This is a genomic window from Lysinibacillus sp. GJ-1 (assembly GCF_021166035.1).
Lineage (GTDB): Bacteria > Bacillota > Bacilli > Bacillales_A > Planococcaceae > Lysinibacillus > Lysinibacillus sphaericus.
The window spans coordinates 115,343-173,013 of record NZ_CP088912.1 but is presented as its reverse complement, the minus strand read 5'-3'; the positions used below and the strand labels follow the sequence as shown (position 1 = coordinate 173,013).

Below are 57,671 nucleotides of genomic sequence, written 5' to 3'. Positions count from 1 at the left end.
TGTAGACGTTGTAACAGTAGGTGTTGGGTGGACAGGTGGCATTGTCGCTGCTGAGTGCTCGAAAGCTGGATTAAAGGTCGTTGGTTTAGAACGTGGTCAGAAGCGTGGCACCGAGGATTTTTTAAGTATTCATGATGAATACCGCTACGCAATTCGCTATGATTTAATGCAAAATCTTTCAAAGGAAACAGTTACTTTTCGTAATAATCGAAAGATGCAAGCTTTACCGATGCGTCAACTCGGTTCCTTTTTATTAGGTGAGGGGCTTGGAGGGGCTGGGACGCACTGGAATGGTATGACATTCCGCTTTTTACCGTATGACTTTCAGATTAAAACAATGACAGACGAGCGTTATGGGGCAAATAAATTAGGGCCTAACTATCTATTGCAGGATTGGGCACTAAACTACGATCAATTAGAACCCTATTTTGATAAATTTGAAAAAACACTCGGCATTTCAGGGGATGATAAAAATCCGTTTGCAGGTAAACGCTCAAGTGCCTATCCAACACCTCCTATGAAAATGACGCCTATGCTACAACAATTTGAGAAAGCAACGAAAAATCTAAAATTATCACCTTATATGGTTCCTTCTGCTAACATCTCAGAAGTCTATAAAAATCCTGATGGTGAAACAATTAATGCTTGTCAATATTGTGGCTTCTGTGAACGTTTCGGTTGTGAATATGGGGCAAAATCTTCCGCGGAAATTACCGTAGTACCTACTGCTTTAAAAACAGGAAATTTCGATTTGCGCTTTAACTCTAACGTTGTAGAAATTTTAAAACAGGGTAACAAGGCAACCGGCGTAAGATATATCGACACGGTATCTGGTGAGGAGTTTATACAGCCTGCGAATATTGTCGTATTAACAAGCTATGTCTTCAACAACGCTAAGCTGTTAATGGTTTCTAATATTGGTCAACCATATGATCCAACAACAGGGAAAGGAACATTAGGCCGAAACTATTGTTATCAAATATTACCTGGTGCTAGCGGATTCTTTGATGAACAATACAATACATTCATGGGTGCAGGGTCTCTTGGGATGAGTATAGATGATTACAATGGGGATAACTTTGACCATAGTGAATTAGATTTTATCCACGGTGGCAATATAGCGCTTACTCAAACAGGTACACGTCCTATTAGCTCTAACCCAACCCCTCCTGATACGCCAACATGGGGACCCGAATTTAAAAAGCAGTCTATTCATTACTATACACGTTCGTTTGGTATTGGTGCTCAAGGGGCTTCTATGCCACATAAAGAAAATTATCTGTCTCTTGATTCCAATTACAAAGATGCGTATGGGTTACCGCTCGTACAATTAACCTACAACTTTACTGATCAAGATCGTGCACTGCATAAATTTATTTCAGCTCGCGCTGCGGACATTATGAAAGAAATGGGTGCCAAAACGATTGTACCTAATGCAGAAATTACAGATTATAACATCGTCCCTTATCAAACGACACACAATACAGGCGGGACAGTTATGAGCTCAACACCAGATAAGGGCGTTGTGAACAACTATTTACAACATTGGGATGTAGAAAATCTTTTTGCTATAAGTGCTGGAAGCTTTGCTCATAATAGTGGCTATAATCCAACTGGTACCCTCGGCGCACTAGCTTATCGTTGTGCAGAAGGTGTTGTGAAATATAGCAAATCAGGTGGTTCTTTAGTGTAGGGCAGCTATCTTTACTATGAAAATTGGAGAGGAGGATGAAGCGATGGGAGGTCTTGGTGCAATCGGCATTCCTGGGTTAATTATCATTTTGGTCATTGTACTTATCGTTTTCGGTCCAAAAAAATTACCGGAAATCGGTGGTGCAGTCGGTAAAACATTTGCAGAGTTCAAAAAGTCAACAAAAGGATTAATGGATGACGACGATGAGCCTGCGAAAAAAGTAGAAAAAAAATCTGATGTTTCGTAGGAGGTTTCCTATGGATCCTTATGAAGAAAAAAATTATTTAAGTCCGCTCGATAAAAAGCAAACAGAGCCTCCATCCTTACAGGAGGCTTTTGTTGAAATAGCCAGTATTGACGATGAGCAGACAATTGTCGAAGATAAACCACTTTTCCCTGTAGACTCTCTACTGGAGCATATTACAGAACTGCGAAAACAAATCATTAAAGGGCTTGTCGTCTTTCTATTATTTTTTATTGTCGCATTTTCAACCATTAATATTTGGTTTCCTTATGTAACCCGTGGCCATTCACTTATTATATTAGGGCCTATAGAAGTCGTTAAGTTTTATATGACCATTTCAACTACTCTAGCCTTTGGTCTATCGATGCCCTTTCTCGTTCACTTTCTTTGGAGCTTTGTAAAACCCGGCTTAAAGGAAGAGGAAAGCCGTTTTCTCGGGCTCTATGCACCTGTAATGTTTGTGCTCTTTTTATTAGGTATCGCATTTGGCTATTTTGTTGTAAACCCACTTAGCTATTCATTTTTAGTAAGCTTAGGTGCTGCTAATTTTGATGTAATGGTATCTGCTAGTGAATACATGCATTTTTTAATTATGACGACTGTACCACTCGGCTTATTATTTGAGTTACCCATCGTTGCACTCTTTTTATCGTCCATTGGTTTACTAACTGCGGAATCCATGAAAAAAATACGAGGCTGGTCCTATATCGCTATGGGTGTTGGCTCTGCAGTTATTACACCACCTGATTTCATTAGTCAATTACTTGTATTAATACCGATGATTATTTTATACGAAATTAGTATTCATCTTGTTAAACGTATAGAACGTAAACAACTAGAAAGCACTGCGTAACTATAACGCAGTGCTTTCTAGTTATTTATTTCTGTTGCGGGCTTGAGTGCCTGGCAACCAGTGCTTATTTTTTCTTTAAATCCATGACAATAATTTCTGGTAGATTAAAAATTCGATATGGTACACTACTATTTCCTAGACCTCGGCTAACGACCATTTTGGTGCGTTCTTCCTCGTATAAACCAGCAGTGAACTTAGGAAACAGTCCCTGTCCTGGCGCCACAAGTCCTCCCATGCCAGGAATCCGTACTTGCCCACCATGTGCATGCCCCGAGAATACCAAATCTATTCCTTGATTTACATACGTACTAAACACTTCTGGTCGATGCGCCAGCAATAACTTTAGCATTTCTTCTGGAACATACGCTGTCGCCAACTCTAGCATTTCTTCTGTCGATCTACCCATTAACGGATCTTCAATACCAAGAATCGCCAAGCGCTCCCCGTCGCGCTCTAGCACGGTCGATTCATTAGCCATCACATGTACACCTAACGATGAAAGCGCCTCATAAATTTCATTAACCTTATTCGACGCCACTTCATGGTTTCCTAGTACATAATATACATCCGCTAATTCAACTAGTCCTTTAACTGCCTGTAGACTTTGTTTTAAATCGTAACGATTGCTATCAATCACATCACCCGTGATAAAAATATAGTCAGGATTCGTATCCTTAACCTTAGCAATCAGTTTTTGCTGATTGTTACCAAAGCGGGCATCATGTAAATCCGATACTTGTACAATGCGTAGCCCATCAAAGTTGGCAGGCACCTTTTCTGATTCGAATACATGTTTACTAACGACTAGCCAGTGATTGTTTACGTACAAAAAAATGACTATAAAAAGAATAAAAAAGATACCATATAATAATTTTTTCAATCGCAATCGCTCACTTTGCGGCTACTTTTTTTCAGAATAAAACTCTGACTACTCTATTATAAGCAAAAACCAAAGTGATTGTAAGTATATGCACTTTAATAATATAAAATGCATACAAGTACTATCTTCATATTCCTTCATTCTTTAGCATATGGCATCCAAAATCCACACTACTTGTTAGATTGAGATTCTCGTTGCGCCATCATTATTACTAGAATACAATTTCAAAAAAAACGCATTTAGTTCTCTTCTTTAAAGGAGCTAAATGCGCTTCACTATTTATAACACTTTTTCTAAGAAGTCTTTTGCACGTTGTGTAGAAGGAGATGTGAAAAATTCTTCTGGAGGTGCATCCTCTATTAGCTTTCCACCATCAAGGAATAAAATACGATCCGCTACCTCTCGAGCAAAGCCCATTTCATGGGTAACAATTAACATCGTCATCCCTGAATCTGCTAAATTTTTCATAACTGCCAATACTTCTTTAACCATCTCCGGGTCCAGTGCTGAAGTCGGCTCATCAAATAGTATCACTTTTGGGTCCATTGCTAGTGCTCTGGCAATTGCCACGCGTTGTTTTTGACCACCTGAAAGGCGACTTGGATACTCATTGCGTTTTTCAAAAAGCCCTACTTTTGTTAGTAAATCTTCAGCTACTTTGATCGCTGCGGTCTTATCCATTCCCTTTACATTGATAGGTGCATACGTTAAGTTTTCTAATACGGTTTTATGTGGGAAAAGGTGAAAATGTTGAAATACCATACCTACTTCTTCACGTATTTTCATAATATTTGTCCCTTTGTCTGTCAGGACATCGCCAGCAATTGTTACCTTCCCACTCGTCGGTTCTTCTAATAAATTTAAGCAGCGTAGGAATGTAGATTTACCAGAACCGGAAGGCCCTATAATGGCAATTACTTCTTTTTCTTTTATTTCAGTTGAAATACCTTTCAACACTTCGTTTTGCCCATATGATTTGTGTAAATCTTCAATTTTAATCACTTTTTCTCATTCCTTTCTCGATTCGTTTACCAAGGAACGTTAAGACAAGCGTCATAATATAGTAGATTATCCCTGCAAATAATAATGGTTCAAGATATCGATAGGTTGAACCCCCTACAATATAGGCACGGCGCATAATATCAAGGGCACTAATGACTGTTACAACTGCTGTTTCTTTGTTTAATGTAATAAATTCATTTACTAAAGAAGGTAAAATATTTTTCACTGCTTGTGGAATAATAATATCCTTCATCATTTTTGAATACGGAATACCTAGTGCTTGAGCTGCTTCCATTTGACCTTTATCAACGGCATTAATACCCGCACGAATAATTTCTGAAATATAAGCTCCAGAGTTTAAGCCAAACGCAATAATTGCAGTTGGAATTGGCTGAATTTGAATGTCTAGTAGCTGTGGAACAGCGTAGTAAATAATTAATAATTGTAATACAAGTGGCGTCCCTCGGAAAATTGACGTGTAAAAGTCCGCTAACCAGCGTAGCATTTTTACTTTCCCAATTTTACATAATGCTAGTAATATACCAACGATAAACCCAATGAGAGAAGCACCGATTGCTATTTGAAGTGTAACACCTATTCCTTTTAAAATATAAGGAATAGAGGGAATGATTGCTGAGAAATCTAAATTCACAGCGTACCCTCCTTTCTCGTTTCCTTTTAGTGAAATGGACAAGCGATAGCCCTAAATAGGGCTATCGCATATCGATACTATTATTCAGCTTTTTCTAACCATTTTTCTTCAAGCTGTTGAATTTTGCCTTCATCTGCTAATTCTTTTAATGCTTTGTTAATTTTATCTTTTAAATCGCTACCTTTTTGAACAGCGATTGCTTTATAGTCTTCTGGCTGTTCTTCTACTGGGAATGCGGCTAATTTATCGTTTGTTTTCAGATAACCTTTCGCTACGCCACCTTCTAGAATTGCTGCGTCTAAGCGTTTAGACATCATATCTTGGATGATTTCAGGAATACGTGTGCGTCCTTCAACTGATACATCTACTTTTTTAGCAATGGCATTACCTAAATTTTCTTGAATAGAAGCTGTTTGTACGCCGACTTTTTTACCAGCTAAGTCCGCTTCTTTTTTAATGCCACTATCTTTTTTAACGATGATAACTTGTTCTGTTTGATTGTATTTATCTGAGAAATCTACTACTTTTTCTCGCTCTTCATTTGGTGTCATACCAGAAATAACAACATCTACTTTACCTGCTTGTAAAGCTGGCACAAGGCTGTTAAAGTCCATATCTTGAACTTGCATTTCTACACCTAATTTTTCACCAACTAATTTAATTAAATCAATATCGAAACCAATGATTTCTTCACCTTTAGCAGCGTCTACATATTCAAATGGTGCATAGTCTGCTGATGTACCTACTTTTAATACTTGTTTGTTTTCTGTATCTGAGCTTGAATTTGTTGCTTTATCTTCTTTAGCGCCACATGCTGCAAGTAAACCAATTACTAAGACAAGCATAAGCATGAAAAATTTGTTCTTCATCTTTTATATCTCCTTTTGATGTTTTTTATTGTCTATGAGATAGGAATGTCTCGAAAATAGTCGATTGGATATTTATTCATATAGCAGAATAAAAAATCTATCTGCTAATTAAGATATACTCTTTCAAAATATTTTTCAAGCTATACATGAAATTTTTTAGCAAAATATTTTACACAGAATTTTCTAATAAATCAATGTTTTTTATTTTTCGGTCCATATATTTTTAAATTGCTCCTTTATAGGCGCTACTATATATTTTCCTTCTTCTAATTTTTTATTCCTATCGTTAAGTAAATACCCTATATTTCCTTTAATATAAACATCTAATGTAGCAGGCCTAATAAAAAAGCAAGGTATGGACGTTTTAAACGCCTTATACCTCGCCTTGCAAACGATAGCAAATTTTTGCTTTCGCTATTCTTTTTCTGGAAATAGCTTCGATTTTAATTCATCTTCACCAGAACCTTCCGCTAATGGTACACGAGATCGATAGGCGGCACGGCATATTAAATGCCCTGCTACTGGTGCTGTGACAAATACAAAGAGAATACCTAATATTAGTCGAACACTTACATATCCGTCATGTATCCAGAAATAAATAAAAGCTCCTAACAAACAGGTTAGTACTGACAACGTCGAGCTTTTTGTAGCAGCATGTGAACGCGTATAGACATCTGGCAAACGAATCATCCCAAACGCACTAATAACACTAACAATAGAACCGACAAGTATAAGGATGACTGCCGTCCACTCAATCATTTGATTTACGCTCAACAATCACACCTCTTTCAATATATTTTGTAAAAGCAATTGTACCGATAAACGCCAATATACCTAAAATTAAAATCGCCTCTAAATACGCTTTGGTTTTTAAAACAATCGAAACAATGGCAATCGCCGAAAGTAGATTAATACCAATTGTATCAAGGGCTATTGCTCGATCCGGCATGGATGGACCTTTAATGACACGATATAGAGACAATGCAATTGACACACTAAATAACGCTAGTGCTAAAAGTAAAATTTTTTCAACCATTAGCGTGTCACCTCCATAATTGCTTCTTCAAATTTTCCAATGGAGCGAATAACGGCATCTTTAGATTGTTCTATATCCATAGCATGGATATAAAACATATCTCCCTCCTCCGAGACCTCCATCACTACTGAACCAGGTGTGAGCGTTAGCAAGAGTGCAAGAGCTGTAATTTCCCAATCTCCGTTCAGCTTTGTTTTATACGTAAAAATGCCAGGAGTAATATTTAACTTTGGTGTTGTGATTTGTTTTAGGACATTATAGCTTGAAAGTAATAGCTCCCAATTAAATAGCCATAGTAGTTTAATAATAGAGAAAACACGGCGCAAATAAAATTGCGTTCCATAAAACCGATGCATCGCATACAGAATCCCAATACCGACGACAAACCCCATTAAAAAGGTGGAAAACTGTGGCGTGATTTCGTCCTTTAGCAATAACCACAAGGTAGCGATAAATAAATTTAAAATAAACTGCATAGCCATTACTTATTCACCTCACCTTGCCATTTTTCGCCATTTAACACTGCGTCAATATAAATAGAAGGTGTATGAAGCGTTTCTGCTGCATCCTTCACATAAGGCGCCATCGACTCGGCTCCAATCCCTAAAGCAATTGTGCAAACAGAAAGTAATGTTAAAGGCAACACCATTCGCTTTGGCAGTGGTGTTTCATCTTCAATACTGAGGATCGTTTCGCCAAAAAAGGACGATAGAAAAATGCGCAGTAATGAATAGAGGACAATTAAGCTAGAGAAAAATCCTAGCCCTAGCAGGACAAAATTCCCTCCCTCAATCGCGCCTTGTCCTATTAAAACCTTGCCTAAAAATCCACTTAAAGGTGGAATTCCTGCGATTGAACACATCATAATAAAGAACAGCCAACCAAAAAAGGGATAATTTCGAATAAGTCCACTCATATTATCGATAAGTGTTTCACCGGTTACATAAATCATCATCCCTACCGCCAGAAACAACATGGCCTTTACTACCATATCATGCATTAAATAATACGTTACACCTTGCAGTGCTGACTCTGTTCCTATAGCTAGTCCAGCAACAATAAAACCAACACCAATTAGGACATTATATGAAGCAATTGTCCTCACATCTCTTCCAGCAAGGGCACCCATGCAACCAGCAAGTATTGTTAGTCCAGCCATAATACCGAGAGTTGTATGGGTTACCCCCGGATTCGTAGTAAATAATAATGTAAATGTACGAACAAGGGCATAAATACCAACCTTAGTTAAAAGTGCGGCGAAGAGTGCAGCTATAGCGGTTGGAGGTACACTATAAGAACCTGGCAACCAAAAGAATAGAAGTAATCCCGCTTTAAGGCTAAAAACAATTAGAAACACCAGTCCAACTGTAGTAATAAGTGGGTCAGCTCCAGCTTCCATAACCCGCAATGAAATATGAGCCATATTTAATGTGCCGATCGTTCCATATAAAAATGCTAACGCTACTAAAAAAATCCATGAAGCAACAATATTAATAAGTACATATTTTAACGCCTCGCGTAGTTGGACTTTCCCTCCACCTAAGCTAATAAGGGCATAAGAAGCAAGCAACATCACTTCGAAGCACACAAACAAATTAAAAATATCTCCCGTTAAAAATGAACCATTTACACCTGCTACCATTAAAAGAACAAAAGGATAGAAATACATTTTTTCATAGTGTTCTCCAATTGTAAAAAAGGCGTAAACTACACAAATTGCTGCGACAATATTCGCTACGAAAACAAGTAATACTGCAAAAGAGTCTGCAACAAATAGAATGCCGAATGGCGGTATCCAACCACTAAAATCAATTCGCATTACACCTTGCTGCTGAACTTCTAACAAAAGGACAACGCTAATGAATATAACAAAGCCCAAAGTACACAAGCTCAAAATGCGTTGAATCATTATATTTTGTCTTAAAAACACAAGTAAAATAGCCGTTATTACCGGCACGATTAATGGTAAAACGATTATATTACTCATCAGACGTACCTCTCAATTCATCAAATTCCCCAGTGCCATTTGTTTTATAAGCACGATAGCCGAGAACGAGCACAAATGCTGTCACTGCGAAGCTAATGACGATAGCTGTTAAAATCAATGCTTGTGGAAGTGCATCTGTATAAGGACCTGCTGATTCCCCAATAAGTGGCACATCCCCTTTTTTAAGGCCACCCATCGTTAAAATCAGTAAATGTGCAGCATGTGAAAGGACTGCTGTCCCTAAAATGACACGCAATAATTGTTTAGAGAGGATAAGGTACGTCGCGACAGCAACTAATACACCAACTAATAATAGTATTAAAGACTCCATTGGCTATTCATCCTCACTTATACTTAAAATTATGGTTACAACAACGCCAACGACAGTTAGCGCCACGCCAGCCTCAAAAATAGTGACGGTCGAGAAGCCCATTTTCCCGAAAACCGGTACATTGACATATTCATACGTCTGCGTTAAAAATGGCACATCAAAGAAAAGCGAACCGATGGCTGTCCCCGTCGCAAGTAATACGCCCAGTGCAGCAACCTTTTTGAAATCAAACGGCATTCCTTTATGAACTGTTTCAATGTCATAAGCTAAATACAGTAGTACTATTGCAGAAGCAAGCACAAGACCGCCGATAAAGCCCCCACCAGGAGCGTGGTGGCCTGCAAAGAATAAATACACACCAAGCGTTAAAATTATAAATACGATAGCCTTAGTAATCGTTCGTAAAATAACATCATTAATTTTCATGGTCTGCCTCCTCTTTTCGTGGCTTTAGCTTAGTTAATGTGTATACGCCTAAGCCAGCTATTAAAAGAACGACAACCTCTAACATCGTATCAAATGCACGAAAATCTCCTAAAATTGTGTTAACGATGTTTGACCCACCTGCTAAATCATAAGCATCATTAAAATACAGTGCTACCGTTTCAAAACGGTCATAATGTACAACAGCCAAGCCGACTAATGTCACTGTAGCCCCTGCAAAAATAGCAATAACAGCATTTGCCCACTTCACTCTCATGCGTGAGTTTTCAGGCAATAAATCCGGTAAATATTTAAAACATAGCAGGAACAATGCTGTAGTTACGGACTCAACAACTAGTTGTGTCAGCGCTAAATCAGGTGCGCGAAATATAACGAAAAAGAAGGCAATCGAATAACCGAGAACTCCATTTAAAAGCATCGCTGTAATTCGTCCTTTGGCAAAAATCATCCAGATTGCAGCAAACATCATGACAAACACTAGAACTAACTCATAGGATTCAACAGGTGAATCCTTTGCAAATTCAAATACTATGGCATCAGACCAAATAAAGTACCCTGCAATCAGCGCAACAAAAAATACATAGATATAGACAAAGTAATGAGTTAAATTGCCAGACATATAGCGGTTCGTAAGCTTCATTGAACCTTTTTCACTAAAATTAATAAGGTGATTATAATAGCTATTGAATGTAAAATTTTGCGAAAAAACTCGGTATAGTGGCTTCCAGCTTTTTAATGTTTTAAATAATACAAAGCCAATAATGATTACACCAAGGGTCATTAATAATTCTATATTCACACCATGCCATGCAGAAATATGAGGTGTTAACTCGCTAACCGTTGGAAAAGTTGGATATATACTAGCCATCGCAGGCTGTAAGATATAATGTCCTAGAACATTTGGAAAGAAGAAAATAGTCACTACTAATAAACAAAGTACTATTGGCGAAATTAGCATCCCAATTGGTGCCTCGTGTGGTTTTTTGTCCAACTTGTACGGCTGTAGCTTTCCAAAAAAAGTATGTCCAATTAAAATCATGCTGTATACAAACGTAAAAATACTGGCAACCCATGCTACAACGGGGAACAATATGCCCCAAGTATCGATGGAAAAGACCTCAACCTCACGAATAGCCAAAACAGCGGCAAAGAACATCTCCTTACTTAAGAAGCCATTAAACGGTGGTAATCCTGCCATCGAAAAACCACCTATTACTGCAATCGTAAATGTCACAGGCATCAATGCCATTAAACCACCAAGGCGTCGAATATCGCGCGTACCTACTTCATGATCGACAATACCGACCATCATAAATAACGCCCCTTTAAACGTGGAGTGATTAATAAGATGGAACAATGCCGCAAAGCTTGCCTGTGTGTATATAATGGAACTTTCTGCATAGCCAAAATAATGACCCACAGAGCCCAAGCCAAATAAACTCATAATCAACCCAAGCTGGCTAACTGTTGAAAAGGCAAGTAACGCCTTTAAGTCTGTTTGACGAACAGCATTGAACGAGCCCCAAAATAATGTTACAAGGCCAATTCCACTTACTAACCAAAACCAAACTGGCTCACCGCCAAATACTGGGGAGAAACGCGCAACTATATAAATTCCAGCCTTCACCATCGTAGCTGAGTGGAGGTAAGCACTAACTGGAGTTGGTGCCTCCATCGCATCAGGCAACCAAATATGAAATGGAAATTGAGCTGATTTAGTAAAAGCACCTACTAAAATTAACAATAAGGCAGGAACAAACAATGTGTGCTCGCGTGTCATCTCAACGTTCGATACAATGTCACGAATACTAAATGTGCCAGATGCTACATATAGCATTAGAAAACCTGCGAGCATGGAAAGACCACCGAAGACTGTGATCGTCATGGCTTTTCGTGCACCAGCACGTGAAGCTTTACGATGATGCCAGAAGGCGATTAACAAAAATGATGAGACGCTTGTTAATTCCCAAAACGTATATAGCACCATTAAATTATCTGAAAAGACGACGCCGAGCATAGCGCCCATGAATAGTAATAAGTAGCAGTAAAAATGATGAAGAGATTCTTTCGTTGATAAATAAAAAATTGAATATAAAATAACTAAACTACCTACACCTGTAATCAGCAAGCCAAAAATGATACTGAGTCCATCGAGGTATGTCGTGAAGTTTATATTAAAAGAGGGAATCCACTCATATGTATCAATAAATGTTTTACCCTCGGCAATTTGAGGAATGTACCGTGCGAGTAAAATAAACAATATGATTGGAACGGATAAAACAAACCAGCCTAAATGTGCCATTCGCCTTAGTCGCCTATAAAGCAAGGGAATTAGCGCAGCACAAACAAATGGTAAAAGTATCGCAAAGAGAACTGTGACCAAATGAAAACCTCCTACAATCAAATTCGTCCAGCGAATTAGCATCTTCAATTTTGTATGTTTCTTAAGCATTGCATAATACAAGTCCGTTAGAGCATGAATAATGTATTAGCATAACTTTCTCATTACAAAAATTTGTGATATTCGCCGGTGTGCTTTTATTTACACAGCAAGCATTGAACAACCTGCCCATAAAGCAAAAGCGTGCTATATCTACCATTCTTTGAAGGAAGGTAGATATTATACGAAAAAAGATGAACGAATATATCAGAATTCTTGTACATTTAGGTATTTTCTATACGCATGGCTGAGCGTACGAGACATTTATCATGCCTAAAGTAACCGAAAAGTGTTTCAATGCATCAATACTTGACTATCCATTTAACTCACTGCATAATAATGTGGCATATGGAAGCTATTTATTTAAATGCATATCATGCATAAACAAAGTAGCCTTAGAACATGGACATTAGCCAAATCCCTTAAGGGTTTTCCGTATATCGTCATTAACTTTTATTCATTTTTAAGTATACAATATAAATAAGCATAATGCACTGTAACAGCATTGATTTTAGCTGTTTTAGGATAATTTTTTCATAATACGCAGTACAAATAACAAAATAACAATAGGATAAAGAGGTGTATTTTTTTAATGAAGCATGTAAAAGGGAGATTGGACGAAAGTATTTTAGTATGTGTCTATTATGGGCTTAACGGGGAACGCTTAATTCGTCGCGGTCATAAAATGGCCACGATGCTCGATTGCCCACTTTATATTCTTTCAGTCGATTCACAACCTCTTGATGCATTTGATGCAGAGAAATCTGGTTATATTGAACAGTGGAAAAACCTATCTGAAGAACTTGATGTTGAAAAATTTATTTTAGTAGATAATGAAAAACGCCCGATTCAAAAGGTTATTGCTGAAGTGGCTAAAAATTACGGTATTTCACAAATTATCGTAGGTCAAAGTGCACAAAGTCGTTGGGAAGAAATAACAAAGGGGTCATTCCTGAACGTTCTGTTAAAAGAAGTACCTTTTGTAGATTTTCACATTGTAGCAGTCCAACGTCCTACTGAAGATGACGCGTATGATACATACGAAAAAGGTGTACGTGCCTATTTGATTAAAGAACAGGACCATTTCAAAGTAGCCTTTACTTGTCCAAAATATGTTTCAATTGAAGGTATTTTCTTTAAAGAAATTGGCACTGATTTTGACAATGGCATTTTTAAATTCACGTACAATGATAAAATGCATGAAATCCATATTTCTGAAGGTCTAGTAATGGATAAAGAAAAATTGCCACAAGAGTTTACATCTCCGTTACGTCAATAGTAGCCTGTTACTTAAAAATTGCAGGGACAAAGATATTAATTTGGACAAACTAAAAAATTTTAACTGCTGTAGGGAACCACAACGGCATAGCAAAAAGTGTTAAATTGACCTCAATCAATCTAACACTTTTTCTCTTTTGCCTAGTCTTGTATTTATAAAGCTGAAGCTGGAGTATCTTTAGGCAAGAAAAATGCCACTAGTAATAACAACGGAAGTAAGGAAACGACTACCATTGTAAAATCAATACCTTTATGATCCATTAAAACACCAATAACCATGGCACCAATTGCTCCCATACCAAATGCAAAGCCAGTTGTTAGCCCTGCCATTGTACCAATCTTAGTTGGTACGAGCTCTTGCGCATAGACAACCGTTACAGAGAAGCTAATCATAATTAATGTTCCGATAATGACTAAAAATATTGTTGCAGTCCATAGCGGTACATAAGGCAAAGCTAAACAGAATGGCATCGGCACGACAACTGAAAGTAAAATCACATTTTTTCGTCCAATACGATCTGATAATGAACCCCCAAAAAAAGTACCAACAACGCCAAAAGCCATAAAAGTAAATATTAATATTTGTCCAAGACGCAGACTTACATCATAATGATCCATTAAATAAAAAACATAAAAACTTGTTATATTCGTTGTATAAAATGATCGTGCAAAAATAATAGTAAATAATAATGTTAAAGCAATTCCTACCTGTTTCTTTGTTAATGGTGGCAAAGATGATACCAATGTACGTTTTTTCTTTGCTAACCGTTCTTGCTCCAATTGCTTCTTATACCATTTAGCAATTTTACTCAATAAAAGAATCCCAAAAGTTGTCGCGATTAAGACAAATGCCGCTCCGCGTTGTCCAAAAATATCTAAAATATATGCACTGATTAATGGTGCTAGCGCTTGTCCAGAATTTCCCCCGACTTGATAAATCGATTGTGCAAGGCTTCGTTTAGAGCCTGCTGCCATAAAAGATACGCGCGAACCTTCTGGATGAAATATAGCTGAGCCAAAACCTAAAAATAATACAGCTACAAGTATTACCCAATATTGCGCTGTGAAGGCTAAAATCGCGATACCTATAAACGAGCTAATCATCCCTATTGGTAAAGCATAGGGCATCGGTTTTTTATCACTGACATAGCCAACAACTGGTTGTAAGGCAGAAGCAAACATGTTTAATACGAATGAAATAAGCCCGATTTGTGTAAAGGTCAAACCGAGCTCACTCTTCAATATTGGAAACATCGCAGGGATGACAGCCTGCATTGTATCATTGATTAGATGGGCAATAGCAATAGCAATCATAATCGGAAATACTGGATTGTTGTTAGAATGCACCATTTGTTTGTTCATGCTATCACCACACTTCCTTATCTATTTGATTCTTTAATTTAAACAGATTGTCGCATACAATTCCTCTTTTTGCACAAGCTATTCTTCGACGATAGCAGTTTAAGGAGTTGATTTTTGTATGACTGTAGATGAATTTTTTCACGCCAATGTTTTTGAAATGATACTTAGAGCATCTCTATCCTTTTTTGCACTACTCATTGTTACACGAATACTTGGCAAAAAGCAGCTAGGACAGCTTACATTTTTCCACTATACAACAGGTATTACGTTCGGATCCATTGCTTCTGAAATTGCAGCACAGTCTGAAACACCTTTTTTAGAAGGACTTATTGCATTAATTTGGTGGAGCGTTTTAACGTATCTTATGACCATTATTACGATAAAATCTAAAAAAGCACGTGTGCTGATTGACGATAAGCCCACTATTGTTATTCAAAATGGGCTTATTTTAGAATCTGCGCTCAAGAAAAATCGTTTACACATGGATGAGTTAACGATGATGTTACGTGAACAAGCTGTATTTTCCGTGCAAGACGTGCAATATGCCATACTGGAGACTACGGGTAATTTAAGTGTATTAGCTAAGCCTACGGAGCAACCCGCTACAAAACAAGATGTAAAGGCAGATGTTACCCCACCTACCTACTTACCAACAGAAGTCATTTCCGATGGACAACTGATTAAAGAAAATATCGTCGAACTTGAATTAACCGAAGATTGGGTCATGAAAAAATTAAAAAAACAAAATGTCCAAACTTACGAAGATGTCTTTTTTGCACAAGTTCAAGCGAATGGCTCTTTATATGTCAGTCTAAAAGATAAAGCGAGACGGTCAAGCCCCTAAGCTTGTTTCGTCTTGCCTATTCTACTTGCATTATATCCAATGGAGTAATAATACCAATCAGTTTTTGGTGTGTTTTGCCGTGCTCGGTAATCAACAACGCTTCAAAACGTCTTCCTCTCTCCACACCTTGCTTAAATATTTCCTCAGCCTCATAAATCGTTATGTATCTACTCACAAATTTGTAATTCACTCTATTTTTTTCGTGTAATAATATATCATGCAATGTAGGAACGTGCCTCGGTACATGATTGCCTCCCATGACAGATGCAAGCCAGTTAGTAATACCAACAGTCGTCACAAGACCTTTAAATTGCGTTTTATTGTAAACCGGAAATTGAGTGAATTTCCGACTGCGAATCACTTTTAATACATGCTTTAAAGAATCATTTTCTTGAAAGACCAGCACCTTTTTTCGGAACATTTGTCCTACAAGTGTTGGTTTTGCCAGCGTAGCGTCCATATATTCAATGCGCTCTACGACATCTACATGCGGTTCTGCAATTACATATTCCATAGATGTACGATGGTGAACAATCGCATTGCGTAAATCTGCATAGGACCGTAAATCATCCTCATATTTACGTACCAATACATCCTTTTTCTTTGCCTGATCCACTAAACGGTAAAATGGCATAAAATCTTTTGCACCAATAATATCTCTTAGTCTATGGTCAATTCGATTAAATGCCGTTAGAAAGCGATCAGAATTTTGAGTAGTAACCAATCTTATCACCTACCATAGCAATATTTTATATTTTTCGAGTTATTTGACAAATATTGAGTTATAGCTACATTATATTCCTAAGTTATGGATATTCCAAGAAAAGTTCGTGCAATAAGTTTGGGTGCCTGGCACTCACACAAATGTGAAAAATCTGAATTGCTCAGGTGCCTGGCACGTAAAAATCCACTTCGCTTTCCGCAGGCTCAAGGTAAGCCGCGAGAATCAAAGTGGATTGGGGTGACAGGCACCTAAACAAATTTAAATATTCCGAATTATTTGGGTGCCTGGCACTATATTTTACAAGAAAGCAAGTTAGATTTTAGTAGATGATGCATTTTTCTTCATTGAAAAAACGCCGATACTCATACACATACATATAAGAACAACTGTCAAAACTAGGCTCCACCAATAATCAGACATCTCCATCGTGCCACGAATAAGCTGAACACCGTATAGTGGTAATTTCCAAGGTGATATAGTCCAAAACGTACCTACAAGTCCATCAATAATTTGACCAATAAAAATAATAATAAATGCAGCTGTTGCCGCAACAGTTGTTTTAAATGTAGCACTCATCATTAGCGTTAACGCTAAGACAAATAAAACCCATATAAAATACGTACCAATACTTGCTAAAAGGGTCGCAACTTCAAATGTTCCATACAGCACAACCGTATAGTACACACTTGCTGCAAATCCCGCTATTATACTGACAAAGCCAACTGCACTGATCACAATAAACTTACTTATAAAAAAAGAAGCAAATGAAATAGGTCGTACATACAATAAGGTTGCTGTTCCATTTGAACGTTCCTTACTAATAGCTCCTACAAAAGAAGCCATTAGCACTAGTAATCCAATTAATTGAAACTGGCTAATTGTAGCAAGTAACAAATCGGCTGGTACTAATTCTGGCATCAACATTTCAAAGCCTTCAGGCATATTGCCAACCGCCTCTAGTATATCCATCATATAATAGTTCGTTAGTGGTTCGCTCATACCTAAAAGTGCAAAAACAAGTGGAATCCATAAAAATTTTCTACTTCGCCACGCTTCTCGGAATTCCTTCTGAAGAAGTACGTTCATGCCACTCATACTCGTTTCGCCACCTTCATAAAAATTTCTTCGAGCGATGCTGTTTGACGTGCAACATTTCTCACTAAATACGGATAAGCAGTAAGGCTTTCAAGCAATTGCTGCATGCTTGGTTTATCTTCTTGAATGGCTACAGACACATAGCAACCATTGACTGTACATTTAAATGTAGATTGACTGACAAAATACTGCGCCTCTTCCACTGTGCTAAACTCTACTACATAATTTGGCTCGTCATAACGTTGGCGTACCTCACGTAATGTCCCTTGTTCGACAAGTTTGCCATCACGCAAAAATAATAACTGGTCCGTCATCTCTTCCGCATCATTTAAAATATGTGTGGAATATAAAATCGTCGTCTGTTGCTGTAAGCCTTTTAATAAATCAAGTACTTCCCTACGTCCAACAGGATCTAAAGCAGATACTGGTTCATCTAACAACAGTAGTTTAGGCTTATGGACAATTGCCTGGGAAATACCTAGCCGTTGTTTCATCCCACCGGAAAACGTTGCAATTTTTTTATGAAGATCATTTCCTAAGCCGACAAATTCTAATGTTTTTTGAGCTTCCTGCTTTGCCTTTTTAGCAGATACACCGCTTAACTTTGCAGCCATCTCCGTAAACTCTAATGCACTTAACCACGGCTGAAATTGTGGATATTGCGGTAAAAACCCAATATTTGCTCGTAAATCTCCCCCCACCATGTTTACACTACCGAAAGAGGGTCTTAATAAACCTGTTAACATGGATAAAGTTGTTGTCTTTCCTGCTCCATTTGGTCCGATTAACGCTGTAGAGGTATGCTCTTCTAAAACAAAATCAATGGCATCCACTACAGTTTTTTCGGCAAAACGCTTCGTCAACCCTGTTACCTGTAGTAATGTAGTCATGATTGTTTTCTCCCAACGATAAAATATGCTATTGGTCCAAGTAAATTAATAAATAATATTATCAATACCCATAAAATTTTCGGTCCATTCGTTGCATGAATTTTACTAAGATCAATTAATGCAACAATGACTAAAATAATTTGTACGCCGATTAGTGGCGCTATAATCGCCCAAGGGATATTTGCTAACTCCTCCATCATCCAAACCACCTCGCCTTTTGTTCTAATATCACTATAACAACTTTGTTATAATATGTATAGAACAATTTTTATCTTGCTTATAAATTTTGCACTAGGCGTTAAATCAAGAAAGACAGCTCTGGCAGAACTGTAACTTGTATATCTGACTTACCTACAAATTAGTCATACCGCAGTTACTTAAATTTATTAAAAATTATAAAAAGCCCACCATTTGAACATGGCAGGCCGCGTTTACATATAGATTTGTTTCGTAAGACGATAACATGTAGATGCTAAGGTTGATAGCACTACTTTTCATACAATTTCTTTAAAGCAGTAGCCATATTTGGGCGTATCTTTACTTGGGAACGAGCCTGTTTAACAGCTAACTCCGCTTCCTCCAAAGAATCGGCTAAGCCAAGTTCCATTAACACAGCCGTCGCAGCTACACCTGCTCGTCCACCTCCACTTCCACAATGGAAGTAAACCTTCTGTCCAGATACATAGGCAGCGACTATTTTTTTCGCTACTGTGTCAATAGACTGAGCTACTTGTGCTTCTTCATCAGCGATAGGCAGATGGTTGTAGTTATAGTGTGCTGCATGCTGTTCTAGTTCAGTTAATCCATTTACTCGAACATCAATGACAACGTCTACCTGCTCATTTGAAAAAGCAGCTTCAGCATCCTGTGCACCACCAAAAAATAATCGATCTTTCACTAACACATCATAGTTTTTTTCCATCCGATTCACGCTCCAAGCTGTTATTTCTCTAATAAATGTCCGATCTTATGAAGATAATTAGGTTGAACAGGTTCCGCCTTAATCGCTCGTTGTCTAAATACTTCTAGGAAAAACCAAGCTTTTTCATTACCTCCATTACTCGTTGTTTCAATGCTTCTAGGGAAAACCAATCTTCTTCGGTTTCATCAATTTCAACAACGCTAGATTGTACCCTCTCAATTGCTCGTTGTCTAAATACTTCTGGGGATACCCAATCTTCTTCTTCAAATTCATCAATTTGAGAAACTTCAATGCCTTCTAGGCCGTCTCCCCATGTAACTGTAGCTTTTACTTCCTCTAAAATTTCTATATATTGTTGATGTAATTCTTCTTTTTCTTGTTGACTTAACTCAGTTACAGGTGCTGTATCAATTTTTGTAATAAAGAATATAAAGGGGATACAAGCCAAGGCAAAAAGGATTGTGAACAATTTGTACGTTTTTAATCGACGTTTTTTTTCCATTCTATCCTACTCCTTATGATGTTCAGATGTCTCATAAAGAAATATTTTTTGATTTATGTTATGAAACTACACCAGTTGGACTGCAATAGAATTTTGTATTTAATGTATGATAAGTTGTTAAACCAACATACTTTAAACTTCCACCAATCGTAAATGCGTAAGTTGTGCCTCTATTAGTAATACGAGCATCTACTCCTGTACGGGTAAAAAAACCTCTTGAAGGAATAGTGCGTAAATTAGAATAGCCAGTTAATACTTGGCGACCATCAGAAAGCTGTGTTGTAAAAGTCGCAAATATTGTTATATCAATAGGAGTTGATTCATGTAACACTCTAACCTTACGTGATGCAGAAGTAGTAGACAATAGCGTTATGTTATTTGCAAGAGCCGCAACAGGGTTAGCTTGTGTCGCCCCAATTGCTCGCCGTTCGAATATTTTTTCTGAAAACCTATCTTCTTCGAATTCATAAAAAGGAATTTCAGGAATTTCAATTTCAACAACGCTAGATTGTACCCTCTCAATTGCTCGTTGTCTAAATACTTCTGGGGAAACCCAATCTTCTTCTTCAAATTCATCAATTGGAGAAACTTCAATGCCTTCTAGGCCTTCTCCCCATGTAACTGTAGCTTTTACTTCCTCTAAAATTTCTATATATTGTTGATATAATTCTTCTTTTTCTTGTTCCTGTTGACTTAACTCAGCTGCCGATGCGGTACTATTATTTGTAATAAAGAGAATACAGGCGAAAATAAAAAGAACTGTGAACAATTTGTACGATTTAATCAATGACTTTTTTTCCATTTTATCCTTCTCCTTATCTTTCGGAATAATTAAATAATACATCATTAGCAAAAGGCAAGAGCAAAAGAGAAAATTTATTTATACATTTTAATCGACTATTTTCTGCTACTCTATCCCCCTTCGCAGTTTTTTGAATAATTAAATAATATATTATTTATTTAGGGGCAGTCTAGTAAAAATGACAGAAAATATAGTATTTTTAAGCTATAATGTCAAAAAAGCTAAGTAAAAAACTACTTCATGGTCATGAACTTGAATAATATTTTGTATCTTGGAAGTTAGTATGCGGAAAGGAAATACACAGCTTTAGCTGCTACACTATTGTGTAAAAAAACTATCCGTTACATAAAAATAAAAGTACTTACGTTCTCATCCTGTTAGCTACTTGGACAATAGCATGTTCCTAAATAAACTACAAAAATAGTTTTGGCATATGTTAACTTAATAACTTTGTAAAAAAGAAAAAGATGTACCATAATCAGCACATCTTTTAATTAATATTTATTTATATAGACCTACACCCACTGTAACTCTTATTTCTCTAATAAATGTTTGATATCTTCATAATACGGTAATGCAGTTAACGCCCCTGGCTTTGTTGCTGCCATAGCACCTAAGCGATTACCAAAGCTCACACAACGAACTAGTTCTTCCTCAGTTGTTGGTAAACCGTTGTAATGGACATCGCGCAGAACGCCTGCCATAAATGCATCTCCCGCACCCGTAGTGTCCACTGGCACAACCTTCTCGGTCGGTACATGTATAACCTCACCGTTTAATACTGCATACGTGCCCTCTTCCCCTACTGTTACTAAAATAATCGGCACTAAATAACTGTTTAATTGTTCGATGCCTTCTTCTAAAGTAGTGGTCTCTGTTAAGAAAAATAACTCATCATCCGTGACTTTTAAAATATCTACATTTTCAAAGAAAGAAGTAATGGTCTCACGACAAATTTCTTCACTGCTCCAACGTAAAGGTCGAATGTTGGCATCCATTGCGATAATAGCACCTTTTTCCTTTGCCATATCAACAGCAGCACTAGTCGTTGCAAGTGCAGTTGGATGGAACATTGTGCCTGAGCACACAATGAGAGCAGAAGCATGTTTAAAGGCCGCCTCATTTAATTGTGTTGCTTCCACCTGTAAATCGGGTGTCTCATCGACATAATCTTTGAAAATTCGCTCACATGCTTCTGTTAAATGTACGTATACACCACTTACACGTTTTGCAGGGTTAAATACCGCAAAATCGAGGTTCACGCCTTCTTGTGCAAGACCATCTCGGACAAATTGTGAGCCTTCGTCATCTCCTGTAATCGTAATCAGCGCAGATGGAGCCCCGATACGGCTAATGCCTGCAGCCACATTTACCGTTGCGCCACCCATATATTTAGTAAAAGATGTATTCGTTACATCATCAGCAATATAGTCAATAAAAGCATCTCCATAGACTAAAATATAATCCTTATCTTCCTTTGTCATTGTAGTCCCCCCGAAAGTCTATTCATTCTAGATTAACATGAAAGTTGAATTCCAATAAAGTTTTAAACTTTCGGAAAAATAATGAAAGACATACATCATTTACGCCAGCACAACTTCTTTAGCTTACTTTGGCCATCCAAAGGAGGAAAACCCGCCCGTAAAGGCAACCAACAGCAGTGTTTTGTATATTTAATTTGAAACATTTTTCTGTTTTATTCTTCTAACGATTATATTTTTTTCCTTTCAGCAATGGCGACATCTACTGATAGTTCGTAAGACGAGGAATCACAGCGCCTGCAAGGGTTGTGCTAAGCGGAAAGCACCGACGGCAACGTCTATCCATAGCCATACTATTTGCTAAATATAAAGTAGCGAATATTTCAAAAGCTTGAGACATCATCTATCTTTGTTATACTTGCCTATAGAAAGGTAGGGATTTTAACAATGAGTATTACGATTCGACAAGCACAACCACAGGATGCCCGTGCCGTTGTGCCACTAATTATTGATGCGATTGGTGAGATTGCCAACCGTTTAACAGGTGAACAGACAGCTTCAATGGTTGAACAAGAACTAACAGTCCTCTTCAAACGTGAAGACAACAGACACTCTTATTTAAATACTTTTGTTGCTGTGGAAGGTGAACAAGTTTTAGGCATCCTTGTTTACTATAATGGTGAACAAGCCATTCAAATGGATGCCAATCTCGTAAAATGGCTTGAAGAGAAAAATGCTCCTTCAATCGCTATCGATCAAGAGGCGCATCAAGATGAATATTATATTGATACAGTTTGTGTAGCACCAGAGGCTCGTGGTAAAGGAATAGGTACACTATTAATCCAATTCGCCATTGAGCAAACAAAACAACGAGGTTTTACAAAATTATCACTGAATGTTGAAACGCAAAAAGAAGATGCTCGTCGCTTATATGAACGTATGGGCTTTGTGATTACTGAACCATGGTCCATCATAGACGAACCTTTCCATCATATGGTGAAACAGATTTAGGATGTGGATTAATTAAGCATGAAAACAAATGTATTATATCCTCTGTTGATAGTAATCGCTTCTAGTAGTTATGGCATTTTATCGACCATCGTGAAAGTAGCTATGTTGCATGGCTTTACATCATCAGAGGCGGTATCGAGTCAATACATCATTGGCTTTATACTTGTTTTAACAATTTTTATCTTCACCCAAAGAAAACTACCGAAACTTTCAAAACACGGACTATTTATATTAGTCAGCGCAGGGATTTTTACAGGTATTACAGGCATCGTTTACGGCGAGTCATTAAAATATTTACCTGCATCTCTAGCCGTCGTTATGCTTTTCCAATTTACTTGGATTGGTTTGCTGTTAGATTGCGTTATCCATAAGCGTCTGCCAAGTAGACCTGAAGTTATTTCGATACTGATTCTATTTGCGGGGACTATTTTGGCTGCCGGTGTATTGAATGTCGATTTAAGCGGTATTGCGATTCAAGGCTGGTTATTTGGGTTAGCTGCTGCATTTACCTTTGCCTGCTTTATCCAATTTAACTCTCGTCCCGTTGAAGGTGTTACAACGACATCAAGAGTTTTAATTGTTTCTTTTGTAGCACTAATTATAGTTAGTATTTTCCTCAGTCCTGAAATTGCATGGAATGGCAAATTATTTGCTGAAGGCTTATGGAAATATGGATTAGCACTTGGACTATTCGGTATAATCTTACCCATTTATTTATTTTCAATTGCAGTACCCAAAGTGGGTGGCGCACTGGCCTCTATTTTAAGTGCGATTGAACTACCTGTAGCTGTGACTGTTTCTGTTATCGTATTGCATGAATCACTCACTGTTTTACAAGTAATTGGCATTGCTTTAGTGATTATCGGCATGATGTTACCTAGTATGCTTGCCAATCGAAAATCACCCGTAAAAACTCCTTAAAAATGGATAAAACCATTTTTAAGGAGTTTTTAATTTTTACAATATACCGTTGAAAACAGTCAATTTTTTAAATTATGATAGTAGTAACGTTAGAATTTTTTAATTATTCTAACATTAATGTTTTATTTTAGTATTATACTGCACTATGTAAGCAACTCACTAAAGGAAGGGGAAGATGATTATGAAAAAAACACGTATTTTTGGATTTTTGCTTGTGTTGATGCTAATCGTTGTAGCTGCTTGTAGTAGCACTAACGATCAGGGTTCGACAAAAGATGCTGAAAAAGCAGATGGAAACACATCTCCGTCAGGTAAGCTGGTCATTTACACAGGGCGTGATGAAGAAATGGTGCAAGGCGTAATCGATCAGTTTAATGAGAAGTACCCGGACATTCAAGTGGAGTTTTTAACAATGGGGGCTCAACAAATATTAGAGCGTCTACGCGGTGAAAAAGCAAATCCTCAAGCAGATTTTTGGTGGGGTGGTACTCAATCCGCCTTAATGGTTGGAGCAAACGAGGATTTACTCCATGCATGGCAACCGAGCTTTATCGACACAATCGATGCAAACTATAAAGATACAGAAGGTCGCTGGTTCGGTGAAATGCTATTACCTGAAGTCATTATGATTAATAGTGACTTACTAACAAAAGAAACCGGTCCACAAGATTGGGATGATTTATTAGATCCGAAATGGCAGGACCAAATTTTAATTCGTGGGGTATTAGCGTCAGGAACTATGCGCACGATTTATTCATCCATGATTGTTCGTCAAGGTGCCGACACACCTGACAAAGGTTATGAATGGCTATTAAAATTAGATGCCAACACAAAAGAATATACGCAAGATCCTAATGCACTTTATTTAAAGCTTACACGTCAAGAAGGTAGTGTTTCATTATGGAATCTACAAGATATCCTATTGAAAAAGTATACAACAGATTATCCGTTTGATTACATCTATCCAAAGAGTGGTGCACCAATTTTAGTAGATGGTGTTGCGGTTGTTAACAAGGCAAAAAATTTAGAGAACGCAAAATTATTCGTTGAATTTTTATTTGAAAAAGAGATGGTTACCAAATTAGCGAACGACTATTACCAAATTCCAACACGCTCCGACATTGATCAAGCGACAATGCCAGAATGGTATCAGGAATTAGATTTAAAAACATTTGATATTGATTGGCAGTTAATGTCGGAAAAAGAGGCTGCATGGATGGAACACTGGGATACTAATATAAAAGGTAGAGGAAAGAAATAGAGCAACTCAGAAAACCCGTGCTGACTAAAGGTATCAAGAAGCCCCTCTTGATGCCTTTTATTAAAATTTAAGTACCTCATAAAATAATCTGTAATGAAACATAAAGTTATAATACTAGCATGGTCTAATTTTAGACTAATTTGTTTTTTCAGATTATTCAATTTATAATTATTATACTTAAAATCGAGGGAGGATTACCTATGATACTATTAAAAGTATTTTTAGAGGAATCGCTTTTCTGTCATTCGGATTTTAATTTCTATCCTTAAAATTGGCGATTTTATCAGTTAATTAAACAATTCCGCGTGACAGGCTAACGCAAATTGTATTTGGAATATAAATACAATATATATTGTATAATTAGGTGAAGAATCATGAATACATTTTACTCTTATTTGAAACTTCTTGTAAAAACTCTGCCTCTTTTTTGGGGTGCTTCGAAGTTTTATTCTATTATTTTGTTTGTTATTATTCCTTTTCAAGCTATATTACCATCTCTAACTCTATGGTTTTCGAAAGGATTAATCGATGCTATTTCTACTACCGATACCATCGTTTATTCTATCATTATTTTCTTTGTACTATCTTGGATAATCGTGTCATTTATTAATGCCATTTTAGGTCCTGTTGAAATGACCTTTCAAGGTTTAATAACGGATAGATTAATTGCCCAATTAAATAAAAGCTTGATGGATAAATCCTCAGAAATAAAGGGATTATACTACTTCGAAAATCCAGAATTTTATGATGATATACAAATACTTGAGCAAGAGGCTGCGTGGCGACCAGTAAATCTTATTGTTTTTACTTCGGGCATGATTAGTAGTGTACTAACAGGCATTTCAATGTTGGTGTTATTAACAAACTTTAATATTTTGATAGCAATCATTGTGTTTGTTGCGATTATTCCTCAGGCTATCGTTACCTATAAATTACAAAAAGAGGCATTTGAAACACTTGTCATAAATAGTCCTGAAGCTAGAAAGATGCAATATTACAGCTCAGTCATGCTATCAAAAGAACATATGAAAGAAGTGAAAATATATAATACTGCTGACTTCTTCATTAATAAATACATGTTAACGTTCGATAAAATCCATGCAGATATTAAAAAAATTAGATATAAGCAAACTTTCTTCTCAATAATATTTGTCGGAATTGGCATGATTGGGATTGGGTTGAGTTTTTGGTGGGTAGTCACTGGTGTACTAAATAATACATTTACCGCAGGAGATATAGTAATTTTCGCTTCATCAGTTTTACTCGCACGTCAAAGTTTGGCAAGTTTCATAGAAAATTCAAGCTTACTATATGACACGCTACTTTATATGGAAAAATACTTTAAATTTATCTCTTTAAGATCAGATATTTCATCAGGTGAAAAGCTACTATGTCTAGAACAAAATGAATTTACTATTCGGTTTAAAAATGTATCTTTTCATTACCCTAATTCCTCCAAGCCTATACTCCAGAATGTAAGTTTTACAATCAGCATGGGACAAAAGGTTGCATTAGTCGGCGAAAATGGTGCTGGGAAATCGACTATCGTTAAGCTGATTACAAGATTATACGAGCCAACCGAAGGAATCATTGAATTAAACGGCATTGATATTACCGAATATGAAATCGACGCATACCGCAAAATTATCGGTATAGTGTTCCAAGACTTTTCACGTTACCAGTTAACTTATAAAGAAAATATTTTAATTAGTGACACAGGGAATACTAATGATGATGGAATGTTAGCAATTGTTACCGAAAAAAGCGATCTTGTGGATTTGGTTGCAAGTTTTGATTATGGCTACGAGCAAGTTTTAAGTAAAAACTTTGATAATGGAACCGAACTTTCAGGTGGTGAATGGCAAAAGGTAGCAATTGCTAGAGCTTACTTCCGCAATGCAGCATTTCTTATTTTAGATGAACCTTCAGCGTCTCTTGACGCGAGAAGTGAGCATCAAATGATTGAATCATTAGCAGATCTCTCATCAACGAAAACATTACTATTAATAACGCATAAATTATCTGCTTTAAATATGGTGGATCGTATCATTGTATTGCAAGACGGACATATAGCAGAGGAAGGTTCGATGCAAGAACTGTTGACCAGCAAAGGCTATTTTGCGGAATTGTATCAACTACAGGCTAATAAGTATGTCAATTGGTGAAATCAATGCATAACTGTCTTTTCAAAATAGAAAGGAGCATTGCGTTTGAAAAATGTCAAAATCGAAAATGTCTCTAAGCAATTTGGGAAAGTGCAAGGTGTAAAAGATTTAAATCTCGAAATCAAAACGGGCGAATTCTTTACCTTCCTTGGGCCAAGTGGCTGTGGGAAAACGACGACATTGCGAATGATTGCAGGGTTTTATTATCCTACTGAAGGAAAAATTTTTTTCGATGATCGCGATGTGACATTACTTCAGCCAAATAAACGCAATATTGGTATGGTGTTTCAAAATTATGCGCTGTTTCCACACATGACAGTAGACGAAAATATTGCTTTTGGCTTACAAGTACGAAAGCTCTCTAAACAGGAAATAACACAAAAAGTTGACCGCATTCGAGGACTTGTACATTTAGGGCAATATGGCAGCAGGAAAATTAATGAATTATCTGGTGGTCAGCAGCAACGCGTTGCCCTAGCAAGAGCACTTGTGATTGAGCCTGATATTTTATTACTCGATGAACCGTTGTCGAATTTAGATGCAAAGTTACGTGAGGAAACGCGAATTGAAATTAAAAGAATTCAATCCGAGTTAGGTGTTACAACCATTTATGTAACACACGACCAAATGGAAGCGATGTCCATGTCGGACCGCATTATGGTGATGGACAATGGTTATGTAAAACAAATCGGCACACCTCAAGAAATTTATAATCGACCAGTAAACCGCTTCGTTGCCGATTTCATCGGGGAAACCAATTTAATCGAAGCGACAATCTTTGCGATTAACGCAGATGAAGTGCAAGTAAAAACAAAGCATGGACTTGTTCTAACTGGGCGAAAGCAACACAGCTCCCCTACTTTAACGCATATGATTGGAGACAACGTGTTTATTTCGATTCGTCCAGAGTCTGTCAATCTGGGCTCTGGAGAAAATACATTAACTGGAACAATCACATTTGTTGAATTTACAGGAATAAGTGTAAATTACATTGTCGATTTTATTGAATTCTCATTGAAAGTTATGATAATCAATAAAAATGTACAGCTAAAAAACATTGGCGAAAGCATTACTTTAAATATAGCGCATGAATCACTATATTTTTTAGGAGAATAGGAGGCAGACCACATGGAAAAACCACCTGTACATTCTTATCAAAGTAATGTTTGGACACGGCTAACGCAATCTAAATGGTTTGTCTATATTTTAATTTCACCTTTGTTTTTAGTATTGTTTGCTTATGTCATTTATCCTTTCTATCAAACTTTTCTTCAAAGTTTTTCAGGAGAGCACGCACTTAGTCATTATCAAAAGTTTTTTAGCCTTGCTAGCCCTGCTAATCTTGAGGCGCTATGGACTAGTTTATATATATCCATTATTAGCGTGATTTGCTGTGCACTTGTTGGTGTAACAATGGCATTTTTATTGGAACGCTATGAGTTTCCAGGAAGACGCATATTATCTATTTTAGTATTAGTGCCAATGGCTCTTCCACCGCTTGTTGGCGTACTCTCTTTTACATTCCTATACGGGGAGAGTGGCATTTTTCCACGCGCAATTCAGCATTTATTCGGCTTAAAGCAAGTACCCTTTTCTTTAAAAGGTATATGGGGTGTCATCGTTGTCCATACATTTACCATGTACACCTACTTCTATTTAACCGCTTCGGCTGCTATTAAAGGACTCGATCCATCATTAGAGGAAGCAGCAACTAGTTTAGGTGCAGGGCGTATTCGTGTATGGACAAAGGTTATTTTACCGATGTTGACACCTTCTATTATTGCATCTGCCTTGCTCGTCTTTATGGTATCAATGGCATCTTATACGGCACCATTAATGTTTGGTGTCGAACGAACGATGACCATGCAAATTTACTTATCACGGACAAATGGTAATTTAGAAATGGCCGCTACACAGTCAATGATTTTATCGTTTGTATCCATTTCATTTTTAATTGTTATGCGCTGGTACCAAAACCGTAGAAATTACCAAAATTTGAGTAAAGGCATTAGTGTTCATCGCTCAGAAGTATCTTCAAAATTCATGAAAATAATTGCTACAATAGCTTCTTTTGGCGGAACACTGATTTTAATTTTACCCATTTTAGTGCTGATTTTAATTTCCTTTTCAGTCGATGGTGCATGGAAAACCCAAATACTGCCCACCGACTACACCGTCGATCATTATGTGGCACTCTTTACTGATGAGCGAACGTGGAGACCTATTTGGAACTCCATCCAAATGGGTATTGTCGCAACGTTTGGTAATGTACTTTTTGGTGTCGCTGCAGCCTACGCGATGGTGCGTCTCAACTTTAAAGGGAAAACATTGCTCGATATTTTAATTATGGTTCCTTGGGCACTGCCTGGAACTGTTGTTGCTGTCAATTTAATTGCTGCCTTTAGCACTGAAAATATATTTGCCTTTAACCAGGTGCTGATTGGTACGTTTTGGATTTTACCGCTTGCTTATTTTATTAGACATTTACCACTTGTTTTCCGTTCAACATCAGCCTCTCTTGTGCAATTAGATCAGTCGATTGAGGAGGCGTCACGAAGCTTAGGTGCAAATTGGTGGTATACGTTTCGACGTATCGTCCTGCCGCTAACTTTTTCGGGCATATTAGCAGGAACATTACTAGCGCTTGTCCAAAGTTTAGGTGAATTCGTAGCTTCTATTCTTATTTATAGCACTTCTACGATTCCGCTATCTGTGGCTATATTTCAAAAATTATATGCCTTTAAATTTGGAACTGCTTGTGCCTATGGTGTTTTACAAATTTGCTTAATTTTAATAGTACTTATTATTTCGGAAAAGCTATCAAAGGGCAGTGCTGGCTCAGCCATATAACTGTTATTCTATTAGGAGGCCATTAATTATGTTTGAAGATTTCCGTAACAAAATTCAGCAAGAGGATGGAATAATTTTTCCTTCGAATATTTACCGGAAAATTGTATTGCAACCGGCTTATGATGAAGCAAAGAAAAATTTTTTAACGATTATGCTTCAAATTAATATTGCCCATTTAAAAATGCTAGAAGAACAAGGACTTGTAAAAAAAGAAGAAGCGAAGCAAATTGCTTTGGCACTGAAAAAACTAGATTTGAACTATTATCGAATAGAAGATTACAGCCCGCAATACGAAGATTTATTTTTCCGCATTGAAAATAAATTAATTGAACTTGCTGGTGATGTTGCCGGAAATCTTCATATCGGTAGAAGTCGGAATGATATGGGGATTGCCATTTATCGAATGACATTGCGCAAAAAATTATTAATGCTTATGGGAGAATTGCTTAAATTACGCGGTGATTTAATTGCAGCTGCCGAGGAGCATATTGATACGATAATGATTGGCTATACACATACGCAACAAGCTCAACCGACCACTTTTGCCCATTATTTAAAAGCTGTTATTGATCAGCTAGATCGTGATTTTGAGCGCATGCAGCATTGCTATAAAACGATAAATCGGAGCAGTATGGGGGCAGCCGCCTTAACGACAACAGGCTTTAACATTAGTCGTGAGCGTATGCGAGACTTATTAGCTTTTGACGATATTATTGAAAATGCATGGGATGCGGTTGCTGGAGCTGATTATATTGCTGAAACAGCAAGTATTGTGCAACTTGCGGCACTGAATCTTGGCCGTACATCACAAGACTTTTTACTATGGGCTACGCAGGAATTCAACGCCTTTACACTTGCAAGTCCATACGTTCAAATAAGCTCTATTATGCCTCAAAAGCGAAACCCTGTGTCCATTGAGCATACGCGCTCATTACTATCTGCGGTTGTTGGAGATGCAAGTACAGTGCTACAAATGGTACATAATACACCGTTTGGTGATATTGTTGATACAGAGGACGATATGCAACCGTATTTATGGCGAGCGATGGATCGATTAATAGGTATATATAAATTATTTGGCTCGCTTGTTGTCACAATGGATGTCAACAAGAAAAAGCTTCGAAACCGTGCAGAAAATAGCTTTGCCAATGTAACAGAACTTGCTGATACGTTAGTGCGTTCGGAAGGTATTTCATTTCGCCAAGCCCATAGTATCGTAAGTAAATGTATTAAAGTATTGCTTGCTCACGGTGAAGAATCATTGGCAAGTCTTACGTGGGGATTAGCCAATACACAAGCCAAATTGGTTACTGGCAAACCGTTAGTTATTTCTGAAGAAGATTTCTATCATACTTTAAAACCCGAGTTCTTCGTAAATGTCCGAACATTACTAGGTGGCCCCTCCTCTGAAACGATGCGGGCTTCGATCGAACGTTCGAAGGCACAAGCCAATACCTTACTTGAGTGGATTCAACAGAAAGAATTAGCTATTACAGAGGCGGAGAAGCAATTAATTTTGTTTATAGAGGAATGGGATCAATGAATAAATGGCTACTAATAATAGACGGTGGTGCAACTAAAACGGCATGTGCCATCGTACATGCCGAGTCAGGTGAAATTCAATATACAACAACAATGGGCGGATCCAATTATCAGGCGATCGGCATAGAGTCTGCAACAGAAATACTACGAGCGTTATTAAGCAAAGCTCGTGTATTTTTGCAGGACCAAGCTATCTCTAAAATCGCCGTCGCCACGTTTGCTATGGCTGGAATTGATTCACCAAAGGATCATCAAAATGTGACCGCAATGGTTCATGAGGCAATTACAGCGGAACAGCTAGATATCCATACGTTAATCGTCGAAAATGATGCACAAGCTACTTTATTAGGTGTCACTGAAGGACAAGCAGGTGCGCTACTAATCGCAGGAACAGGGGCTATTGCCTATGCATTCGATGGGCAACAAATTGCCCGCACTGGTGGTTGGGGCCATCGTGCGGGCGATGAAGGAAGTGGCTATTGGCTTGGGCAGGAAGTCATACGTGCCATTTTTCGGATGGAAGATGGCCGAGGGGAAGCGACGCTATTAAAAGATGCTGTTTATAACTATTTACGTATTCAGGATGTCACCGAGCTCGCAGCATGGTTATTCCGCCCTTCTTATACAAATGCACAATTAGCCAAAATGGGGGCATTTTTGGCCGATGCCGTTGCCAAAAAAGATACATGTGCTATTCAAATATCCACTCAGGCAGCCCATGAATTAGTGCTCCTTGCTTGTGCGGTACTTAAAAAAATCAGTTATCAAGGCCAACCATTTAACTTTTATTGTAATGGGGGTGCTATAAAACATAACCCTCTGATTTTAAAAATATTTTCACAAGAAATGACTTCAATGTATCCGAAAATTAATGTTTCCTTATGTCAACATCAGCCAATATCTTATATTATCAATCGTTCAAAAAGGGCGTATGACAATTTGTAATATCCCACGCCCCCAAGTGTCGACGAAGAGGCTGGGACATAACAACAGCGCAGCAAAAAGGTGTTAGATTGACTACCATCAATCTAACACCTTTCTCTTTTATCCCAGTCTCTTTGTTATATTTTAGCCTTTTAATAGCTTGAACAAAATATGATTGAAGTAAAGAGTGGCATCCTACTGTAAACTGCGTAGCCAGCAACAGTAATGACTGCATTTAAATTATAGTTGCATTTTCTTTAGTTCATTCGTCATGAAATATAAATAACCGTCCTTAATAAATAAATCCTTCGTGTCTTCCTTATTCAGCAGTTGTTCGCCACTTCCATCGGGGCGAATTTTCGTTAAATAAGCACCATGTGAATAATTACTAAAGTATAGCCATCCATCTGCATAAACGATATATTGTGCACGCGTTTTCGTGACACGCTGTGCTTTGCCTGTAGTCATATCAAGCACATATAATCTATTGTCATCAGAAATACTGCTATAGAATAGTTGATTTCCTACCTGTGCAGCAAAATCAATATCTTGATAATAGCTATAAGCGGTACTTGTTGCTTTCGGATAATCGTCTGCTATCCATGTGTGATCGCGTGCCATCGTGCGATCATCCACTAAAAAGTATTGATATCTTATAGCCCCTTTACGATCAGGCACCGGATCATTCCACGTTGTATCAAGATGATACCATTGACCGTCGAGTTTTACTAAATTCCAAGCATGGTCTTCTTGACCGACATAACCCACAATATATTTTGTCTCGAAACCAAGTTTTTGCAACATTGAGTGTGCTAATAACGCATAGCCCTGACAAACACCACCATGCTCGGCCAGCACCGTATAGGCACTATGTGGGCTTGACTTTGTTTGCTCAGTGTAAGCTGTATTGGCTACTATATAATCATTTACTGCTTTAATCTTTTCTACATCGGTTTTCGCGTTTTTAGCAATCGTAGCAACGATTTCTTGCGCATTCATCTCTACATAAGCCGCTTGCTCCGGTGTCATTAAATAGCTTTGTTCTCCAAAAATCTTAGCTGTTTTTTTACCATATTCAAAGCGTATGGAATGCTTACTAATATGACCATAGACATAATCGTCTCGTTTAATGGCACTATCATAAGCCTCCTCCACAATTTTCTCGATTCGTTGCGTACTTCCTTTATATTGAATTTCAAAGCTAGGCGAAAAACTACTATAGTAGGCGTACATTGCATCCGCCATTTCCTTCGCATTAGTGACAACAAGCTTTGTTTCAGGCTGCTTTACAACTGGAGCAGTGACCGCTAGCTCTTGGTTCTTTACATCTTCAGGGTTGGCTGTTTGAATTGAGGCATCTTCTGAAAATTTGGTGGTAACATCAACAATTTTTTCTTTTGTTGCTAGTAGCATCGTTTCGATGTCATCATTATTTGCCCAAGTTACGACTTGCTTAACTGTCGCTTTACCCGCTGTATAGATTGGTTCCATAAAAACGATAAATATTACTATAATCGCTAGCTTCTTCCACAAAAATCTTCACCTCACACAGTTTCACTACTTTCATTATATACAAAAAAAGCACAAAGAACTCATTTAAGAGTCCTTTTGTGCTTATAAATAATATATGCATTCAACAGGTAATCTAGAAACGTCCTGTTGTTTCGTCCACTGCATACTAGTTCATTTTTTGCTTTTGTTCTTTACCGTTAACTTTATACACTAAATAACCGCTACCAATCATTAAATCCGTTACAGATTGTTTCACTACTACATTTGTTTTTAATGTTTTAAGATTTAGTTTTGTTAAGTAGCCACTATTACTATAATCGCTATAATAAAGATAATCGCCAGCGCCTGTAATGTACAGTGCACGAGTATCAATCACCTTCGTCTTCTTACCACTTACTAAGTCAAGTTTATACAACTTATCATTATCCGCTGTATTGCTGAAGTATAAAGTATTTTGGATTTGGTGTGCAAAATGGACATTTTGCATGAAATTATAGGAAGTACTTGTGGCCGCAGGATAATCTGTAGTAATCCAAGTATGGTCTTTGTTTAGTTGTGCATCGGTTACAAGGAAGTAATCATAGGAAGATGCCCCTATTCGATTTGGTAATGGATCATTCCAAGTTGTATCCAGATGATACCACTTGCCATCAAGCTTCACCATATTCCAGGCATGTGCTTCAGTGCCATTCACATAACCTACTACATATTTTGTTTCAATCCCTGCTTGCTCTAGCATTTTATAAGCTGATAACGCATAGCCCTGACATACAGCTTGTCCTTCGAATAGTAAAGCGTAAGCGCTATGGGGACTTGCTTTCGTTTTTGTACCATAAGTAGTATTTGACACAATATAATCATTAATAGCCTTTACTTTTTGAAACGGTGTCATAGAAGGCTTAATAATCGTCTTTAAAACGCTATCAATCTTCTTTTGTACAGCAGCTTCTTGTGTGGCATTTGTAAAGTATTTTACTTTATAGGTTACATTCCCGACAGAGTCAGCAGACATTGAAATGCTTTGAAGATGACCACTAGCATACGTAGCTTGTTGCTGTGCCTTTTCAAATGCCTCCATAAACTTGTCCATATCCGTCATTGAACCGCTATATGTAACTTTAATTTCAGTCGCAAAATTATTAAGTTGCTTTGCTATTTCTTTTGTTAATTGATCAACAGTTGCTATCTTCGTACTAGCCATCGCATTGTATACAATCGGTGCAGGAGTGTTTAATGGTTGAGTCTGTGCACTTTGTGCATTGGCTACAGTTGGGCTTAACATCAACAATGTGGCACTGCTTAATAACCATTTTTTCAAGATAGATTCACCTTCTCTTATATAATATCTTTATATTAATTATAAAAGAAAATGCAACTTTAAATCTATCATACAAGTTCACTACATACGACTTTTTTCTACAATATTTCATTCCAATAATTAGGTTTTTACACCTACCTTTACTATAAATCTACTAAATTAAAGTAATTTTTTGCAAAATTCATCAATTCACTTCTTTTAGACTACTAAGACCTGTAAGACGACACAAGCCCCGCTACATCGACTTTTATTGAATAACGAATTCATCGAGCCTTCAGGAGGCTTACCGTTGTCCAATGAAAAGTGAAGAAGCAGAGCTTGTCGATTTAACAATAATCCATTTTAATTTTATGCTTTTTATATTAGCCTTAACAATCAACGGCTTTTAACAACTAAATTAACCGCTTCTTGAATCAATTCATTCATTTTCTCGCCGTCACCTTCCGCATTTTGGACACATTCCAACAGATTCGTACTCACAATGACACCTACTGTACGATCTACTGCTGAACGCACTGCTGATAATTGCGTAATAACAGCCTTACAATCCTTTTCTTCTTCCATCATTTTTAAAATACCGCGTAGCTGACCTTCCATGCGCTTTACACGATTTTTTACTTGATCTGAATATTCCACATTCATTACCCCTTCTTTTTATACTCGCGACGTCCAGTTGAGTAATTATTATTCTTATCCTAGCACAAAATATAAGAAATAAACCTGCCACATCATTCTTGCTAAGGTTTTAAATATTTTATAAGCATTTTAGTCATTACAGTACCTGCATTTGTTAGTTCATCGTATTGCATAATTGAATTCTTTTTTATGCGTAGCTGACCAATTTCTACTTCGAAAATGGGACATTTTCTTCTTAGAGCGACGACAAGCATATTTGTATCGTAGTCAAAACGATCACCTTGCACTTTAATAAGCCATGGTAATTCATTGATTGCTATGTAACGCAAACCTGTTTGTGTATCCATCAATTTTTTATGGAATAGTAATTCAAACAACAAACTAGTCGCTCGATTTCCCCAATAGGAAAAAAATGTACTATCCGAAGAATGAAAATTTCGTATACCCAGCACAATACCTTCTGAAAAAACTTTTGTCATGTTCAATACTAGTTTGATATCTTGTAACGTATGTTGCCCATGTGCACCTACTGTTAATACACCATGAAACTTCACACGTTTAGACCATACATAGGAGAATGCAGTTTTTAATGCGCCTCCCTTTCCAATATTGTGTTCATGCTGAAGAACCTTGCAGCTATCTATTTTCTTTAACTCTTCAAAAATACTTGTATATTTTTGATCGCTACCGTCATTCACAATAATAACTTGGGAAATGGAGGTAGCTAATAATTGATGTACGAATGTTACAAATGATTGTTGCGGATTATATGTTGGAATAATTGCTGCAATGTTTTTCATCAATTAAACAATCCCCCCAATAACTATAAACAAACTCTTATATCAAATAGTAACATGGAATGTCGACAATTCAACCGATGATTTCATTGTAAAAACATCAATAACTTTAATATTTTCCCGATATATGAAAAAAGGCTGCTACCGTGAATTGGTTAAGAAGAGGTGAGTACAATCGTTATACAATATGAAATCCTACATGAACAATGTAAAAAGTTACACATATTATCGTTTACGCATTTAGCAGAAAGTCTAGAAGAAGCTAGCACTCATGCTATATCCCAACCTTCCATCTCCTTACATAAGTCACGCCTCGTTGTCGAGGAGATTGTTTATGACTTTTACGAGCTGGAAATGCACGCCAAACCTAAAATAAAAAATATGCGAACACTATTAAATAATCGTACGTTTATAGCAAAAATACATCCACGTCGCATTTATTTATTAATGGAGCTTGTCCTAAAAATGACAAGTACTAGCAATAATGACATTGTTGAAGCAAAAGCCGCCAAAATTGTCCTCGATTATGTTAGTGATATCGTTGAATGGTTTATTCATCGTTATGATCGGAAACTTAAAATGTCCATGTCCTCGCGAAAAGGCGCTAAATTTGAAGATATTTTGCCGCCAATCGATACGAAGACGCTGGATCACTACTCTGCGAAGGACTATGAACATGCGGCTAATTGGTTTGAATTAGCTGCTAAAAAAGGCAATGCAAGTGCACAATACAATTTAGGCTTCCTTTATAATCATGGTCGTGGCGTCCAAAAAGATTATATAGCTGCCAAAACATGGTATGAGAAAGCAGCCGCACAACAAGATGCGAACGCACTTTATAGTCTCGGCGTGCTTTACCATTTAGGGCAAGGTGTTGTACAAAATTATGAAGAGGCTGCAAGATATTATAAATGTGCTGCAGATTTAGGAAATGCCGATGCACAGTACAATCTAGGTGTACTTTATAATCAAGGGCTGGGGCTTCCTGTTAATTTTACAGAGGCCGCAAAATGGTATATTTCAGCTGCCAATCAAGGTAACACTAGTGCACAAAATAATCTCGGCTTTCTTTACCATAATGGGACTGGTGTGCAACAAAGCTTTGAGGAAGCGATAGCCTATTTTGAAATGGCAGCACTTGCTGGAGATGCAAGCGCGCAATATAACCTTGGGTATATGTATCTTAAAGGTCGTGGTATCTCACAAAATATGGAGGAAGCTGCGAGATGGTTCCATTTAGCTGCTCTTCAAGACCATACCAATGCCGAATTTCAATTAGCGATGCTATACAATTCAGGATTAGGTATACAGCAGGATCACGTTGAAGCAATGAAATGGTTTAAACTTGCTGCTCATAACGGACATACCAATGCGCAATATTGCCTTGGTATCCTCTACCAAAAGGAGAAGGATAACACACGAGCAGAAAGTTGGTTACAACTTGCCGCTGACAGTGGTCATATTAGTGCTGGCTACGAGTTGGGGCTTCTTTATGTCTATCAACTTCAACAGCCCGATAAAGCATTACCCTATTTTAAAATGGCTGCTGACAAAGGCTATGCTGATGCTCAATTCGAGCTAGGGCTTCTTTATGCAAAAGGGACAGGTGTTACATTGAATTATACTGAAGCAGTGAGATGGTGGAGAGCTGCAACCGACCAATCCCATATTCAGGCGGAGTATCAGCTAGGATTATTATATGAACAAGGTTTAGGTGTTCCCCAAGACTTAGATGAAGCTCGACGTTGCTATAGGCTTGCCGCTCTTCAAGGGCATTCAGGTGCGCAATATCAACTTGGTAATTTATTTGATAAGGGGAAAGGTGTAAAGCAAGATTTTACAGAGGCTGCAAAATGGATTGAACAAGCGGCGAGTAAAGGACATGCTAAAGCTCAATTCCAGTTAGCCCAAATGCATAGTCATGGACAAGGTGTGCCTAAAGATTTTGCCAAAGCAGCACAACTTTATCGACTTGCTGCCAATAAGGGACATCAAAAAGCGCAATTTCAGCTTGGTATGCTTTATAAAAAAGGACAAGGCGTTGCTCAAGATTATAATGAGGCAACACGTTGGCTAAAAAAATCTTTAGAACATTTAACATAAGTGCGTCCTGAGGCGAACTAGTGCGAGTCGTACTTGTAAAAAAGAGTACCTATAAGAAATGGTCTGTAAAAATAAAAATGGAGGCAAACTCAAATTTTATTGAATTTGCCTCCATGCTAACCGCGTTAGTTATTGACGCGGTTTTTATATTAGTTTTTCATTTCTTCTTTTTGATTAATCATAAATGTTACAACGATAAATAGCGCAAAACTAATTAATAAAGTTGTACCACCGACAATAAAGAAAACTAAAGTCAATGTATGATTAAAGTTGAATGGATTAATATTGTAGAACCACATTCCAAGTGTTAAGCCGAAGACGCCAATAATTGCCGTCCAGCCGTGTAATGTCACTAACTTTTGTGATTTTACTTTAAAGGCACGGTAGAAAATCCCCCATGCAAACATACTTAACCAACCAACAAGTAAAACGTGTGCGTGAATTGGTCGAAACTCATAACTTCCTGACCCTGACATATGCGAACCTAAATACGTACCCACCAATGCGAAAATCGCAGCGAGTCGAATAAGACGTATACTCCATTTTTGCTCCATACGATAACTCCTCCAAGTTTTAACTTACGTAGAAGTTTATCGTTTGAATATGAACTTTACATGAACTCCATATTACAATTTTGGTAGGTGTATACAAACACTTGTCCCTTCGTTCATAGCACTTTCCATTTGCACTTTACCACCGTGCAATTCAATAATTTGTTTAACAATTGCAAGACCGAGACCTGTCCCCTGTTTCGTTCTAGACTCGTCAGCTCTATAAAAACGGTCATATACCTTTTGCAATTGTTCTGTAGTCATACCAATGCCGCTATCCTTTACTAATACCTCTACAAAAGTCGTTTGTTCCTGAAGTTGGATATGAATGTCTCCACCATTAACATTATATTTAATGGCGTTTGTTAATAAATTATCCCAGACATTTTGCAATAGACTTGCATCGCCATTATAAATTACTGGCTCAATCTGATACGATAATTGCACATTCGCTTCCTCTAACTGCCAACGATATTTTCGCACTGTTTCCTTCAATTGCTCATCTAACGGATACGGTTCTCGCTTTAACATTCTGGTAGATTGATCAAGTGATGTCAGCAATAATAGTTGCTTTGTCAATGTCGAAAGTCGCTTTGTTTCTAGCTCTATAATCGTTGCGTATTCTTGCCGTTCAGGTTCTGCAAGCGTAGGATTTTTCAATAAATCGACATACCCTTGAATATTCAATAACGGGGATTGAAAGTCATGGGATACATTACTTATAAACTGTTTTCGCATTCTGTCATTTTCCTGTAGTTTTTCTGTCATAACATTAAAACTATCCGCCAGTTGTCCAATTTCATCTGCTCGGTCAATTTCAAGCAACGTATCAAACTTTTCATGGGCAAGTTGATGAGTTGCTTCGGTTAACTTTGTAATCGGACGAATAAGTGCCTTTGCAAATAATAACATGGCAAGTAAGCTCATCACCGCCATCCCAAGAATGAGACCACCTAATAACGTATGAGCCTCTGAGAACAAGAATCGAATATCTGGTCGAATAAACAATGCATATTGCTCGTTATGATACGTAAAGGGTACACCAATAGTATTTATTAACTCATTCGCAAAAAAGCCTGTCATAAAAGTCTCTTTTGGAAAATCTCGCATCCCATGATAGACTTCCCCATCTAATACTTGCTGGATAATATCAGTGGGCAATTTCTTATCTCGGTATTCGCCACCAAAAAAACGATGTTCCTCTCCAGTTGTAACATATATTTGATACCCAATATCGCCAAGCGTTGTTAAATAATTATCTAAATCCATTTCTTTCGCTGATTCAATATAGTCGGCAATATCTTGTGCAATCGCAACGTTTTTTGCATCATTTTTTTCTTTAGTCACTTGGTGATAATATGTATTCGTCATTAAAAATCCAATACATAAACTGCCAATCATAATGAGCATGGTCGTGATAACAAATTTACTATATAACGTCTTCATGGTGCACTTACCTCAAGCTTATAACCGACACCACGCACCGTTGTAATTTCGACATCTGTATTGTAACGATGCAATCGCTCGCGAATCCGCTTCACATGTGTATTTAATGTTTGTTCATCACCTTCATAGTCGTAACCCCATACTTGCTCCATAATAATGCTCCGTGTAAATACTTGATTTGGACGAGAGGCAAGTAGCGCTAACAGCTCAAACTCTTTTAAAGGTAACAGAAGCGTGTCACCACCAATTGTAACCTCAAAGCTACGGCGATCAATTTCAAGCTTACCCACCTGTATCGTTACTTGGTTTTTTTTATCAAGCCTACGCAAAATAGCCGCAATACGGAACAGTAATTCCTTTGGCTCGAACGGCTTAACGACATAGTCATCAGAACCTGCTAAAAAGCCTCGCTCCTTATCTTCAAGCTCTCCCTTAGCCGTTAATAACAGCACAGGGATATCATAATCCTTACTTAAAATTTCTGTTAGCGTAAAACCATCCATTCCGGGCATCATGACATCCACTACTGCCAAATCGGGCATATTTCCATCCAGCAATTGCAAAGCTTGTTCCCCATTCTCTGCCTGCATGACTTGATAGCCTTCGCGAGTTAAATAAATATTTACTAACTGTAAAATATGCACATCATCATCGACAACTAAAATTTTCATTCCCTCTTGCCTCCGTTCAATATACTAGCGCCCTCCACCCTAAATTATCAGAATTGTTTGGGTATTGTTTGGGTGACTGGCACTAAAAAGAAATTATAGAAATCAGCAGCAATATTAGCAGTGGTAAAACAATGACAATATAGCCTCTTGGATTTGCAAAATTCATTGTCCAGCCTACACCAAAACGTTTTTCTACAAAAACAGATGGGTCCTGACGATTCATATAAATAAGACCGCCTTTCCAGTAACGATCCTCATCAATATCCATTACCTCTGACACCACATTATCTTCATATTTCAACCGTAATTGTCGCTTTTTCCATGCATAAACTAGCACTGAACCTAAAATTAAAAATAGAAATGCAATAAAGAATGGTAATAGTTTATTGCCTTCAGCCATTGAAGGATAAATATTACTTAGCTGTAGTATGGTCAATAATGCGGTTAAACTATAGCTAATCAATGCTATATTCCAGCTCATAAACTTTCGTGTTTTTAATTCATTTTCTAATGACTCCTGCTGACGATTAATAGACATTCGAATAGCCGAACGCTTAAGTGAATCTGCAGTGCCCCACATCATACATTGCATCATCAACATAACTAGTGGTAATGAAATCGCAATAAAATAGGTTTTTTCTCGCCATGCATCCGCCGCTCCACTTGGTCCCCAATGCACCGCTACAGCATTTGGTATTTGACTATAATGTAATAATGTAAAAATAATAAGAAAAATCGTAACGCCTATAGGCACCACATAGAAGGGCCATGGAAGCATTTCATCACGACTACGAGCAGTTAAATCAACTGCTCGCACCTGTTTTATATTCATGCCCCATTGCTCGCGTATTTTCAAATTCATCACTTTCTGATGGTTTAACCAGTATAACACCATACTAATCGCCAGCATGCCAAATAAACAGCTTAGTAAAAGGATGCCTTGTGCACTTTCAGAAGGTGCAAGCGACCAGTTAAGCATTAGCATAAGTATTAAAATCAGCACGCCAAAAAGCCCTACTGTTTGCGCATATCGTTTTTTCGCAAGAGCTAATGCAGAATGCTTTATATTTTGCTCTGGTACAGTAACGCCAAATACAATAGTCTCACGTACAATGTAAGGGACAAAAACTTGCATAGCTAATGTCATCACATACATTATTGTAAAAATACCTAGTAGCATGCTACACCCCTTCTGCTGGCAGTTGCAAGTCAGCGAATACCTTTTTCATCATGTGCTCAATTTGATCCACTGTTGCACCGAGCACCATTCCTTCTGCCACAACAGGCTTTAAATTTTTTTCAATCTGCTGCAACTGTTCAGGCGTTAATGCACGCTCCTCCGTTGAACGAATAATTGCTCCTGATTTAGCACGAATCGTTATAATGCCCTTCGCCTCAAGTTCATGGTAACTCTTATTAACCGTATGCATATTGACACCTAAATCGGCTGCTAAACTTCGTACCGACGGCAATGTATCCCCCGGTCCCATGTCCCCTCTCGCAATACTCTCTATAATTTGCCGTGTAACCTGTTCATAGATAGGTACATTCGATAATGGCTCTATTTGAATAAACATCTAAATCAACTCCATATTTGTTATATAATAAGTATAACAAATAACCAATTTTATGCATAGAAAAAGGAGCTATTCTGTAAGGGCTTAAATTGTTTTGCAATGAACTTTCTTACAAGTACACTTTTCTTCTCATTATTTTTGTACAGATCGAAACTTTATTACTATCATCCCAAACATGCTTGCCGATTTTCTACTCTGAACCTTATTTGCAAGCGATTCTTAGGTTAAATAACAAAAAAGATGTCTCATGTACTTTTGAGACACCTTTTCTAATATTAATTCGTTCCTACTGCTAATTGTTCTCTTAAGCGTGCAACTGCTTCTTCTACTACTACTGCATGTCCTAATTCATTAAGTGATTCACCAATTCGTCTCACGGCTTGTTCAAGCATTGCGGGTGTTGTATTGCCCATATGCCCAATACGGAATGCTTTACCTGCTAAATGAGCCAAAGCCCCAGCAACAATTACACCTTTTTCAGCAAGCTTCGCACGGAACTTGGCATCCTCTACGCCCTCCGGATAGAGCATACAACTTAAAGTTGGAGCTGCTACTGTTTCGTCAGCTAGTGCTTTCATACCATACGTAGATAATGCTAAACGCATAGCGCGACCGTACGCTAGATGACGTGCCTCACGCTTAACAATACCTTCATCTAAAACCATCTTCATAGCAACATCATAAGCATAAATTAAATTTACAGGTGGTGTTGCAAAATATTTCCCTGGATCATTCATAACCGGAATCCAATTTTCTATATCACTATAGTATGCGGGTATCGTTCCTAGCGCTTCACGAGCCTTTAAGGCCGATTGATTAAAGGCGATAATGGCTAAACCTGGTGGTATCCCGATTGCTTTTTGTGAGCCAGTTAGTACAACATCTAATTTATAGTCAGGATGACCATATGTTTTATTCATATTTTCATCTAGCGCTGCTGTTGCGACAACACCATCTAAAATAATTAATGCCCCTGCACTTTTAATAATAGGTACCAATGCATCGAGATCCGAAGCGACGCCTGTAGATGTATCTGCATGTGTAATAGTGACTGCCTTATAATTAGCTTCAGCTAATTTTGCCTTTACTGTAGCTGGTTCAACTTGTTTTCCCCATTCTGCTTGTATCACGTCTACCTGAATACCATAAGCAGTTGCTAAAGGCGTAAAACGATCACCAAAATATCCGTGACTAATAACGAGTATTTTTTCTCCCTTACCCACAGTATTAACAATCGCCATTTCCATTGCTAGCGTTCCAGAACCTGCTAGTACAAACACTTCGCCATCCGTTTGGAATAGTTTTTTTGTTTGTGCTAATGCGTTTTTATAAATTGCCACAAAACGTGGATCTGTATGCCCACGGGTTTCGCTTGCCAAAGCATCATATATTTCCTCAACTACGGGTGTAGGACCAGGAATTAATAGTATTTCTTTATTAGTACTCATCTCTTTTCCCCCTCTAAATGATTTCTAAGTATAGAAAAATGCCTTACAAGCCCCCCATCAAAGCTTGTAAGACATCTTGCACCCCATTTTTAAATCTCAATACTTACGATTAATATAAGTAGACCCCTTTTATTAAACAATGCTCATTTTTTGTAAGAAACGGAGGAACAGACTCCGTTCGTTACATTAGTTGGAATTAGTGAGCTGCATTCGAGTTCAGCCCACAGTGTTTAAGGAAAGTTAGATATGTTCGTTAGTAGATTTCTATCAATTAACTTAATTTTTCATAGCCTGGAAGTGTCAAGAATTCCACGAATTCATCTTGCTCAATTAAAGATTTAAACAGTTCAGCAGCTTCAGCATAGCGACCACTGTTATAGGCTTGTTCCCCAACAGCCTCTTTAATTTTCACAAGCTCTTCTTCCAATATTTCCAGCACAAATGCTAATGTAATACCACGCCCATCATCTAAAATACCCTTTGGATGACGAATCCATTGCCATACTTGTGTACGGGAGATTTCTGCAGTTGCAGCATCTTCCATCAAGTTGTTAATTGGTGCAGCTCCGTTGCCTCGTAACCAAGAAGCAATGTACTGAACTCCTACGCTACAGTTAATACGAAGACCTTCAAGGGTAATTGTCCCTTCTGGAACAGCTACTAAATCTTCAGCCTTTACATTCACATCTTCGCGTTTTTTATGGATTTGGTTTGGTGTTTTCATAATCGCATCAAACTGCTCCATAGCTGTTGCCACCATACCAGGGTGTGCTACCCAAGTTCCATCATGACCATCCGTTGCTTCACGACGTTTATCTTCCGCAACCTTTGCAAATGCTACTGCATTCGCCTCATCATCGCCTTTAACAGGTATTTGTGCAGCCATACCACCCATAGCAGGTGCGTTGCGCTTATGACATGTTTGGATACATAAAGACGTGTAAGCCTTCATAAATGGAACTGTCATTGTTACTTGACCACGATCAGGTAAAATCACATCAGGTTGATTGCGCAGGCGTTTAATGTAGCTGAAAATATAATCCCAACGACCACAATTTAGACCTGCTGAATGATCGCGAAGCTCGTATAAAATTTCATCCATTTCAAATGCAGCTAATATTGTTTCAATTAAAACTGTCGCTTTAATTGTACCTTGTGGAATACCAATATAATCTTGTGCAAAGATAAAGACATCATTCCACAAGCGAGCCTCTAAATGACTTTCTAACTTCGGTAGATAGAAGTATGGACCCGTGCCTTTTGCCAATGCATTTTTAGCATTGTGGAATAAATAAAGACCAAAATCGAAGAAACTACCTGAAACTGGCTCACCATCTACCAACACATGTTTTTCAAGTAAATGAAGACCACGTGGACGTACTAGTAATACCGCTGTTTCTTTATTTAATTTATACGTTTTACCGTTTGACGCTTGAGTAAATTCAATCGTCTTATTAATGGCATCACGCATATTAATTTGACCAGAAATCATGTTTTCCCAAGTAGGAGCTGAAGCATCCTCAAAGCAAGCCATGAACATTTTCGCACCAGAATTTAATGCGTTAATAACCATTTTGCGGTCTACTGGTCCAGTAATTTCTACGCGTCGATCTTGTAAATCTGCAGGCAGTGGCGCAATTGTCCAATCTCCCTCACGAATATGCTTTGTTTCTGGTAGGAAGTCGAGTTTCTCACCAGCATCTAGACGCTTCTGACGATCTTGACGAGCCTCTAAAAGCTCTTTACGACGAGCATCGAATTTTTCATGCAGGGCAAGAACAAACTCAAGGGCCTCCGGTGTTAAAACTTCTTTTGTTTGCTCGTTTTGTTGTCCAACAATTTTAAGCTTACCTGTAGTTGCCTGTTCCATTAGTAGTTCCCCCACCTCTCGTGATTTAAGTTTCCCCCGCTTAGGAGGTGCGAGGGAAACTTATCTATGATTATGAATTTAGGAATTAACGTAATCGAATTAAACGAATTGTTCTGTTTCTGTAGAACCGGCCATCGCTGTTGTTGAAGAAGTACCACCTGAAATAACTTGTGACACATCATCGAAGTAACCAGTACCTACTTCGCGTTGGTGACGAGTAGCTGTATAGCCTTTAGATTCAGAAGCAAACTCAGCTTGTTGAAGTTTAGAGTATGCAGCCATGCCGTTATCTTTATAGTCATGAGCTAACTCAAACATAGAGTGGTTTAATGCATGGAAGCCAGCTAATGTTACGAATTGGAATTTGTAACCCAATTTACCTAACTCACGTTGATATTCTGCAATCTCTTCTTCTGAAAGGTTTGCTTTCCAGTTAAATGAAGGTGAACAGTTGTAAGCAAGCATTTTACCAGGGAATTCAGCATGAATCGCCGCTGCGAACTCACGAGCTTCTTCAAGTGACGGCTTAGACGTTTCACACCAGATTAAATCTGCATATGGTGCGTAAGCTAGACCACGAGCAATCGCTTGTTTAATACCTGGTGTTGTACGGAAGAAGCCTTCTGGTGTACGTTCGCCAGTAATAAATTCAGCATCACGTGGGTCAATATCAGAAGTTACCATATCTGCAGCATCAGCATCTGTACGTGCGATTAAGATTGTATCTACGCCCATTACATCTGTTGCAAGACGAGCAGCAATTAAGTTACGAACTGCGTTTTGTGTAGGAAGTAATACTTTACCACCTAAGTGTCCACATTTTTTCTCAGAAGCTAATTGGTCTTCTAAATGCACACCAGCAGCTCCTGCTTCAATCATTCCTTTAACAAGTTCGAATACGTTTAAAGGACCACCGAAGCCAGCTTCAGCATCAGCTACGATTGGTGCAAACCAATCGAAATCGTCTACACGACCTTCAGCATGGTCGATTTGATCAGCGCGTTGTAGCGCTTGGTTGATACGTTTTACTACAGCTGGTACAGAGTTAGCTGGGTATAAAGATTGGTCAGGGTACATTTGACCTGAAAGGTTAGCATCAGCAGCTACTTGCCAGCCAGATAAGTAGATTGCTTTTAATCCTGCTTTTACTTGTTGAACCGCTTGATTACCAGTTAATGCACCTAATGCATTAATAAACGGTTCTTCGTGTAATGATTTCCAAAGTCGTTTAGCACCTTTTGTTGCTAAAGTCTGTTCAATTACAACAGAACCTTGTAATTTAACTACCTCTTCAGCCGTATAAGCGCGTTCAATACCAGCCCAACGTGGGTTTTCTGCCCATTGTTTTTCTAAAGCTTGAATTTTTTCTTGACGTGTTGACATATTGAAATTCCACCTTCCCCTTTGTGTAAAATATACTCTGTTAAAAAACTTTTTAATTTCTGTTCCATAACAGGTTTATTTATTGTAAATTAATATATAACAGTACATCTGAATTTTCACTATTTTTTGATAAAAGACCAAATTTTGATGATGAAACCGCTTTTTTAAGCGACAAAATTTGGTAAACTGTTTACAAACAAGGGGGCTATTCACAATGAAAAATGAAATCAATGCTGTACAAAAAAGTATTGCACAACAATTTATTACGATGTTACAAGACTGGATTCCACCCAACTCGTCCATCGCCATTGCTGTAGAGAACTCCTATATTTACTTTAACTCTGGATATCATGGTATTCATTTAGAAATAGGACGGCAAGTTGAACCAGGCAGTATTGCAGAGCAAGTATTGCGTACAAATAAACGTACAGACGCAATATTAGATAATACTCTATTTGGTACACCCTATTATGGTATTGGCTACCCAGTACATATTCAGGATACGCCAGCAGCATTAGTAGTTGTTTTACCTTCAACTTTTACTGCACAGAAATTGGAGCCTTATCAATTTTTAACAGGGAAACAGGAAGAAGAATGGACCCCTGTAGTAATCGATAAAATTTCTTATATTGAGAGCCTTCAGAAAAAAACTTGGTTTTATGTAGAAAAGGAACAATTTAAAACCAGTATTACACTTAAAGAATTACAAATGCGTTTACCTCCGTTTTTTATACGCATTCATAGATCCTATATAGTGAATATTCATTTCATAAAAAAAATGGCGCGTGATCTTACTTCGAATTTCATTGTTACTTTAAAAGATGGTACAGAATTACCTGTCAGCCAATCCTATCTTAATAACCTACGTAATGCGCTAGAATTTTAACAAAATAAAAACAGCTGCCTTCTGCAGCTGTTCAAATATTGACACAAAAAAACCTGAGAATAAATTCTCAGGTTTTTATTTGCCTAGCGACGTCCTACTCTCACAGGGGGAAGCCCCCAACTACCATCGGCGCTAAAGAGCTTAACTTCCGTGTTCGGTATGGGAACGGGTGTGACCTCTTTGCCATCATCACTAGACAGTATTTAATTGAAAGATTGTTCTTTCAAAACTGGATAAACGGTTCATTGAATGTTCAAACTTTTGGTTAAGTCCTCGATCGATTAGTATTCGTCAGCTCCATGTGTCACCACACTTCCACCTCGAACCTATCTACCTCATCGTCTTTGAGGGATCTTACTTACTTGCGTAATGGGAAATCTCATCTTGAGGGGGCTTCATGCTTAGATGCTTTCAGCACTTATCCCGTCCACACATAGCTACCCAGCGATGCCTTTGGCAAGACAACTGGTACACCAGCGGTGTGTCCATCCCGGTCCTCTCGTACTAAGGACAGCTCCTCTCAAATTTCCTACGCCCACGACGGATAGGGACCGAACTGTCTCACGACGTTCTGAACCCAGCTCGCGTACCGCTTTAATGGGCGAACAGCCCAACCCTTGGGACCGACTACAGCCCCAGGATGCGATGAGCCGACATCGAGGTGCCAAACCTCCCCGTCGATGTGGACTCTTGGGGAGATAAGCCTGTTATCCCCGGGGTAGCTTTTATCCGTTGAGCGATGTACTTCCATGCGGAACCACCGGATCACTAAGCCCGTCTTTCGACCCTGCTCGACTTGTAGGTCTCGCAGTCAAGCTCCCTTGTGCCTTTACACTCTACGAATGATTTCCAACCATTCTGAGGGAACCTTTGGGCGCCTCCGTTACCTTTTAGGAGGCGACCGCCCCAGTCAAACTGTCCGCCTGACACTGTCTCCTGCCCCGCTAAGGGGCATGGGTTAGAATTTCAATACAACCAGGGTAGTATCCCACCGACGCCTCCTTCGAAGCTGGCGCTCCGAGATCTCTGGCTCCTACCTATCCTGTACAAGTTGTACCAAAATTCAATATCAGGCTACAGTAAAGCTCCACGGGGTCTTTCCGTCCTGTCGCGGGTAACCTGCATCTTCACAGGTACTATAATTTCACCGAGTCTCTCGTTGAGACAGTGCCCAGATCGTTACGCCTTTCGTGCGGGTCGGAACTTACCCGACAAGGAATTTCGCTACCTTAGGACCGTTATAGTTACGCCGTTTACTGGGGCTTCAATTCGCAGCTTCGCTTGCGCTAACCACTCCTCTTAACCTTCCAGCACCGGGCAGGCGTCAGCCCCTATACGTCACCTTACGGTTTTGCAGAGACCTGTGTTTTTGCTAAACAGTCGCCTGCCTATTCACTGCGGCTCTCATGCGCTTGCACGCTCAAGAGCACCCCTTCTCCCGAAGTTACGGGGTCATTTTGCCGAGTTCCTTAACGAGAGTTCTCTCGCACACCTTAGGATTCTCTCCTCGACTACCTGTGTCGGTTTGCGGTACGGGCACCTCTCACCTCGATAGAGGCTTTTCTTGGCAGTGTGAAATCAGGAACTTCGTCCATACGGACTCGCCATCACAGCTCAACGTTACAGTGTGCGGATTTGCCTACACACACGCCTTACTGCTTGGACGCGCACAACCAACGGCGCGCTTACCCTATCCTACTGCGTCCCCCCATTTCTCAAACGGTGAGGAGGTGGTACAGGAATATCAACCTGTTGTCCATCGCCTACGCCTATCTACTCGGCTTAGGTCCCGACTAACCCTGAGCGGACGAGCCTTCCTCAGGAAACCTTAGTCATACGGTGGACGGGATTCTCACCCGTCTTTCGCTACTCATACCGGCATTCTCACTTCTAAGCGCTCCACCAGTCCTTCCGGTCTGACTTCAACGCACTTAGAACGCTCTCCTACCACTGACATCGTAGATGTCAATCCACAGCTTCGGTGAATCGTTTAGCCCCGATACATTTTCGGCGCAGCGTCACTCGACCAGTGAGCTATTACGCACTCTTTAAATGATGGCTGCTTCTAAGCCAACATCCTGGTTGTCTGTGCAACGCCACATCCTTTTCCACTTAACGATTACTTTGGGACCTTAGCTGGTGGTCTGGGCTGTTTCCCTTTTGACTACGGATCTTATCACTCGCAGTCTGACTCCCGTGTATAAATATCTGGCATTCGGAGTTTGTCTGAATTCGGTAAACCGGGATACCCCTAGTCCAAACAGTGCTCTACCTCCAGTATTCTCATCACGAGGCTAGCCCTAAAGCTATTTCGGAGAGAACCAGCTATCTCCAAGTTCGATTGGAATTTCTCCGCTACCCACACCTCATCCCCGCACTTTTCAACGTGCGTGGGTTCGGCCTCCAGTAAGTGTTACCTCACCTTCACCCTGGACATGGGTAGATCACCTGGTTTCGGGTCTACGACCACGTACTAATTCGCCCTATTCAGACTCGCTTTCGCTGCGGCTCCGCCTTCTAAAGCTTAACCTCGCACGTAATCGTAACTCGCCGGTTCATTCTACAAAAGGCACGCTATCACCCATTAACGGGCTCTAACTACTTGTAGGCACACGGTTTCAGGATCTCTTTCACTCCCCTTCCGGGGTGCTTTTCACCTTTCCCTCACGGTACTGGTTCACTATCGGTCACTAGGTAGTATTTAGCCTTGGGAGATGGTCCTCCCGGATTCCGACGGAATTTCACGTGTTCCGCCGTACTCAGGATCCACTCTGGAGGGAACGAACTTTCGACTACAGGGCTTTTACCTGCTCTGGCGGACCTTTCCAAGTCGCTTCATCTAACTCATTCCTTTGTAACTCCGTATAGAGTGTCCTACAACCCCAAGAGGCAAGCCTCTTGGTTTGGGCTCTTCCCGTTTCGCTCGCCGCTACTCAGGGAATCGATTTTTCTTTCTCTTCCTCCAGGTACTTAGATGTTTCAGTTCCCTGGGTCTGCCTTCAAGACGCTATGTATTCACGTCAAGATACTACGCGATTAAACGTAGTGGGTTCCCCCATTCGGAAATCTCCGGATCAAAGCTCACTTACAGCTCCCCGAAGCATATCGGTGTTAGTGCCGTCCTTCTTCGGCTCCTAGTGCCAAGGCATTCGCCGTGCGCCCTTAATAACTTAACCTAGTTATTAAGCCTATAAAAAACTTAAAAAATAAATGTGTTTGTTACAATTTCAATGTCGTTTTATCCAGTTTTCAAAGAACAAATAAAAATTGGTGGAGCCTAGCGGGATCGAACCGCTGACCTCCTGCGTGCAAGGCAGGCGCTCTCCCAGCTGAGCTACCAAGAGGTTATATATGGTGGCCTAAATGGACTCGAACCATCGACCTCACGCTTATCAGGCGTGCGCTCTAACCAGCTGAGCTATAGGCCTCTTGGAAGTTTTATAAAGTTAGTTATAAACCTTCAAAACTGAACGCAAAACGTAATCTTACAAACCCAAGGTTTGTATTCCGAAAATATCCTTAGAAAGGAGGTGATCCAGCCGCACCTTCCGATACGGCTACCTTGTTACGACTTCACCCCAATCATCTATCCCACCTTCGGCGGCTGGCTCCAAAAGGTTACCTCACCGACTTCGGGTGTTACAAACTCTCGTGGTGTGACGGGCGGTGTGTACAAGGCCGGGAACGTATTCACCGCGGCATGCTGATCCGCGATTACTAGCGATTCCGGCTTCATGTAGGCGAGTTGCAGCCTACAATCCGAACTGAGAACGACTTTATCGGATTAGCTCCCTCTCGCGAGTTGGCAACCGTTTGTATCGTCCATTGTAGCACGTGTGTAGCCCAGGTCATAAGGGGCATGATGATTTGACGTCATCCCCACCTTCCTCCGGTTTGTCACCGGCAGTCACCTTAGAGTGCCCAACTAAATGATGGCAACTAAGATCAAGGGTTGCGCTCGTTGCGGGACTTAACCCAACATCTCACGACACGAGCTGACGACAACCATGCACCACCTGTCACCGTTGTCCCCGAAGGGAAAACCATATCTCTACAGTGGTCAACGGGATGTCAAGACCTGGTAAGGTTCTTCGCGTTGCTTCGAATTAAACCACATGCTCCACCGCTTGTGCGGTCCCGTCAATTCCTTTGAGTTTCAGTCTTGCGACCGTACTCCCCAGGCGGAGTGCTTAATGCGTTAGCTGCAGCACTAAGGGGCGGAAACCCCTAACACTTAGCACTCATCGTTTACGGCGTGGACTACCAGGGTATCTAATCCTGTTTGCTCCCCACGCTTTCGCGCCTCAGTGTCAGTTACAGACCAGATAGTCGCCTTCGCCACTGGTGTTCCTCCAAATCTCTACGCATTTCACCGCTACACTTGGAATTCCACTATCCTCTTCTGCACTCAAGTCTCCCAGTTTCCAATGACCCTCCACGGTTGAGCCGTGGGCTTTCACATCAGACTTAAGAAACCACCTGCGCGCGCTTTACGCCCAATAATTCCGGACAACGCTTGCCACCTACGTATTACCGCGGCTGCTGGCACGTAGTTAGCCGTGGCTTTCTAATAAGGTACCGTCAAGGTACAGCCAGTTACTACTGTACTTGTTCTTCCCTTACAACAGAGTTTTACGAACCGAAATCCTTCTTCACTCACGCGGCGTTGCTCCATCAGGCTTTCGCCCATTGTGGAAGATTCCCTACTGCTGCCTCCCGTAGGAGTCTGGCCGTGTCTCAGTCCCAGTGTGGTACCGATCACCCTCTCAGGTCGGCTACGCATCGTTGCCTTGGTGAGCCGTTACCTCACCAACTAGCTAATGCGCCGCGGCCATCCTATAGCGACAGCCGAAACCGTCTTTCAGTATTGTCCCATGAGGGACGATAGATTATTCGGTATTAGCCCCGGTTTCCCGGAGTTATCCCAAACTATAGGGTAGGTTGCCCACGTGTTACTCACCCGTCCGCCGCTAACGTCAAAGGAGCAAGCTCCTTCTCTGTTCGCTCGACTTGCATGTATTAGGCACGCCGCCAGCGTTCGTCCTGAGCCAGGATCAAACTCTCCATAAAAGAAATTTGATTAGCTCAAATTGTTTTGCTGGCATCAATTTTGATGTCCAAATTTTTGTTTCGTTCACTAACGAAGTTAGCTAATAAAAACTATATTGATTACGTTTTGCTTGTTCAGTTTTCAAGGTTCATATATAAAAATTGGTGGAGCCTAGCGGGATCGAACCGCTGACCTCCTGCGTGCAAGGCAGGCGCTCTCCCAGCTGAGCTAAGCCATAAAGTATATTTTAGGAAATGGTCGGGAAGACAGGATTCGAACCTGCGACCCCTTGGTCCCAAACCAAGTGCTCTACCAAGCTGAGCTACTTCCCGTTCATTTATTGGCGCGCCCGGCAGGAGTCGAACCCACAACCTTCTGATCCGTAGTCAGACGCTCTATCCAATTGAGCTACGGGCGCTAAATATTAAAAATGGTGCCGAGGTAGGAATCGAACCGGCACGGTAGTCACCTACCGCAGGATTTTAAGTCCTGTGCGTCTGCCAGTTCCGCCACCCCGGCACATTTGGAGCGGAAGACGAGGTTCGAACTCGCGACCCCCACCTTGGCAAGGTGGTGTTCTACCACTGAACTACTTCCGCATGTGCATAAGATTATTTATCCTGGCAATTATAAATTTGAAATATAGATGATGCGGGTGAAGGGAGTCGAACCCCACGCCTCGCGGCGCTAGATCCTAAGTCTAGTGCGTCTGCCAATTCCGCCACACCCGCATATTATTGTTGGCAATTAAAATGGTGAGCCATGAAGGACTCGAACCTTCGACCCTCTGATTAAAAGTCAGATGCTCTACCAACTGAGCTAATGGCTCAAAAAATGGTGCCGGCTATAGGAATCGAACCCACGACCTACTGATTACAAGTCAGTTGCTCTACCTGCTGAGCTAAACCGGCATATGGTGGAGGATGACGGGCTCGAACCGCCGACCCTCTGCTTGTAAGGCAGATGCTCTCCCAGCTGAGCTAATCCTCCTGGGTATTATGCCTAGCGACGTCCTACTCTCACAGGGGAAGCCCCAACTACCATCGGCGCTAAAGAGCTTAACTTCCGTGTTCGGTATGGGAACGGGTGTGACCTCTTTGCCATCATCACTAGACTATTTAAAAGACAAGATTCATTATAACATAAATTATTATAATTACAAGCTTTTTTTAAAACTTGCTTGTTCTTTCAAAACTGGATAAACGGTTCATTGAATGTTTCAAACTTTTTTTGGTTAAGTCCTCGATCGATTAGTATTCGTCAGCTCCATGTGTCACCACACTTCCACCTCGAACCTATCTACCTCATCGTCTTTGAGGGATCTTACTTACTTGCGTAATGGGAAATCTCATCTTGAGGGGGGCTTCATGCTTAGATGCTTTCAGCACTTATCCCGTCCACACATAGCTACCCAGCGATGCCTTTGGCAAGACAACTGGTACACCAGCGGTGTGTCCATCCCGGTCCTCTCGTACTAAGGACAGCTCCTCTCAAATTTCCTACGCCCACGACGGATAGGGACCGAACTGTCTCACGACGTTCTGAACCCAGCTCGCGTACCGCTTTAATGGGCGAACAGCCCAACCCTTGGGACCGACTACAGCCCCAGGATGCGATGAGCCGACATCGAGGTGCCAAACCTCCCCGTCGATGTGGACTCTTGGGGAGATAAGCCTGTTATCCCCGGGGTAGCTTTTATCCGTTGAGCGATGGTACCTTCCATGCGGAACCACCGGATCACTAAGCCCGTCTTTCGACCCTGCTCGACTTGTAGGTCTCGCAGTCAAGCTCCCTTGTGCCTTTACACTCTACGAATGATTTCCAACCATTCTGAGGGAACCTTTGGGCGCCTCCGTTACCTTTTAGGAGGCGACCGCCCCAGTCAAACTGTCCGCCTGACACTGTCTCCTGCCCCGCTAAGGGGCATGGGTTAGAATTTCAATACAACCAGGGTAGTATCCCACCGACGCCTCCTTCGAAGCTGGCGCTCCGAGATCTCTGGCTCCTACCTATCCTGTACAAGTTGTACCAAAATTCAATATCAGGCTACAGTAAAGCTCCACGGGGTCTTTCCGTCCTGTCGCGGGTAACCTGCATCTTCACAGGTACTATAATTTCACCGAGTCTCTCGTTGAGACAGTGCCCAGATCGTTACGCCTTTCGTGCGGGTCGGAACTTACCCGACAAGGAATTTCGCTACCTTAGGACCGTTATAGTTACTACCGCCGTTTACTGGGGCTTCAATTCGCAGCTTCGCTTGCGCTAACCACTCCTCTTAACCTTCCAGCACCGGGCAGGCGTCAGCCCCTATACGTCACCTTACGGTTTTGCAGAGACCTGTGTTTTTGCTAAACAGTCGCCTGGGCCTATTCACTGCGGCTCTCATGCGCTTGCACGCTCAAGAGCACCCCTTCTCCCGAAGTTACGGGGTCATTTTGCCGAGTTCCTTAACGAGAGTTCTCTCGCACACCTTAGGATTCTCTCCTCGACTACCTGTGTCGGTTTGCGGTACGGGCACCTCTCACCTCGATAGAGGCTTTTCTTGGCAGTGTGAAATCAGGAACTTCGTCCATACGGACTCGCCATCACAGCTCAACGTTACAGTGTGCGGATTTGCCTACACACACGCCTTACTGCTTGGACGCGCACAACCAACGGCGCGCTTACCCTATCCTACTGCGTCCCCCCATTTCTCAAACGGTGAGGAGGTGGTACAGGAATATCAACCTGTTGTCCATCGCCTACGCCTATCCTCGGCTTAGGTCCCGACTAACCCTGAGCGGACGAGCCTTCCTCAGGAAACCTTAGTCATACGGTGGACGGGATTCTCACCCGTCTTTCGCTACTCATACCGGCATTCTCACTTCTAAGCGCTCCACCAGTCCTTCCGGTCTGACTTCAACGCACTTAGAACGCTCTCCTACCACTGACATCGTAGATGTCAATCCACAGCTTCGGTGAATCGTTTAGCCCCGATACATTTTCGGCGCAGCGTCACTCGACCAGTGAGCTATTACGCACTCTTTAAATGATGGCTGCTTCTAAGCCAACATCCTGGTTGTCTGTGCAACGCCACATCCTTTTCCACTTAACGATTACTTTGGGACCTTAGCTGGTGGTCTGGGCTGTTTCCCTTTTGACTACGGATCTTATCACTCGCAGTCTGACTCCCGTGTATAAATATCTGGCATTCGGAGTTTGTCTGAATTCGGTAAACCGGGATGGCCCCTAGTCCAAACAGTGCTCTACCTCCAGTATTCTCATCACGAGGCTAGCCCTAAAGCTATTTCGGAGAGAACCAGCTATCTCCAAGTTCGATTGGAATTTCTCCGCTACCCACACCTCATCCCCGCACTTTTCAACGTGCGTGGGTTCGGCCTCCAGTAAGTGTTACCTCACCTTCACCCTGGACATGGGT

At 39.6% G+C, this 57,671-nt stretch carries 47 protein-coding genes, 9 tRNA genes and 5 rRNA genes (2 of these 61 running past the window's edge); 15 read left to right on the top strand and 46 right to left on the bottom strand.

Annotated elements, in window-relative coordinates; all coding sequences use genetic code 11:
- The 3 genes in view from LO754_RS00830 to tatC are tightly spaced (at most 43 nt apart) and all read left to right on the top strand, a layout consistent with a single transcriptional unit that may run on beyond the window.
- Nucleotides 1-1,693, top strand: partial view of a GMC family oxidoreductase gene (locus tag LO754_RS00830; protein ID WP_231785389.1) — the 3' portion only. It extends 20 nt beyond the left edge of the window; 1,693 of the gene's 1,713 nt are visible here — the last part of the coding sequence; its start codon lies off the left edge, out of view; it ends in the stop codon at nt 1,691-1,693.
- A gap of 43 nt (nt 1,694-1,736) precedes the next feature.
- A complete protein-coding gene (gene tatA / locus LO754_RS00825) occupies nt 1,737-1,940 on the top strand; it encodes a twin-arginine translocase TatA/TatE family subunit (protein ID WP_024360772.1) in 204 nt (67 codons plus the stop codon).
- Nucleotides 1,941-1,950: 10 nt separating this feature from the next.
- Nucleotides 1,951-2,790 carry a twin-arginine translocase subunit TatC gene (gene tatC / locus LO754_RS00820; RefSeq protein ID WP_231785388.1) on the top strand — a complete coding sequence of 280 codons (840 nt, stop codon included), beginning with the start codon at nt 1,951-1,953 and terminating at the stop codon, nt 2,788-2,790.
- 64 nt (nt 2,791-2,854) lie between these two features.
- On the opposite strand, the gene LO754_RS00815 is transcribed toward tatC, so the two are convergent.
- From LO754_RS00815 to LO754_RS00765, 11 genes are all read right to left on the bottom strand, one after another.
- On the bottom strand, nt 2,855-3,670 hold the full coding sequence (locus LO754_RS00815) for a metallophosphoesterase (RefSeq protein WP_231785387.1): 816 nt from the start codon (nt 3,668-3,670) through the stop codon (nt 2,855-2,857).
- Between the two features lie 279 nt (nt 3,671-3,949).
- Complete coding sequence (locus tag LO754_RS00810; protein WP_024360775.1) at nt 3,950-4,672, bottom strand: amino acid ABC transporter ATP-binding protein; 723 nt, start codon at nt 4,670-4,672, stop codon at nt 3,950-3,952.
- Nucleotides 4,665-5,324, bottom strand: coding sequence for an amino acid ABC transporter permease (locus LO754_RS00805; protein ID WP_024360776.1), 660 nt, complete (start codon nt 5,322-5,324; stop codon nt 4,665-4,667). The genes LO754_RS00810 and LO754_RS00805 overlap by 8 nt, the downstream gene beginning before the upstream one ends.
- 80 nt (nt 5,325-5,404) lie before the next feature.
- Nucleotides 5,405-6,193 carry a transporter substrate-binding domain-containing protein gene (locus LO754_RS00800; RefSeq protein ID WP_024360777.1) on the bottom strand — a complete coding sequence of 263 codons (789 nt, stop codon included), beginning with the start codon at nt 6,191-6,193 and terminating at the stop codon, nt 5,405-5,407.
- A 414-nt stretch (nt 6,194-6,607) separates the two neighbouring features.
- On the bottom strand, nt 6,608-6,967 hold the full coding sequence (locus LO754_RS00795; protein ID WP_024360778.1) for a Na+/H+ antiporter subunit G: 360 nt from the start codon (nt 6,965-6,967) through the stop codon (nt 6,608-6,610).
- On the bottom strand, nt 6,945-7,229 hold the full coding sequence (locus tag LO754_RS00790; protein ID WP_024360779.1) for a Na(+)/H(+) antiporter subunit F1: 285 nt from the start codon (nt 7,227-7,229) through the stop codon (nt 6,945-6,947). Before LO754_RS00790 ends, LO754_RS00795 begins: the two co-directional genes overlap by 23 nt.
- Nucleotides 7,229-7,711: a Na+/H+ antiporter subunit E gene (locus LO754_RS00785; RefSeq protein ID WP_024360780.1), complete on the bottom strand. Its 483-nt coding sequence runs from the start codon at nt 7,709-7,711 to the stop codon at nt 7,229-7,231. Before LO754_RS00785 ends, LO754_RS00790 begins: the two co-directional genes overlap by 1 nt.
- On the bottom strand, nt 7,711-9,216 hold the full coding sequence (locus LO754_RS00780) for a Na+/H+ antiporter subunit D (protein ID WP_231785386.1): 1,506 nt from the start codon (nt 9,214-9,216) through the stop codon (nt 7,711-7,713). Before LO754_RS00780 ends, LO754_RS00785 begins: the two co-directional genes overlap by 1 nt.
- Nucleotides 9,209-9,547 carry a Na(+)/H(+) antiporter subunit C gene (locus LO754_RS00775; RefSeq protein ID WP_024360782.1) on the bottom strand — a complete coding sequence of 113 codons (339 nt, stop codon included), beginning with the start codon at nt 9,545-9,547 and terminating at the stop codon, nt 9,209-9,211. Before LO754_RS00775 ends, LO754_RS00780 begins: the two co-directional genes overlap by 8 nt.
- 3 nt (nt 9,548-9,550) lie before the next feature.
- Nucleotides 9,551-9,973 (bottom strand): Na(+)/H(+) antiporter subunit B, encoded by a 423-nt coding sequence (locus LO754_RS00770; protein ID WP_024360783.1) that lies wholly within the window; start codon nt 9,971-9,973, stop codon nt 9,551-9,553.
- Nucleotides 9,963-12,374, bottom strand: coding sequence for a Na+/H+ antiporter subunit A (locus tag LO754_RS00765; protein ID WP_231785385.1), 2,412 nt, complete (start codon nt 12,372-12,374; stop codon nt 9,963-9,965). Before LO754_RS00765 ends, LO754_RS00770 begins: the two co-directional genes overlap by 11 nt.
- Before the next feature lie 649 nt (nt 12,375-13,023).
- Between LO754_RS00765 and LO754_RS00760 the strand changes: the two genes are divergently transcribed.
- Entirely contained in the window at nt 13,024-13,710 is a 687-nt protein-coding gene (locus LO754_RS00760) for an adenine nucleotide alpha hydrolase family protein (protein ID WP_024360785.1), read from the top strand.
- 152 nt (nt 13,711-13,862) lie between these two features.
- Here the strand turns inward: LO754_RS00760 and LO754_RS00755 are convergent, their stop codons facing one another.
- Nucleotides 13,863-15,071: an MFS transporter gene (locus tag LO754_RS00755; RefSeq protein ID WP_231785384.1), complete on the bottom strand. Its 1,209-nt coding sequence runs from the start codon at nt 15,069-15,071 to the stop codon at nt 13,863-13,865.
- Nucleotides 15,072-15,189: 118 nt separating this feature from the next.
- Between LO754_RS00755 and LO754_RS00750 the strand changes: the two genes are divergently transcribed.
- Nucleotides 15,190-15,915, top strand: a complete 726-nt coding sequence (locus tag LO754_RS00750) for a YetF domain-containing protein (RefSeq protein WP_229388208.1) — start codon at nt 15,190-15,192, stop codon at nt 15,913-15,915.
- Nucleotides 15,916-15,931: 16 nt separating this feature from the next.
- Here LO754_RS00750 and LO754_RS00745 read toward each other — a convergent pair whose 3' ends face one another.
- The 8 genes from LO754_RS00745 to LO754_RS00710 all read right to left on the bottom strand — a co-directional run bounded on the left by LO754_RS00745 (nt 15,932) and on the right by LO754_RS00710 (nt 22,334).
- Nucleotides 15,932-16,639, bottom strand: coding sequence for a CBS domain-containing protein (locus LO754_RS00745; protein ID WP_024360788.1), 708 nt, complete (start codon nt 16,637-16,639; stop codon nt 15,932-15,934).
- Nucleotides 16,640-16,951: 312 nt separating this feature from the next.
- Nucleotides 16,952-17,734, bottom strand: coding sequence for a DUF2705 family protein (locus LO754_RS00740; protein WP_231785383.1), 783 nt, complete (start codon nt 17,732-17,734; stop codon nt 16,952-16,954).
- Entirely contained in the window at nt 17,731-18,624 is an 894-nt protein-coding gene (locus LO754_RS00735; RefSeq protein ID WP_229388204.1) for an ABC transporter ATP-binding protein, read from the bottom strand. Before LO754_RS00735 ends, LO754_RS00740 begins: the two co-directional genes overlap by 4 nt.
- Nucleotides 18,621-18,824, bottom strand: a complete 204-nt coding sequence (locus LO754_RS00730; protein ID WP_029747045.1) for a PLDc N-terminal domain-containing protein — start codon at nt 18,822-18,824, stop codon at nt 18,621-18,623. The genes LO754_RS00735 and LO754_RS00730 overlap by 4 nt, the downstream gene beginning before the upstream one ends.
- Before the next feature lie 287 nt (nt 18,825-19,111).
- Complete coding sequence (locus LO754_RS00725) at nt 19,112-19,546, bottom strand: dual specificity protein phosphatase family protein (protein ID WP_231785382.1); 435 nt, start codon at nt 19,544-19,546, stop codon at nt 19,112-19,114.
- Nucleotides 19,547-19,649: 103 nt separating this feature from the next.
- Nucleotides 19,650-20,048, bottom strand: coding sequence for a hypothetical protein (locus LO754_RS00720; protein WP_024360793.1), 399 nt, complete (start codon nt 20,046-20,048; stop codon nt 19,650-19,652).
- 58 nt (nt 20,049-20,106) lie between these two features.
- Nucleotides 20,107-20,850 (bottom strand): hypothetical protein, encoded by a 744-nt coding sequence (locus tag LO754_RS00715; RefSeq protein ID WP_231785381.1) that lies wholly within the window; start codon nt 20,848-20,850, stop codon nt 20,107-20,109.
- A gap of 533 nt (nt 20,851-21,383) precedes the next feature.
- Nucleotides 21,384-22,334 carry a carbohydrate kinase family protein gene (locus LO754_RS00710; RefSeq protein ID WP_231785380.1) on the bottom strand — a complete coding sequence of 317 codons (951 nt, stop codon included), beginning with the start codon at nt 22,332-22,334 and terminating at the stop codon, nt 21,384-21,386.
- A 444-nt stretch (nt 22,335-22,778) separates the two neighbouring features.
- Between LO754_RS00710 and LO754_RS00705 the strand changes: the two genes are divergently transcribed.
- The 8 genes from LO754_RS00705 to LO754_RS00670 all read left to right on the top strand — a co-directional run bounded on the left by LO754_RS00705 (nt 22,779) and on the right by LO754_RS00670 (nt 33,026).
- Entirely contained in the window at nt 22,779-23,342 is a 564-nt protein-coding gene (locus LO754_RS00705) for a GNAT family N-acetyltransferase (protein WP_024360796.1), read from the top strand.
- 18 nt (nt 23,343-23,360) lie between these two features.
- Nucleotides 23,361-24,263: an EamA family transporter gene (locus tag LO754_RS00700; protein ID WP_025218354.1), complete on the top strand. Its 903-nt coding sequence runs from the start codon at nt 23,361-23,363 to the stop codon at nt 24,261-24,263.
- Nucleotides 24,264-24,444: 181 nt separating this feature from the next.
- The gene (locus LO754_RS00695) at nt 24,445-25,524 is read left to right on the top strand and encodes an extracellular solute-binding protein (protein WP_229388194.1); all 1,080 of its coding nucleotides are present in this window, start codon (nt 24,445-24,447) and stop codon (nt 25,522-25,524) included.
- Between the two features lie 374 nt (nt 25,525-25,898).
- A complete protein-coding gene (locus LO754_RS00690) occupies nt 25,899-27,689 on the top strand; it encodes an ABC transporter ATP-binding protein (protein WP_231785379.1) in 1,791 nt (596 codons plus the stop codon).
- Nucleotides 27,690-27,734: 45 nt separating this feature from the next.
- The gene (locus tag LO754_RS00685; protein WP_231785378.1) at nt 27,735-28,805 is read left to right on the top strand and encodes an ABC transporter ATP-binding protein; all 1,071 of its coding nucleotides are present in this window, start codon (nt 27,735-27,737) and stop codon (nt 28,803-28,805) included.
- A gap of 12 nt (nt 28,806-28,817) precedes the next feature.
- Nucleotides 28,818-30,539 (top strand): ABC transporter permease, encoded by a 1,722-nt coding sequence (locus tag LO754_RS00680; protein ID WP_231785377.1) that lies wholly within the window; start codon nt 28,818-28,820, stop codon nt 30,537-30,539.
- A gap of 28 nt (nt 30,540-30,567) precedes the next feature.
- Nucleotides 30,568-32,082 carry an argininosuccinate lyase gene (gene argH / locus LO754_RS00675; protein WP_231785376.1) on the top strand — a complete coding sequence of 505 codons (1,515 nt, stop codon included), beginning with the start codon at nt 30,568-30,570 and terminating at the stop codon, nt 32,080-32,082.
- Nucleotides 32,079-33,026, top strand: a complete 948-nt coding sequence (locus LO754_RS00670; RefSeq protein WP_229388185.1) for an N-acetylglucosamine kinase — start codon at nt 32,079-32,081, stop codon at nt 33,024-33,026. Before argH ends, LO754_RS00670 begins: the two co-directional genes overlap by 4 nt.
- A gap of 219 nt (nt 33,027-33,245) precedes the next feature.
- Here the strand turns inward: LO754_RS00670 and LO754_RS00665 are convergent, their stop codons facing one another.
- The 4 genes from LO754_RS00665 to LO754_RS00650 form a co-directional block, all read right to left on the bottom strand.
- Nucleotides 33,246-34,538: a transglutaminase domain-containing protein gene (locus LO754_RS00665; RefSeq protein WP_231785375.1), complete on the bottom strand. Its 1,293-nt coding sequence runs from the start codon at nt 34,536-34,538 to the stop codon at nt 33,246-33,248.
- 145 nt (nt 34,539-34,683) lie between these two features.
- Nucleotides 34,684-35,835: a transglutaminase domain-containing protein gene (locus tag LO754_RS00660; protein ID WP_229388181.1), complete on the bottom strand. Its 1,152-nt coding sequence runs from the start codon at nt 35,833-35,835 to the stop codon at nt 34,684-34,686.
- Nucleotides 35,836-36,210: 375 nt separating this feature from the next.
- Complete coding sequence (locus tag LO754_RS00655) at nt 36,211-36,471, bottom strand: metal-sensitive transcriptional regulator (protein WP_024360805.1); 261 nt, start codon at nt 36,469-36,471, stop codon at nt 36,211-36,213.
- 101 nt (nt 36,472-36,572) lie between these two features.
- Complete coding sequence (locus LO754_RS00650; RefSeq protein ID WP_029747046.1) at nt 36,573-37,271, bottom strand: glycosyltransferase family 2 protein; 699 nt, start codon at nt 37,269-37,271, stop codon at nt 36,573-36,575.
- A 162-nt stretch (nt 37,272-37,433) separates the two neighbouring features.
- On the opposite strand from LO754_RS00650, the gene LO754_RS00645 reads away from it, so the two are divergent.
- Nucleotides 37,434-39,371 carry an SEL1-like repeat protein gene (locus LO754_RS00645; protein ID WP_229388179.1) on the top strand — a complete coding sequence of 646 codons (1,938 nt, stop codon included), beginning with the start codon at nt 37,434-37,436 and terminating at the stop codon, nt 39,369-39,371.
- A gap of 149 nt (nt 39,372-39,520) precedes the next feature.
- Here the strand turns inward: LO754_RS00645 and LO754_RS00640 are convergent, their stop codons facing one another.
- The 8 genes from LO754_RS00640 to aceA all read right to left on the bottom strand — a co-directional run bounded on the left by LO754_RS00640 (nt 39,521) and on the right by aceA (nt 48,317).
- Nucleotides 39,521-39,925, bottom strand: a complete 405-nt coding sequence (locus tag LO754_RS00640; protein ID WP_024360807.1) for a hypothetical protein — start codon at nt 39,923-39,925, stop codon at nt 39,521-39,523.
- Between the two features lie 72 nt (nt 39,926-39,997).
- Complete coding sequence (locus LO754_RS00635) at nt 39,998-41,368, bottom strand: HAMP domain-containing sensor histidine kinase (RefSeq protein WP_108031185.1); 1,371 nt, start codon at nt 41,366-41,368, stop codon at nt 39,998-40,000.
- Nucleotides 41,365-42,039: a response regulator transcription factor gene (locus tag LO754_RS00630; RefSeq protein ID WP_069508731.1), complete on the bottom strand. Its 675-nt coding sequence runs from the start codon at nt 42,037-42,039 to the stop codon at nt 41,365-41,367. The genes LO754_RS00635 and LO754_RS00630 overlap by 4 nt, the downstream gene beginning before the upstream one ends.
- Before the next feature lie 82 nt (nt 42,040-42,121).
- Nucleotides 42,122-43,219 (bottom strand): DUF1648 domain-containing protein, encoded by a 1,098-nt coding sequence (locus LO754_RS00625; RefSeq protein ID WP_231785374.1) that lies wholly within the window; start codon nt 43,217-43,219, stop codon nt 42,122-42,124.
- A gap of 1 nt (nt 43,220) precedes the next feature.
- A complete protein-coding gene (locus LO754_RS00620; protein WP_231785373.1) occupies nt 43,221-43,616 on the bottom strand; it encodes a GntR family transcriptional regulator in 396 nt (131 codons plus the stop codon).
- A 275-nt stretch (nt 43,617-43,891) separates the two neighbouring features.
- Complete coding sequence (locus tag LO754_RS00615; protein ID WP_108031191.1) at nt 43,892-45,064, bottom strand: pyridoxal-phosphate-dependent aminotransferase family protein; 1,173 nt, start codon at nt 45,062-45,064, stop codon at nt 43,892-43,894.
- 271 nt (nt 45,065-45,335) lie between these two features.
- Entirely contained in the window at nt 45,336-46,934 is a 1,599-nt protein-coding gene (gene aceB, locus LO754_RS00610; RefSeq protein WP_024360813.1) for a malate synthase A, read from the bottom strand.
- A 99-nt stretch (nt 46,935-47,033) separates the two neighbouring features.
- Complete coding sequence (aceA, locus tag LO754_RS00605) at nt 47,034-48,317, bottom strand: isocitrate lyase (protein ID WP_025218341.1); 1,284 nt, start codon at nt 48,315-48,317, stop codon at nt 47,034-47,036.
- A gap of 214 nt (nt 48,318-48,531) precedes the next feature.
- Here aceA and LO754_RS00600 point away from each other — a divergent pair, with 214 nt between their 5' ends.
- Nucleotides 48,532-49,203 carry a LytR/AlgR family response regulator transcription factor gene (locus LO754_RS00600; protein WP_024360815.1) on the top strand — a complete coding sequence of 224 codons (672 nt, stop codon included), beginning with the start codon at nt 48,532-48,534 and terminating at the stop codon, nt 49,201-49,203.
- An 81-nt stretch (nt 49,204-49,284) separates the two neighbouring features.
- Here the strand turns inward: LO754_RS00600 and rrf (LO754_RS00595) are convergent.
- From rrf (LO754_RS00595) to LO754_RS00530, 14 genes are all read right to left on the bottom strand, one after another.
- Nucleotides 49,285-49,400: ribosomal RNA gene (rrf, locus tag LO754_RS00595) — 5S ribosomal RNA — on the bottom strand.
- Between the two features lie 64 nt (nt 49,401-49,464).
- A 23S ribosomal RNA gene (locus LO754_RS00590) occupies nt 49,465-52,379 on the bottom strand.
- A gap of 176 nt (nt 52,380-52,555) precedes the next feature.
- Nucleotides 52,556-52,630 (bottom strand) — tRNA-Ile (locus tag LO754_RS00585).
- A gap of 96 nt (nt 52,631-52,726) precedes the next feature.
- A 16S ribosomal RNA gene (locus LO754_RS00580) occupies nt 52,727-54,273 on the bottom strand.
- A 235-nt stretch (nt 54,274-54,508) separates the two neighbouring features.
- Nucleotides 54,509-54,585, bottom strand: a tRNA-Pro gene (locus tag LO754_RS00575).
- Nucleotides 54,586-54,594: 9 nt separating this feature from the next.
- Nucleotides 54,595-54,671: transfer RNA gene (locus LO754_RS00570), tRNA-Arg, on the bottom strand.
- 13 nt (nt 54,672-54,684) lie between these two features.
- Nucleotides 54,685-54,772 (bottom strand) — tRNA-Leu (locus LO754_RS00565).
- Between the two features lie 5 nt (nt 54,773-54,777).
- Nucleotides 54,778-54,852, bottom strand: a tRNA-Gly gene (locus tag LO754_RS00560).
- Nucleotides 54,853-54,903: 51 nt separating this feature from the next.
- Nucleotides 54,904-54,984 (bottom strand) — tRNA-Leu (locus tag LO754_RS00555).
- Nucleotides 54,985-55,006: 22 nt separating this feature from the next.
- Nucleotides 55,007-55,082 (bottom strand) — tRNA-Lys (locus LO754_RS00550).
- Nucleotides 55,083-55,088: 6 nt separating this feature from the next.
- Nucleotides 55,089-55,164 (bottom strand) — tRNA-Thr (locus LO754_RS00545).
- Nucleotides 55,165-55,167: 3 nt separating this feature from the next.
- Nucleotides 55,168-55,243 (bottom strand) — tRNA-Val (locus tag LO754_RS00540).
- Nucleotides 55,244-55,253: 10 nt separating this feature from the next.
- Nucleotides 55,254-55,367, bottom strand: a 5S ribosomal RNA gene (rrf, locus tag LO754_RS00535).
- Nucleotides 55,368-55,483: 116 nt separating this feature from the next.
- A 23S ribosomal RNA gene (locus tag LO754_RS00530) occupies nt 55,484-57,671 on the bottom strand; it runs 735 nt beyond the window's last position.
- Together the 16S, 23S and 5S rRNA genes with 9 tRNA genes alongside form the textbook arrangement of a ribosomal RNA operon.

Coding starts and splice junctions, on each gene's coding strand:
- aceB (WP_024360813.1), bottom strand. CDS start 46,934: ATGGAACAGGCAACTACAGGTAAGCTTAAAATTGTTGGACAACAAAAC.
- LO754_RS00735 (WP_229388204.1), bottom strand. CDS start 18,624: ATGACTACATTACTACAGGTAACAGGGTTGACGAAGCGTTTTGCCGAA.
- LO754_RS00640 (WP_024360807.1), bottom strand. CDS start 39,925: ATGGAGCAAAAATGGAGTATACGTCTTATTCGACTCGCTGCGATTTTC.
- LO754_RS00670 (WP_229388185.1), top strand. CDS start 32,079: ATGAATAAATGGCTACTAATAATAGACGGTGGTGCAACTAAAACGGCA.
- LO754_RS00785 (WP_024360780.1), bottom strand. CDS start 7,711: ATGGCTATGCAGTTTATTTTAAATTTATTTATCGCTACCTTGTGGTTA.
- tatA (WP_024360772.1), top strand. CDS start 1,737: ATGGGAGGTCTTGGTGCAATCGGCATTCCTGGGTTAATTATCATTTTG.
- LO754_RS00705 (WP_024360796.1), top strand. CDS start 22,779: ATGAGTATTACGATTCGACAAGCACAACCACAGGATGCCCGTGCCGTT.
- LO754_RS00780 (WP_231785386.1), bottom strand. CDS start 9,216: ATGAGTAATATAATCGTTTTACCATTAATCGTGCCGGTAATAACGGCT.
- LO754_RS00790 (WP_024360779.1), bottom strand. CDS start 7,229: ATGGTTGAAAAAATTTTACTTTTAGCACTAGCGTTATTTAGTGTGTCA.
- LO754_RS00715 (WP_231785381.1), bottom strand. CDS start 20,850: ATGGAAAAAAAGTCATTGATTAAATCGTACAAATTGTTCACAGTTCTT.
- LO754_RS00730 (WP_029747045.1), bottom strand. CDS start 18,824: ATGATGGAGGAGTTAGCAAATATCCCTTGGGCGATTATAGCGCCACTA.
- LO754_RS00750 (WP_229388208.1), top strand. CDS start 15,190: ATGACTGTAGATGAATTTTTTCACGCCAATGTTTTTGAAATGATACTT.
- LO754_RS00760 (WP_024360785.1), top strand. CDS start 13,024: ATGAAGCATGTAAAAGGGAGATTGGACGAAAGTATTTTAGTATGTGTC.
- LO754_RS00650 (WP_029747046.1), bottom strand. CDS start 37,271: ATGAAAAACATTGCAGCAATTATTCCAACATATAATCCGCAACAATCA.
- LO754_RS00740 (WP_231785383.1), bottom strand. CDS start 17,734: ATGAGTGGCATGAACGTACTTCTTCAGAAGGAATTCCGAGAAGCGTGG.
- LO754_RS00620 (WP_231785373.1), bottom strand. CDS start 43,616: ATGTTTATTCAAATAGAGCCATTATCGAATGTACCTATCTATGAACAG.
- LO754_RS00680 (WP_231785377.1), top strand. CDS start 28,818: ATGGAAAAACCACCTGTACATTCTTATCAAAGTAATGTTTGGACACGG.
- LO754_RS00625 (WP_231785374.1), bottom strand. CDS start 43,219: ATGCTACTAGGTATTTTTACAATAATGTATGTGATGACATTAGCTATG.
- LO754_RS00775 (WP_024360782.1), bottom strand. CDS start 9,547: ATGGAGTCTTTAATACTATTATTAGTTGGTGTATTAGTTGCTGTCGCG.
- LO754_RS00600 (WP_024360815.1), top strand. CDS start 48,532: ATGAAAAATGAAATCAATGCTGTACAAAAAAGTATTGCACAACAATTT.
- LO754_RS00635 (WP_108031185.1), bottom strand. CDS start 41,368: ATGAAGACGTTATATAGTAAATTTGTTATCACGACCATGCTCATTATG.
- aceA (WP_025218341.1), bottom strand. CDS start 48,317: ATGTCAACACGTCAAGAAAAAATTCAAGCTTTAGAAAAACAATGGGCA.
- LO754_RS00800 (WP_024360777.1), bottom strand. CDS start 6,193: ATGAAGAACAAATTTTTCATGCTTATGCTTGTCTTAGTAATTGGTTTA.
- tatC (WP_231785388.1), top strand. CDS start 1,951: ATGGATCCTTATGAAGAAAAAAATTATTTAAGTCCGCTCGATAAAAAG.
- argH (WP_231785376.1), top strand. CDS start 30,568: ATGTTTGAAGATTTCCGTAACAAAATTCAGCAAGAGGATGGAATAATT.
- LO754_RS00615 (WP_108031191.1), bottom strand. CDS start 45,064: ATGAGTACTAATAAAGAAATACTATTAATTCCTGGTCCTACACCCGTA.
- LO754_RS00630 (WP_069508731.1), bottom strand. CDS start 42,039: ATGAAAATTTTAGTTGTCGATGATGATGTGCATATTTTACAGTTAGTA.
- LO754_RS00720 (WP_024360793.1), bottom strand. CDS start 20,048: ATGGAAAAAAAACGTCGATTAAAAACGTACAAATTGTTCACAATCCTT.
- LO754_RS00725 (WP_231785382.1), bottom strand. CDS start 19,546: ATGGAAAAAAACTATGATGTGTTAGTGAAAGATCGATTATTTTTTGGT.
- LO754_RS00695 (WP_229388194.1), top strand. CDS start 24,445: ATGAAAAAAACACGTATTTTTGGATTTTTGCTTGTGTTGATGCTAATC.
- LO754_RS00690 (WP_231785379.1), top strand. CDS start 25,899: ATGAATACATTTTACTCTTATTTGAAACTTCTTGTAAAAACTCTGCCT.
- LO754_RS00710 (WP_231785380.1), bottom strand. CDS start 22,334: ATGACAAAGGAAGATAAGGATTATATTTTAGTCTATGGAGATGCTTTT.
- LO754_RS00755 (WP_231785384.1), bottom strand. CDS start 15,071: ATGAACAAACAAATGGTGCATTCTAACAACAATCCAGTATTTCCGATT.
- LO754_RS00700 (WP_025218354.1), top strand. CDS start 23,361: ATGAAAACAAATGTATTATATCCTCTGTTGATAGTAATCGCTTCTAGT.
- LO754_RS00770 (WP_024360783.1), bottom strand. CDS start 9,973: ATGAAAATTAATGATGTTATTTTACGAACGATTACTAAGGCTATCGTA.